At 44.1% G+C, this 57,671-nt stretch carries 60 protein-coding genes and 1 other annotated feature (1 of these 61 only partly in view); of the genes, 18 read left to right on the plus strand and 42 right to left on the minus strand.

Annotated elements, in window-relative coordinates; translation table 11 throughout:
• Positions 1–477: 477 nt before the first annotated feature.
• Positions 478–831: a YlaH-like family protein gene (locus P403_RS0102735; RefSeq protein WP_029330948.1), complete on the minus strand. Its 354-nt coding sequence runs from the start codon at positions 829–831 to the stop codon at positions 478–480.
• Positions 832–859: 28 nt separating this feature from the next.
• A complete protein-coding gene (typA, locus tag P403_RS0102740; protein WP_029330949.1) occupies positions 860–2,707 on the minus strand; it encodes a translational GTPase TypA in 1,848 nt (615 codons plus the stop codon).
• 185 nt (positions 2,708–2,892) lie between these two features.
• On the opposite strand from typA, the gene P403_RS16565 reads away from it, so the two are divergent.
• Entirely contained in the window at positions 2,893–3,063 is a 171-nt protein-coding gene (locus P403_RS16565) for a DUF5325 family protein (protein ID WP_157898488.1), read from the plus strand.
• A gap of 544 nt (positions 3,064–3,607) precedes the next feature.
• Positions 3,608–4,780, plus strand: coding sequence for an IS200/IS605 family element RNA-guided endonuclease TnpB (tnpB, locus tag P403_RS0102750; RefSeq protein ID WP_029330950.1), 1,173 nt, complete (start codon positions 3,608–3,610; stop codon positions 4,778–4,780).
• Between the two features lie 82 nt (positions 4,781–4,862).
• On the opposite strand, the gene P403_RS0102755 is transcribed toward tnpB, so the two are convergent.
• The 3 genes from P403_RS0102755 to P403_RS0102765 all read right to left on the minus strand — a co-directional run bounded on the left by P403_RS0102755 (position 4,863) and on the right by P403_RS0102765 (position 6,506).
• Complete coding sequence (locus P403_RS0102755) at positions 4,863–5,642, minus strand: inositol monophosphatase family protein (RefSeq protein ID WP_029330951.1); 780 nt, start codon at positions 5,640–5,642, stop codon at positions 4,863–4,865.
• A gap of 121 nt (positions 5,643–5,763) precedes the next feature.
• Positions 5,764–5,952: a hypothetical protein gene (locus P403_RS0102760; RefSeq protein ID WP_029330952.1), complete on the minus strand. Its 189-nt coding sequence runs from the start codon at positions 5,950–5,952 to the stop codon at positions 5,764–5,766.
• Positions 5,953–6,233: 281 nt separating this feature from the next.
• Positions 6,234–6,506, minus strand: a complete 273-nt coding sequence (locus tag P403_RS0102765; RefSeq protein ID WP_029330953.1) for a UPF0223 family protein — start codon at positions 6,504–6,506, stop codon at positions 6,234–6,236.
• A 131-nt stretch (positions 6,507–6,637) separates the two neighbouring features.
• Here P403_RS0102765 and P403_RS0102770 point away from each other — a divergent pair, with 131 nt between their 5' ends.
• Positions 6,638–8,125 carry an aminotransferase class I/II-fold pyridoxal phosphate-dependent enzyme gene (locus P403_RS0102770; RefSeq protein WP_029330954.1) on the plus strand — a complete coding sequence of 496 codons (1,488 nt, stop codon included), beginning with the start codon at positions 6,638–6,640 and terminating at the stop codon, positions 8,123–8,125.
• Positions 8,126–8,287: 162 nt separating this feature from the next.
• Here P403_RS0102770 and lpdA read toward each other — a convergent pair whose 3' ends face one another.
• The 4 genes from lpdA to pdhA form a co-directional block, all read right to left on the minus strand.
• Positions 8,288–9,700, minus strand: coding sequence for a dihydrolipoyl dehydrogenase (gene lpdA / locus P403_RS0102775; RefSeq protein ID WP_029330955.1), 1,413 nt, complete (start codon positions 9,698–9,700; stop codon positions 8,288–8,290).
• 3 nt (positions 9,701–9,703) lie between these two features.
• Positions 9,704–10,999, minus strand: coding sequence for a dihydrolipoamide acetyltransferase family protein (locus tag P403_RS0102780; protein WP_029330956.1), 1,296 nt, complete (start codon positions 10,997–10,999; stop codon positions 9,704–9,706).
• A gap of 98 nt (positions 11,000–11,097) precedes the next feature.
• Positions 11,098–12,075 carry an alpha-ketoacid dehydrogenase subunit beta gene (locus tag P403_RS0102785; RefSeq protein WP_029330957.1) on the minus strand — a complete coding sequence of 326 codons (978 nt, stop codon included), beginning with the start codon at positions 12,073–12,075 and terminating at the stop codon, positions 11,098–11,100.
• Between the two features lie 3 nt (positions 12,076–12,078).
• Positions 12,079–13,161, minus strand: a complete 1,083-nt coding sequence (gene pdhA / locus P403_RS0102790; RefSeq protein WP_026827895.1) for a pyruvate dehydrogenase (acetyl-transferring) E1 component subunit alpha — start codon at positions 13,159–13,161, stop codon at positions 12,079–12,081.
• 377 nt (positions 13,162–13,538) lie between these two features.
• Here pdhA and def point away from each other — a divergent pair, with 377 nt between their 5' ends.
• Complete coding sequence (gene def / locus P403_RS0102795) at positions 13,539–14,078, plus strand: peptide deformylase (RefSeq protein ID WP_029330958.1); 540 nt, start codon at positions 13,539–13,541, stop codon at positions 14,076–14,078.
• Positions 14,079–14,132: 54 nt separating this feature from the next.
• Here the strand turns inward: def and rnjA are convergent, their stop codons facing one another.
• Positions 14,133–15,800, minus strand: a complete 1,668-nt coding sequence (gene rnjA / locus P403_RS0102800) for a ribonuclease J1 (RefSeq protein WP_029330959.1) — start codon at positions 15,798–15,800, stop codon at positions 14,133–14,135.
• Positions 15,797–16,015 carry a DNA-dependent RNA polymerase subunit epsilon gene (locus P403_RS0102805; protein ID WP_029330960.1) on the minus strand — a complete coding sequence of 73 codons (219 nt, stop codon included), beginning with the start codon at positions 16,013–16,015 and terminating at the stop codon, positions 15,797–15,799. The genes rnjA and P403_RS0102805 overlap by 4 nt, the downstream gene beginning before the upstream one ends.
• Before the next feature lie 171 nt (positions 16,016–16,186).
• On the opposite strand from P403_RS0102805, the gene P403_RS0102810 reads away from it, so the two are divergent.
• Complete coding sequence (locus tag P403_RS0102810; RefSeq protein WP_029330961.1) at positions 16,187–16,963, plus strand: Cof-type HAD-IIB family hydrolase; 777 nt, start codon at positions 16,187–16,189, stop codon at positions 16,961–16,963.
• 30 nt (positions 16,964–16,993) lie between these two features.
• Here P403_RS0102810 and P403_RS0102815 read toward each other — a convergent pair whose 3' ends face one another.
• The 5 genes from P403_RS0102815 to P403_RS0102835 all read right to left on the minus strand — a co-directional run bounded on the left by P403_RS0102815 (position 16,994) and on the right by P403_RS0102835 (position 22,414).
• Positions 16,994–17,662: a potassium channel family protein gene (locus P403_RS0102815; protein ID WP_029330962.1), complete on the minus strand. Its 669-nt coding sequence runs from the start codon at positions 17,660–17,662 to the stop codon at positions 16,994–16,996.
• 104 nt (positions 17,663–17,766) lie between these two features.
• The gene (locus P403_RS0102820; protein WP_029330963.1) at positions 17,767–18,792 is read right to left on the minus strand and encodes a cytochrome d ubiquinol oxidase subunit II; all 1,026 of its coding nucleotides are present in this window, start codon (positions 18,790–18,792) and stop codon (positions 17,767–17,769) included.
• A 12-nt stretch (positions 18,793–18,804) separates the two neighbouring features.
• A complete protein-coding gene (locus tag P403_RS0102825) occupies positions 18,805–20,193 on the minus strand; it encodes a cytochrome ubiquinol oxidase subunit I (protein WP_029330964.1) in 1,389 nt (462 codons plus the stop codon).
• Between the two features lie 234 nt (positions 20,194–20,427).
• Entirely contained in the window at positions 20,428–21,540 is a 1,113-nt protein-coding gene (locus tag P403_RS0102830; RefSeq protein ID WP_029330965.1) for an N-acetyldiaminopimelate deacetylase, read from the minus strand.
• A complete protein-coding gene (locus tag P403_RS0102835) occupies positions 21,524–22,414 on the minus strand; it encodes a LysR family transcriptional regulator (RefSeq protein WP_029330966.1) in 891 nt (296 codons plus the stop codon). Before P403_RS0102835 ends, P403_RS0102830 begins: the two co-directional genes overlap by 17 nt.
• 65 nt (positions 22,415–22,479) lie before the next feature.
• Here P403_RS0102835 and P403_RS0102840 point away from each other — a divergent pair, with 65 nt between their 5' ends.
• Positions 22,480–22,869 (plus strand): disulfide bond formation protein B, encoded by a 390-nt coding sequence (locus tag P403_RS0102840; RefSeq protein WP_029330967.1) that lies wholly within the window; start codon positions 22,480–22,482, stop codon positions 22,867–22,869.
• 217 nt (positions 22,870–23,086) lie between these two features.
• Here the strand turns inward: P403_RS0102840 and P403_RS0102845 are convergent, their stop codons facing one another.
• The 7 genes from P403_RS0102845 to P403_RS0102875 all read right to left on the minus strand — a co-directional run bounded on the left by P403_RS0102845 (position 23,087) and on the right by P403_RS0102875 (position 29,352).
• Positions 23,087–24,361 carry a protoporphyrinogen/coproporphyrinogen oxidase gene (locus tag P403_RS0102845; protein WP_051667289.1) on the minus strand — a complete coding sequence of 425 codons (1,275 nt, stop codon included), beginning with the start codon at positions 24,359–24,361 and terminating at the stop codon, positions 23,087–23,089.
• Between the two features lie 131 nt (positions 24,362–24,492).
• Positions 24,493–25,308 carry an ammonia-dependent NAD(+) synthetase gene (gene nadE / locus P403_RS0102850; RefSeq protein WP_029330969.1) on the minus strand — a complete coding sequence of 272 codons (816 nt, stop codon included), beginning with the start codon at positions 25,306–25,308 and terminating at the stop codon, positions 24,493–24,495.
• A gap of 461 nt (positions 25,309–25,769) precedes the next feature.
• A complete protein-coding gene (locus P403_RS0102855; protein WP_029330970.1) occupies positions 25,770–26,240 on the minus strand; it encodes a BsuPI-related putative proteinase inhibitor in 471 nt (156 codons plus the stop codon).
• 82 nt (positions 26,241–26,322) lie between these two features.
• Positions 26,323–26,535 (minus strand): hypothetical protein, encoded by a 213-nt coding sequence (locus tag P403_RS0102860; protein WP_029330971.1) that lies wholly within the window; start codon positions 26,533–26,535, stop codon positions 26,323–26,325.
• Between the two features lie 356 nt (positions 26,536–26,891).
• Positions 26,892–27,983, minus strand: coding sequence for a virulence factor (locus tag P403_RS0102865; RefSeq protein ID WP_029330972.1), 1,092 nt, complete (start codon positions 27,981–27,983; stop codon positions 26,892–26,894).
• Positions 27,984–28,072: 89 nt separating this feature from the next.
• On the minus strand, positions 28,073–28,786 hold the full coding sequence (locus tag P403_RS0102870) for an alpha/beta fold hydrolase (RefSeq protein WP_029330973.1): 714 nt from the start codon (positions 28,784–28,786) through the stop codon (positions 28,073–28,075).
• An 8-nt stretch (positions 28,787–28,794) separates the two neighbouring features.
• Entirely contained in the window at positions 28,795–29,352 is a 558-nt protein-coding gene (locus tag P403_RS0102875) for a GNAT family N-acetyltransferase (protein ID WP_029330974.1), read from the minus strand.
• Positions 29,353–29,488: 136 nt separating this feature from the next.
• On the opposite strand from P403_RS0102875, the gene P403_RS0102880 reads away from it, so the two are divergent.
• The 4 genes from P403_RS0102880 (at position 29,489) to P403_RS0102895 (ending at position 33,584) form a co-directional block, all read left to right on the plus strand.
• The gene (locus P403_RS0102880) at positions 29,489–30,220 is read left to right on the plus strand and encodes a hypothetical protein (protein ID WP_029330975.1); all 732 of its coding nucleotides are present in this window, start codon (positions 29,489–29,491) and stop codon (positions 30,218–30,220) included.
• Positions 30,221–30,480: 260 nt separating this feature from the next.
• Positions 30,481–30,774, plus strand: a complete 294-nt coding sequence (locus P403_RS0102885; protein ID WP_029330976.1) for a hypothetical protein — start codon at positions 30,481–30,483, stop codon at positions 30,772–30,774.
• A gap of 550 nt (positions 30,775–31,324) precedes the next feature.
• Positions 31,325–32,650 (plus strand): branched-chain amino acid transport system II carrier protein, encoded by a 1,326-nt coding sequence (gene brnQ, locus P403_RS0102890; protein WP_029330977.1) that lies wholly within the window; start codon positions 31,325–31,327, stop codon positions 32,648–32,650.
• A 64-nt stretch (positions 32,651–32,714) separates the two neighbouring features.
• On the plus strand, positions 32,715–33,584 hold the full coding sequence (locus P403_RS0102895) for a DegV family protein (RefSeq protein ID WP_029330978.1): 870 nt from the start codon (positions 32,715–32,717) through the stop codon (positions 33,582–33,584).
• A 61-nt stretch (positions 33,585–33,645) separates the two neighbouring features.
• On the opposite strand, the gene P403_RS0102900 is transcribed toward P403_RS0102895, so the two are convergent.
• Genes P403_RS0102900 through P403_RS0102910 form a run of 3 tightly spaced genes read right to left on the minus strand, consistent with a single transcriptional unit; the run spans position 33,646 to position 35,308 of the window.
• A complete protein-coding gene (locus P403_RS0102900) occupies positions 33,646–34,140 on the minus strand; it encodes a hypothetical protein (protein WP_029330979.1) in 495 nt (164 codons plus the stop codon).
• Positions 34,140–34,763, minus strand: a complete 624-nt coding sequence (locus P403_RS16260; protein ID WP_051667292.1) for a phosphatase PAP2 family protein — start codon at positions 34,761–34,763, stop codon at positions 34,140–34,142. The genes P403_RS0102900 and P403_RS16260 overlap by 1 nt, the downstream gene beginning before the upstream one ends.
• On the minus strand, positions 34,763–35,308 hold the full coding sequence (locus tag P403_RS0102910) for a phosphatidylglycerophosphatase A family protein (protein ID WP_029330981.1): 546 nt from the start codon (positions 35,306–35,308) through the stop codon (positions 34,763–34,765). The genes P403_RS16260 and P403_RS0102910 overlap by 1 nt, the downstream gene beginning before the upstream one ends.
• A 145-nt stretch (positions 35,309–35,453) precedes the next feature.
• Here P403_RS0102910 and P403_RS0102915 point away from each other — a divergent pair, with 145 nt between their 5' ends.
• Positions 35,454–35,966, plus strand: a complete 513-nt coding sequence (locus tag P403_RS0102915) for a YjcG family protein (RefSeq protein ID WP_029330982.1) — start codon at positions 35,454–35,456, stop codon at positions 35,964–35,966.
• A gap of 2 nt (positions 35,967–35,968) precedes the next feature.
• Here P403_RS0102915 and P403_RS0102920 read toward each other — a convergent pair whose 3' ends face one another.
• Together P403_RS0102920 and fabI are read right to left on the minus strand one after the other, a co-directional pair.
• Complete coding sequence (locus tag P403_RS0102920; protein WP_029330983.1) at positions 35,969–36,172, minus strand: hypothetical protein; 204 nt, start codon at positions 36,170–36,172, stop codon at positions 35,969–35,971.
• A 129-nt stretch (positions 36,173–36,301) separates the two neighbouring features.
• The gene (gene fabI / locus P403_RS0102925) at positions 36,302–37,075 is read right to left on the minus strand and encodes an enoyl-ACP reductase FabI (protein WP_029330984.1); all 774 of its coding nucleotides are present in this window, start codon (positions 37,073–37,075) and stop codon (positions 36,302–36,304) included.
• A gap of 143 nt (positions 37,076–37,218) precedes the next feature.
• Between fabI and P403_RS0102930 the strand changes: the two genes are divergently transcribed.
• Positions 37,219–38,388: an FtsW/RodA/SpoVE family cell cycle protein gene (locus tag P403_RS0102930; RefSeq protein ID WP_029330985.1), complete on the plus strand. Its 1,170-nt coding sequence runs from the start codon at positions 37,219–37,221 to the stop codon at positions 38,386–38,388.
• 39 nt (positions 38,389–38,427) lie between these two features.
• Here the strand turns inward: P403_RS0102930 and P403_RS0102935 are convergent, their stop codons facing one another.
• The 3 genes from P403_RS0102935 to yjbM are packed head-to-tail and all read right to left on the minus strand — an operon-like array spanning position 38,428 to position 40,796.
• Positions 38,428–39,315 carry an RluA family pseudouridine synthase gene (locus P403_RS0102935; RefSeq protein ID WP_029330986.1) on the minus strand — a complete coding sequence of 296 codons (888 nt, stop codon included), beginning with the start codon at positions 39,313–39,315 and terminating at the stop codon, positions 38,428–38,430.
• Between the two features lie 16 nt (positions 39,316–39,331).
• Positions 39,332–40,135: an NAD kinase gene (locus tag P403_RS0102940; protein WP_029330987.1), complete on the minus strand. Its 804-nt coding sequence runs from the start codon at positions 40,133–40,135 to the stop codon at positions 39,332–39,334.
• 10 nt (positions 40,136–40,145) lie between these two features.
• Complete coding sequence (yjbM, locus tag P403_RS0102945) at positions 40,146–40,796, minus strand: GTP diphosphokinase (protein ID WP_029330988.1); 651 nt, start codon at positions 40,794–40,796, stop codon at positions 40,146–40,148.
• A gap of 105 nt (positions 40,797–40,901) precedes the next feature.
• Between yjbM and P403_RS0102950 the strand changes: the two genes are divergently transcribed.
• Together P403_RS0102950 and P403_RS0102955 are read left to right on the plus strand one after the other, a co-directional pair.
• Positions 40,902–41,477 (plus strand): CYTH domain-containing protein, encoded by a 576-nt coding sequence (locus tag P403_RS0102950; RefSeq protein WP_029330989.1) that lies wholly within the window; start codon positions 40,902–40,904, stop codon positions 41,475–41,477.
• A gap of 90 nt (positions 41,478–41,567) precedes the next feature.
• A complete protein-coding gene (locus P403_RS0102955) occupies positions 41,568–42,359 on the plus strand; it encodes a DsbA family protein (RefSeq protein WP_029330990.1) in 792 nt (263 codons plus the stop codon).
• Positions 42,360–42,531: 172 nt separating this feature from the next.
• On the opposite strand, the gene pepF is transcribed toward P403_RS0102955, so the two are convergent.
• Genes pepF through cls form a run of 3 tightly spaced genes read right to left on the minus strand, consistent with a single transcriptional unit; the run spans position 42,532 to position 46,925 of the window.
• Positions 42,532–44,334 (minus strand): oligoendopeptidase F, encoded by a 1,803-nt coding sequence (pepF, locus tag P403_RS0102960; protein WP_029330991.1) that lies wholly within the window; start codon positions 44,332–44,334, stop codon positions 42,532–42,534.
• 5 nt (positions 44,335–44,339) lie between these two features.
• A complete protein-coding gene (locus tag P403_RS0102965; RefSeq protein ID WP_029330992.1) occupies positions 44,340–45,401 on the minus strand; it encodes a competence protein CoiA family protein in 1,062 nt (353 codons plus the stop codon).
• Between the two features lie 12 nt (positions 45,402–45,413).
• On the minus strand, positions 45,414–46,925 hold the full coding sequence (gene cls / locus P403_RS0102970; RefSeq protein WP_029330993.1) for a cardiolipin synthase: 1,512 nt from the start codon (positions 46,923–46,925) through the stop codon (positions 45,414–45,416).
• 70 nt (positions 46,926–46,995) lie between these two features.
• Between cls and P403_RS0102975 the strand changes: the two genes are divergently transcribed.
• Positions 46,996–47,718 carry an SDR family NAD(P)-dependent oxidoreductase gene (locus P403_RS0102975; RefSeq protein ID WP_029330994.1) on the plus strand — a complete coding sequence of 241 codons (723 nt, stop codon included), beginning with the start codon at positions 46,996–46,998 and terminating at the stop codon, positions 47,716–47,718.
• A gap of 64 nt (positions 47,719–47,782) precedes the next feature.
• Here P403_RS0102975 and mecA read toward each other — a convergent pair whose 3' ends face one another.
• The 3 genes from mecA to P403_RS16630 form a co-directional block, all read right to left on the minus strand.
• Positions 47,783–48,409, minus strand: coding sequence for an adaptor protein MecA (gene mecA, locus P403_RS0102980; RefSeq protein WP_029330995.1), 627 nt, complete (start codon positions 48,407–48,409; stop codon positions 47,783–47,785).
• A 175-nt stretch (positions 48,410–48,584) separates the two neighbouring features.
• Positions 48,585–48,983, minus strand: coding sequence for a transcriptional regulator SpxA (gene spxA, locus P403_RS0102985; protein ID WP_029330996.1), 399 nt, complete (start codon positions 48,981–48,983; stop codon positions 48,585–48,587).
• A 183-nt stretch (positions 48,984–49,166) separates the two neighbouring features.
• Positions 49,167–49,304 carry a hypothetical protein gene (locus tag P403_RS16630; RefSeq protein WP_167331086.1) on the minus strand — a complete coding sequence of 46 codons (138 nt, stop codon included), beginning with the start codon at positions 49,302–49,304 and terminating at the stop codon, positions 49,167–49,169.
• 225 nt (positions 49,305–49,529) lie between these two features.
• Between P403_RS16630 and P403_RS0102995 the strand changes: the two genes are divergently transcribed.
• Positions 49,530–50,063 (plus strand): HD domain-containing protein, encoded by a 534-nt coding sequence (locus P403_RS0102995; RefSeq protein WP_029330997.1) that lies wholly within the window; start codon positions 49,530–49,532, stop codon positions 50,061–50,063.
• Positions 50,064–50,101: 38 nt separating this feature from the next.
• On the opposite strand, the gene P403_RS0103000 is transcribed toward P403_RS0102995, so the two are convergent.
• The 5 genes from P403_RS0103000 to P403_RS0103020 form a co-directional block, all read right to left on the minus strand.
• On the minus strand, positions 50,102–51,055 hold the full coding sequence (locus tag P403_RS0103000; protein ID WP_029330998.1) for an ABC transporter ATP-binding protein: 954 nt from the start codon (positions 51,053–51,055) through the stop codon (positions 50,102–50,104).
• A complete protein-coding gene (locus tag P403_RS0103005; protein WP_029330999.1) occupies positions 51,055–52,128 on the minus strand; it encodes an ABC transporter ATP-binding protein in 1,074 nt (357 codons plus the stop codon). Before P403_RS0103005 ends, P403_RS0103000 begins: the two co-directional genes overlap by 1 nt.
• A 27-nt stretch (positions 52,129–52,155) precedes the next feature.
• Positions 52,156–53,187, minus strand: a complete 1,032-nt coding sequence (gene opp3C, locus P403_RS0103010; protein ID WP_029331000.1) for an oligopeptide ABC transporter permease — start codon at positions 53,185–53,187, stop codon at positions 52,156–52,158.
• Positions 53,187–54,113, minus strand: a complete 927-nt coding sequence (gene opp3b, locus P403_RS0103015) for an oligopeptide ABC transporter permease (protein ID WP_029331001.1) — start codon at positions 54,111–54,113, stop codon at positions 53,187–53,189. Before opp3b ends, opp3C begins: the two co-directional genes overlap by 1 nt.
• Before the next feature lie 336 nt (positions 54,114–54,449).
• Positions 54,450–56,057, minus strand: coding sequence for a peptide ABC transporter substrate-binding protein (locus P403_RS0103020; protein ID WP_029331002.1), 1,608 nt, complete (start codon positions 56,055–56,057; stop codon positions 54,450–54,452).
• A gap of 271 nt (positions 56,058–56,328) precedes the next feature.
• Between P403_RS0103020 and P403_RS0103025 the strand changes: the two genes are divergently transcribed.
• Positions 56,329–56,709, plus strand: a complete 381-nt coding sequence (locus P403_RS0103025; protein ID WP_029331003.1) for a DUF3899 domain-containing protein — start codon at positions 56,329–56,331, stop codon at positions 56,707–56,709.
• 60 nt (positions 56,710–56,769) lie between these two features.
• Positions 56,770–56,978 (plus strand) — a binding site (T-box leader).
• A gap of 49 nt (positions 56,979–57,027) precedes the next feature.
• Positions 57,028–57,671 carry the 5' portion of a tryptophan--tRNA ligase gene (trpS, locus tag P403_RS0103030; RefSeq protein ID WP_029331004.1) on the plus strand. The gene runs 361 nt beyond the window's last position, so 644 of the gene's 1,005 nt are visible here — the first part of the coding sequence; it begins with the start codon at positions 57,028–57,030; its stop codon lies beyond the right edge, outside the window.

Consider the following 57,671-nt stretch of genomic DNA (forward strand, 5'->3'; position numbering starts at 1 on the left):
AAAGTCCGTCTTCACAAGGAAGACGGACTTTCAGCGTATTGACAAACTATTAAAAAGCGTAAACATATGGTATCGAGATGCAATCCGTTCGCGCTTCCCTGTCTCGCCTCGTCTTCAAAGCGGCAATCTTCCGCGCCACTACAGCAAAGCTGCAGGGTCGCGACCGATTGCTTTTCGCTTTAAAAGCGATTCGAAACGGATTGCGCTCTAAAACGTCTCCATGCCCGGCTTTCCGTCAAGATTTTACCTAAAAAGCGTCATGTTTCGTTGACTCCTACGGGAAAAAGTGCGTTTTTAACGCACTTGCAGAGGCAGGCAAGACCCTGCTCATTGTCCGATAGGACCAAGGAGCAACGGCTTGCGCCTCGCCCGAGGAAAGCAACGAATAAAGACACTTTTTCTCCTGATAGCACTTTGTCTACAGTCTAAAAGTCCGCCTTCGCAAGGAAGACGGACTTTTAGACGAATCAAATGAATTTAAGATGCAGTCTGTTCTCGATCGCGTTTGACACGCCACATCCGGAAACGATAAATCCCGAGGATGGCGACCATCGCAAGCAATACTTCAGGAATCGGCCACGTCCAAAAGACGAGTGTTAAAGCCGCTGAAAAGACAGCTAATAAAAGATAGACGATCAGCGATTTCCACCACGCTAATTCCTTTGCAAAACCTAGCTTAAACACGACGAGCGTCAAAATGACGACCGTAATCATCAATGCATTGAAACCCGCACTTAAGTTATTCGGATCACTCCCGACGCCAAGAAACTTGGCGACAGCAGGAATATCGAATTTCGAGAAATCAGAAGCAACGGCAGGTTGTGCAGACATTGCCAGTCCCCCTTACATTGTTAAGAACTCAGTCTTTTCCAAGACGACGACGTTTGTCTTGTTTTTCACGTTCGTTCTTGTTCAACACTTGTTTACGAAGACGAACTGATTCCGGTGTAATTTCACAATACTCATCTTCATTCAAGAATGTTAATGATTCTTCAAGTGAGAAGACACGTGGACGTTTAAGAACGTTTGTCGTATCTTTCGCAGATGCACGCATGTTCGTCAATTGTTTCGCTTTAACAACGTTAACAGCGAGATCGACGTCACGGTTACATTCCCCGATAATCATTCCTTCATATACTTCAAGGCCTGGCTCGATGAAGATCGTTCCACGGTCTTCAAGAGCAGAGATTGCGTAAGCAGTCGCTTTTCCTGTTTCAATCGAAACCATAACACCACTACGACGACCACCGATGTCTGCGTTGATGAACGGACGGTACTCTTCGAATGTGTGGTTCATGATGCCGTATCCGCGTGTTGCAGATAAGAATTCGTTACGGTAACCAATCAAACCGCGTGAAGGAACGATGAATTCCATTTTCGTTTGACCGTTATCCATTGTTTGCATGTTCGTCAATTCACCTTTACGGAGACCGATCGATTCCATAACTCCACCAGTATACTCTTCAGGAGTATCGATGACGACGCGCTCAAACGGCTCGACTTTAACGCCATCTTCAACTTTGATGATTACCTGTGGTTTCGAAACTTGAATTTCGTACCCTTCACGACGCATGTTTTCGATCAAGATACCAAGGTGAAGCTCACCACGACCTGAAACGATCCAGCGGTCAGGAGAATCTGTGTTTTCGATACGAAGCGAAACATCTGTTTCAAGTTCTTTTTCAAGACGCTCTTCGATTTTACGTGAAGTAACGAGATCCCCTTCACGACCAGCGAATGGCGAGTTGTTGACGATGAACGTCATTTGAAGTGTTGGCTCATCAATCCGAAGCAATGGAAGTGGATCGACGTGTGACGTTGGACACACTGTTTCACCGACGTTGATATCTTCCATACCGGCGATTGCGATCAAGTCTCCAGCTTTCGCCGCTTCGATCTCAACGCGTTTAAGGCCGAAGTATCCGAATAATTTCGTTACACGGAAGTTTTTGATTGATCCATCAAGTTTAGAAAGCGAAACGCTATCGCCGACTTTGATTTCTCCACGGAAGACACGACCAACTCCGATACGACCAAGGTAGTTGTCATAATCAAGCATCGTAACTTGGAACTGAAGTGGATCCATGCTGTTATCGACAGGTGCTGGTGTGTGCTCAAGAATCAAATCAAGAACGTTCGTAATTGTATCTTCTTGTTTATCAAGTTCAGGTTCAAATGAACTTGAGCCGTTGACTGCCGATGCATAAACGACTGGGAATTCGAGTTGATCTTCGTCTGCGCCAAGATCGATTAAAAGATCGACGACTTCATCGACGACTTCGAGTGGACGAACCATCGGCTTGTCGATTTTGTTGACGACGACGATTGGTTGTAATCCTTGCTCGAGTGCTTTTTTCAATACGAAACGTGTTTGTGGCATACAGCCTTCACGTGCATCGACGACAAGGATAACGCCATCTACCATACGCATGATACGTTCAACTTCTCCACCGAAATCGGCGTGACCTGGTGTATCAACGATGTTGATACGGGTATTTTTATAATCGATTGCTGTGTTTTTCGCGAGGATTGTGATTCCGCGTTCACGCTCGATATCATTTGAGTCCATTGCGCGTTCTTCAACTAGTTCATTCGCACGGAATGTCCCAGATTGTTTTAAAAGCTCATCGACGAGTGTCGTTTTACCATGGTCAACGTGGGCGATGATCGCGACGTTGCGTAAATCAGTTCTTACTAAAGTTGTCATAAGTGTGTACCTCTTTCTATTCATTTAAATAATCCAACATTACTTTCGGTCAACTTTAAGAGTATAGCACAGGTTGAGTGGCAGTTGGCAATGACTATGATTCAAGCTTATAGCGAAAGCCTTTTCATTGACCCCGTTTCACGCTAAACTAAATACGTACTCACGTAAAACGAGGGGGAAATGATATGCGGTTCGTCTTTTTATTGTTGGCAGTATTAGCAGTTGGTTCGATGGCAGCGATCGGGATTTTCATCGCTGAACAAAACATGCTGATGGTCTTCATCTCGCTACTTCTAGTATTTGTTTCGATGGGCGTCGGTTTTGTTTTGAAAGCCCGCCTTCGGAGACAGTCTTAAACGTCCTTTATGGGCGTTTCAGCGTGTAGACAAACTTATGAAGCATGAGAGCATGCGATATCGAGAAGCAATCCGTTCGCGCTTCCCTGTCTCGTCTCGTCTTCAAAGCGGCAATCTTCCGCGCCGCTACAGCAAAGCTGCAGGGTCACGACCGATTGCTTTTCGCTTTAAAAGCGATTCAAGACGGATTGCGCTCTATACCGTCTGCAGGTCTGGATTTCCCTCACGGCATTACCTAAAAAAGCGTCGCGGTTGGTGACTCCTACGGGAAAAAGTTCGTGTTTAACGCACTTCAGAGGCAGGCAAGACCCTGTTCGTTGTCCGTGAAGATCAAGGAGTAACGGTTTGCGCCTCGCCCGAGGAAAGCAACGAAAAAAGACGCTGTATCTCCCGATAGCACTTTGTCTACAGTCTAAAACGTCCTTTATCAAAATCAGGCGAGAATACGCCTACTTCTAAACGATCAGGGTGAAGCCCTAGTGAAAGTGGGAGATGAATCGCCACCCTCTCTTTCAGGTATATCCATTGTAAGGAGGTGAACATCATGTTGACTCACAAGGCCTACAAATTCAGAATCTATCCGACAAAAGAGCAGGAAATCCTGATCGCGAAGACGATCGGTTGTTCGCGCTTCGTCTTCAACCACTTCTTGGCGAAGTGGGATGAGACGTATAAAGCGACAGGTAAAGGACTGTCCTTCGGTTCTTGTTCGAAAGAACTCCCGTCGTTGAAGCAGGCGTTCGACTGGCTGAAGGAAGTCGATAGCATGTCTGTTCAAACGAGCGTCAAACATCTTGCTGATGCCTTTGACCGCTTCTTTAAGAAGCAGAACGAACGCCCCCGCTTCAAGTCGAAGAGCAATCCCGTTCAATCGTATAAGACGAACATTCAGGGCAAGTCTCAACTTCCTGAAGTCTCGATCGTCGGCGCCAAAATCAAAATTCCAAAGCTGAAGTGGGTCCGTTTCGCCAACTCGAGGCAGGTCGTCGGACGCATCTTGAACGCGACCATCCGGCGTAACGCTTCAGGAAAATACTTCGTCTCCCTGCTCGTCGAGCAGGAGAGCAACGAACTGCCGAAGACGGGCTCATCCGTCGGCGTCGATGTCGGATTGAAGCACTTCGCCGTCCTGTCGGACGGCACGGTATACAAGAACGACCGTTACTTCCGTTCGCTTGAGAAAAAGCTGGCGCGCGAGCAACGCAAGCTTTCTCGTCGTCAACGGTTGGCCTTGGACAAGAAAGTAACACTTTCCGAGGCGAAGAACTACCAGAAGCAGAAGCGAAAGGTCGCCCGCATCCACGAGAAGATCGCGAACAAGCGAACCGATTTCCTGCACAAGGTGTCGACCGAGATCGTCAAAAACCACGACGTCATCGGCATCGAGACCTTGCAGGTGAAGAACATGCAGAAGAATCGCAAGTTGAGCAAGTCCATCTCGGAGGTCAGTTGGTCGGAGTTCTTCCGCATGCTCGGATACAAGGCGGCATGGTACGGAAAGACCGTCGTGAAAGTCGGCAAGACCTTCGCCTCTAGTCAACTTTGTTCCAGTTGCGGACATCAACACAAAGACGTGAAACATCTTGGCTTGCGTGAATGGACATGCCCGAGTTGCGGCATCCACCACGACCGTGATGTGAACGCAGGACTGAACCTCAAACAAGAAGCTGAACGCCTCTTAGCTTCTTCAACCGTCGGGACGACGGGGTTAGCCTGATCAGGTTTCGACCGTCAGGTCGGATCACTCAGGAATCCTCCACCTCTAAGCGAAGCGTAGGTGGAGGTAGTTCAAGGGCGTTTTATTTGTTTACATACGTCAATACGTCTGCGATGAACGTTCGACTACCTGCAAGGACACTCGTTTGTTCTTGGAAGGTCATCGCATCGCCTTCAATCGTTCCGACACGTCCGCCAAGCTCCTCAATCAACATCTGCCCTGCAGCGTAGTCCCACGGCATGTTTCGCATCGTGATATAACCGTCAACGCGCCCCGCGGCGACCCAAGCGAGTTCAAGCGAGGCTGCACCGATTGCGCGAACCCCGACTGCATCCCGAACGAGTGGCGCGAGAAGTGCTGCGTCAATTCGACGGTTAGCCGTCACCCATGTTGCATTCATACAGATGATGGCTTCTCGAACTGGCTTCTCTTCGATTGGCGCAAGACGAATCCCGTTTTCATACGCTCCTAGCCCTTTAATACTGTGGAACATCTCGTCAGCCATCACATCGTAAACAAATCCATACTTCAGTTCACCCTCAACCATGATGGCAATCGAAATGGCAAAATGACGTTTTTGGCGGATAAAATTCATCGTGCCATCAATTGGATCGACAAACCAAATCGTGCCACCCAATGTTTCAGGTCGCGCCGCACGCCCTTCTTCTCCATATATATGATGATCTGGATACTGATTCAGGATACCTTCAATTAATAAATCTTCGACATTTTTGTCAATCTCCGTCACTAAGTCACTTTTATTCGTTTTTTCTTCGATATGATACGCATGGTCTATCATCTGACGGATGTATTTACCCGCTCGTTTCATTAAATCGATAGCATGTAACTCTATGCCTTGCATGCGCCTCACTCCTTTTATATGATTCCTGTCTTTTCCATAGTAACAAAAAAAGAAAACCAGCGAAAATTTTCGCTGGTTGATTGATTTAATTTATTTGATTTTTAGTTTATCATTTACTGAATCATGCCTCTAATAACACCATTTCTTGGCGGTATTTTTCGAGACGCTCTTTACTGGCACCAACCGCTTCTGCATCACTTTCTACGATTGCATCGTGCAATGTTGCGAGCTCATAATCAATTTCGAGACGCAAAACCGGAATGCGTTTTTCTGCATCTTTTCTCTTGTATGCTTCTATTACTTGTTTCACAGTAACCACACTCCTTCGCGAGATAAATGAACATTTTAATTATCAGACAATTGCGACTAATTAGTGGATTGAATCTATAATAGTACGATTCAACTTAGATGTAAAGCATCTATTTTTAAAAATTACAGTTTAACGATATCGTCTTGTATGTAATATATAACCCATTTTTCTTTATTCTAAACAACTAATCGATTTCCCTTTCAGGTTATATGTAGGATGCACACTAAAAAAAAGACAAGGAATTCCGAATGGAATCCTCGCCTTTCTCTCTTAATCATTCTTCATTTTTTCATTCGTAAAATCGGTTCGTCTTGTTTGATTGCTTGTTGGACCGCGCGGTAACTGGAGCAACCTGTTTCTTCGAAATAGAATTGATCGAGTTGTTTTTCTTCCGACTTCGCATTCACGATTTTCTTAAAGGCTTTATATGTCCGCATAAATTCTTCACGCGACACACCTTTTTCGTAAGCTTCTTCGACGATGTTAAAAAAATCAATGACGGTGACGATTTCCTTCGTCGACCAGTCTGGGTTGATGGGATAATTAAGAGCCATCCTGACACATCCTTTCTTCACGATTCTTATTTTACAATGAAATCGAAGATAAAACAGTTGCAACGTTATGAAAACTTGTTATAGTTAGCTTGTTTGATTGTTTTTTATTCGGTTTTAAGGGGGGAAATCTGGTGCAAACAAAAAGCTTAACACAGCTCGATACACCTTTATTCGATGCGCTACTCGCGCATGCGAAACGTCAACCAATTCAATTCCATATTCCTGGTCATAAAAATGGGCAAGGAATGGATCCTGCATTTCGATCGTTCATCGGTCAAAATGCACTCGATATCGATTTAATCAACATCGCTCCACTCGATGATTTACATCATCCGAAAACGATTATCAAAGATGCCCATCAATTGGCGGCACAAGCATTTCATGCAGATGAAACGTTTTTCTCTGTCCAAGGAACGTCAACGGCAATCATGGCAATGATCATGAGCGTCGTCGGTCCGGACGATAAAATCCTCGTTCCGCGAAATGTCCATAAATCGATCATGTCGGCTATCGTTCTTTCTGGAGCGCACCCGATTTTCATTCACCCTGAATTTGATGAAATGTTTGGAATTGCTCACGGTATCACACCAAGTGCCGTCGAACGTGCCCTCAGTCTTCATCCTGATACGAAGGCGATCCTCGTCATCAACCCGACGTACTTCGGTGTCGCAGGCGACCTTGAGAGCATCGTCAAGCTTGCTCATGGGAAAGGAATCCCTGTCCTCGTTGACGAAGCACACGGCGTCCATATCGGCTTCCACGATGATATGCCGCTATCAGCGATGCAAGCAGGGGCTGACTTAGCCGCTACGAGTGTGCACAAACTGGGTGGATCACTCACAGGAAGTTCTGTCTTGAACGTCCGCCGGGGTCTGGTCTCGCCCGATAAAGTCCAGACTGTCCTCTCGATGTTGACGACGACGTCAACATCGTATCTGTTACTCGCTTCACTCGATTGTGCACGGCGCCACCTCGCGATCAATGGTGAGGCAATGAACCGACGCGCACTTGAACTATCGACACGGATGCGGATGGGTCTCGCTAAGTTGCCTTACCTCGCCGTCTTCGGTGAATCGGACTTACATTCGAGTGCGACATTCGCGTTCGACCCGACGAAAGTCTTGATTTCGGTCAAAGGACTCGGTATTTCGGGTCACCTCGTCGAAGAGTTCTTACGTGAGGAGCACCGGATTGAAGTCGAACTATCAGATTTGAATAACATCCTCTTAATTATCACATCAGGTGACTCTGAGGAAACGATTGACGCCCTACTGACTGGAATGACTGAGCTCGTTGAACGGTACCGTGATACAGGTGCGAAAACAACATCACATTCTATCATGTTGCCGGACATACCTGCACTCGCATTAAGTCCACGCGATGCCTTCTACGAAGAAACGGAAACGATTCCGCTTGCAAAAGCCGTAGGACGGATTTCTGCAGAATTCATGATGGTCTATCCGCCGGGCATCCCGATCTTCATCCCAGGTGAGATGATTACGACGGATAACTTAGCATATATTAAAGAAAATATCGAAGCAGGTCTCCCCGTTCAAGGGCTTGAGGATCATTCACTCGAAACGATTAAAGTGATTCAACAATCGAATGCCATTCGATGATTCAAACGAGAGCAGACGTTATGGCAAAATAAAAAGTACGGGCGCAGGATATCAAATCCTCCGCCCGTACTTTTTATTTTGCCAAGACCATACCTTAGTCTCTTGCATATGATAATGAAAAAAGCCCTTAAGCGGTCGGCTCCCCGCTTAAGGGCTTAAAGCTTATTTAATGATGTGGATTGGGCTACCGATTGCAACTTCAGCAGTTTCCATCGCGATTTCACCAAGTGAAGGGTGTGCGTGGATTGTGAGTGCGATATCTTCAGCAGTCATTCCAGACTCGATTGCGAGTCCCATCTCTGCGATCATGTCAGATGCGCCTGTACCAGCGATTTGAGCACCAATCAAGAGACCGTCTGATTTGCGTGTAATCATTTTCAAGAAGCCGTCTGGCTCGTTGAGTGCAAGGGCACGACCGTTTGCAGCATAAGGGAATTTAGAAGCGAGGTAATCAAGACCTTCTTCTTTCGCTTGTGCTTCTGTATAACCGACTGTTGCGAGTTCTGGGTCTGTGAAAACAACCGCAGGAATTGCACTGTAGTCGAGGTATGCCGGGTGTCCAGCAGCAGCTTCAGCAGCGATTTTCGCTTCGAATGATGCTTTGTGCGCAAGTGGTGGTCCAGGAACGATGTCCCCGATTGCGTAGATGTTTTCGTTAGACGTACGGCACTGATCGTCGATTTCGACAAGTCCGCGCTCGCTAAGTTTAACTTCAGCCATCTCAAGACCGAGATCAGAAGTGTTCGGGCGACGACCGACAGTGACGAGGACGTAGTCTGCTTCAACTGTTTGTGTTTCACCTTTCACTTCGAACGTTACTTTAACGCCGTCTTCTGTCTCTTCCACACTTTGTGCAAGTGCTTCGTTGTGGATTGTGATGTTCCCTTTTTGTTTGAGCTTTTTCTTGACGACTTGTGTCATTGCCGGCTCAAAACCAGAAAGGATGTCTTTTGTTCCTTCTAAGATGACAACTTCAGTATCGAAGTTAGCATACGCTGTACCAAGCTCCATTCCGATGTATCCGCCACCGATGACGATGAGTTTTTTCGGAAGTTCAGGAAGGTTTAATGCGCCTGTAGAAGAAAGGACACGTTTAGACCATTTGAACGCTGGAAGTTCGATTGGAGTCGAACCTGTTGCAACGATACATTTTTTGAATTTGTAAGGTGTTGAAGAATCTTCGTTGATGATACGGACTGTATCTTCAGATTGGAAGTATGCTTCCCCTACGACTGTTTCGATGTTGTTACCTTTAAGAAGGCCGCCAACACCACCCGTTAATTTGTTAACGACTGATTGTTTCCAAGATTGAACTTTCGAGAAATCGACTGCAACGTTCTCAGACGTGATCCCCATCGAGTCCGAACCTTTTGCATGTTGGAAGTTGTGTCCAGCTGTAATTAACGCTTTTGACGGGATACATCCAACGTTTAAGCAAACACCACCGACGTTTTCACGTTCGACGACTGTTACTTTAAGTCCGAGTTGTGCGCCACGGATTGCAGCGACATAACCACCAGGGCCGGCCCCGATTACGAGTAAATCTGTTTCTTGTGCGAATTCACCTACTACCATTGCTTATCCCTCCATAATGAGAAGTTGTGGGTCGTTCAACAAGCGTTTAACTAGGTTAAGCGCGTTTTGTGCAGTTGCACCATCGATGAGACGGTGGTCAAAGCTGAATGAAAGTGCAAGAACTGGTGCTGCAACGATTTCACCGTTTTTAACGACTGCTTTTTCAGCAATACGGCCGATACCGAGGATTGCAACTTCCGGGTGGTTGATGACAGGTGTGAACCATTGTCCGCCAGCAGAACCGATGTTTGTGATTGTGATCGATCCGCCTTTCATCTCTTCACCAGAAAGTTTACCGTCACGTGCTTTACCAGCTAAATCATTGATATCATCAGCGAGTGAGAAGATTGATTTGCGATCTGCGTCTTTGACGACAGGTACGACAAGTCCGTTATCTGTATCCGCTGCGATACCGATGTTGAAGTAGTTTTTGTAGACGATTTCTTCGTTTGCATCATCGATTGAAGCGTTGATAGTCGGGTACTTTTTAGCAGCCGCAGTCAATGCTTTAACGACGAACGGAAGGTAAGTCAATTTCGTACCTTGTGCTGCAGCAACTTCTTTGAAGTTTTTGCGGAGTGCCACGAGGTTCGTTACATCGACTTCGTCCATAAGTGTTACGTGTGGTGCCGTATGTTTCGAGTTGACCATTGCTTTCGAAATCGCTTTACGGATACCTTTGATTTTTTCACGTGTTTCAAGCTCAGGTTGAGCAGCAACATACGGTTTCACTTCAGCTTTAGGAGCAGATGCTTGTGCAGATGCTTTTTCTTCTGAAGCTGGTGCAGTAGAAGATTGACCACCGTTTGCAAATGCATCGATGTCTTCTTTAACGACGCGACCGTTGTCTCCAGAACCTTGGACTTCACGGATGTCGACACCTTTTTCACGTGCATACTTACGAACAGAAGGCATCGCGATGACACGTTCTGATTTGTGGATTTGAACTTCAGTTGGTTTGTCTTCGACTTTTTGATCCGTGTCTTGGACATCTTTTGCGTTTTCTTCTGCTTTAGGTTGTTCAGGAGCTGCTTCTTCAGAAGGAGCTGAACCTTCACCTTCGACGTCGAATGAGATTAATACGTCACCAACAACAGCAACGACACCTTCGTCTACTTTTACTTCTTTGACAGTACCATCAACTGGTGACGGGATTTCAACGACTGCTTTATCGTTTTGAACTTCAAGAAGAACGTCGTCCTCTTTAACTGTGTCGCCCGCTTTTACGAACCACTTTACGATTTCGCCTTCGTGAATACCCTCACCGATATCCGGCAATTTGAATTCAAATAAACCCATTTGAATATGCCTCCTTTTATTTCACTCTTCTAGTCAATTGTTATCTTTAAAACGGAAGCAAGGAGAGAATCTCCCCTCTCCTTTTTTCCGAATCACGCTTAGAAATTGTAAACTATTTTTACTTTTTCAACGATATCTTTGTGGTCTGGAATCCAGACGTCTTCCCCTTGTGCGAATGGGAAGATTGTATCCGGAGCCGCTACACGAAGAATCGGTGCTTCAAGATCAAGAATTGCACGCTCTTGAATTTCAGTTGCGACCATTGCAGCCACACCTGCTTGTTTTTGAGCTTCTTGAACAACAACGACACGGTTCGTTTTCTTAACTGACGCAACGATTGTATCGATATCGATTGGGCTGATTGTCATCAAGTCGATGATTTCGACGCTGATGTTTTCTTTTTCAAGTTCCTCAGCTGCTTTAAGTGAAGCGTGGACCATCGCGCCGTACGTGACGATTGTAACGTCTGTACCTTCACGTTTGATGTCTGCTTTACCGAGTTCGACTGTGTAGTCCCCTTCAGGAACTTCGCCACGGAATGAACGGTAGAGTTTCATGTGCTCAAGGAAAACGACTGGGTCGTTATCGCGGATTGACGCGATCAAAAGACCTTTTGCATCGTACGGAGTTGACGGGATGACGACTTTAAGTCCTGGTGACTGAGCCATCAATCCTTCTAAGTTATCCGCGTGAAGTTCTGGTGTCTTAACGCCACCACCGAATGGTGAACGGATTGTAACTGGTGCACTGTACGTACCACCTGAACGGTAACGTAGACGCGCGAGCTGAGCTGCTACTGAATCGAACACTTCGAAAACGAAACCGAAGAATTGGATTTCCATGATTGGGCGGAAACCAGTCAAGCTGAACCCGACTGCAAGACCACCAATACCAGACTCTGCGAGTGGTGTATCGAAGACGCGGTCTTCGCCTAATTCATCTTGAAGACCTTCTGTCGCACGGAATACCCCACCGTTTTTACCGACGTCTTCACCGAACAAGAGAACTTGCTCGTCGCGTTTCATCTCGACGCGCATTGCGTCAGTGATCGCTTGGATCATCGTCATTTGTGCCATGGGTTATTTCGACTCCTTTGCTGTATACTCATCAAGCTGCTCTTGCAGGTTTTGTGGTAACTTTTCAGCCATCACGTTGATGAAGTCAGTAACTTTTTGTTTTGGTTCTTTGTCAGCTTGTGCAAGTGCTTCTTTCACATCAGCTTTTGCTTGCTCGATGACTTCGTTTTCTTTGTCTTCGTTCCAAAGACCTTTTGTTTCCATGAACGCACGGAAACGAACGAGTGGATCTTGAGCTTGATACTCATCATCCATATCTTTTGTACGGTAACGTGTTGGATCATCACCAGCGAGTGTGTGTGGTCCGTAACGGTACGTGAGTGTTTCGATCAATGTCGGTACACCGTTAAGTGCTTCGACACGTGCTTGTTTCGTTGCAGCGTAAACTGCGAGAACGTCCATACCGTCAACTTGAATACCGTTGATGCCGGCAGCGACCGCTTTTTGTGCAATTGTTTTTGCCATCGATTGTTTTTCAACTGGCGTCGAAATTGCAAAACGGTTGTTTTGGACAACGAAGATTGCAGGGGCTTTGAATGCTCCAGCAAAGTTCATTCCTTCGTAGAAATCACCTTGTGAAGAACCGCCATCACCTGTATATGTGATTGCTACTTGCTCTTTACCACTTTTCTTAAGACCGAGTGCAACACCGGCAGCTTGAACGATTTGTGCGCCGATGATGATTTGTGGCATTAAGACGTTCACACCTTCAGGAATCTTACCGCCTGTGATGTGTCCACGTGAGAACAAGAATGCTTTGTAGAGTGGGAAGCCATGGAAGACCATCTGTGGAATATCACGGTATCCAGGAAGAATCCAGTCATCCTTATCGAGTGCGAATTGTGTTCCGATCATTGACGCTTCTTGTCCTGCTACTGGAGCATAGAAACCAAGACGTCCTTGACGGTTGAGTGAGATTGCACGTTGGTCCCAAATACGTGTGTATACGAGACGACGCATTAATTCCGTTAATTCTTCATCTGAGAGATCCGGCATAGCGTCTTTGTTGACGACTTCACCTTTCTCGTCAAGAATGCGGAACGTTTCAAAGTTTTCTTCCACGTTTTTAAACATGTTTAAGTTCATCTTTTCACCTCATCCTTTCACTGTGCTCAGCGAAATATTCCTCTGACTGATTTGCCCACATACCAATAGTGTTCAAAAATCGAAGTCCCGTGTGACCTTTCTTGAACATATATCTGTGTACCTATTCAGTTGAGTAAACTGTATTAACATGACTCGACACGATTTGATGTCTTGTTCATTACGTTACAAGTATAAAACTGTAACGCCTATAAAATCAAAGGAAATGTTTTATTTTTTTTCCGACCGCTATTTGTGACCCCTTTCACAAAAACCTTCTGTTTCTCCTTCTGTACTATTCAACTATTTGTAACTGTGTTAGTTATGAATTTCCCCTTTCGCTTGTGCTATAATTTTTGTAGATGAAAGGGGTGTTGTTCATGATCACCATGAATGAAATCGTACGCGAAGAAGTTCCGACGCTTCACGAACGATCGGTAGAAGTTACTTTCCCACTCAGTGAGGAAGATAAAGAAACGATGCGCTTGATGCGCGAGTTTCTTGCTAACAGTCAAGATGATGAAATAGCTGAAAAGTACGATTTGCGTAGCGGGATAGGTCTTGCTGCTCCTCAAATCGGTGTCAACAAGCGGATGTTCGCGATTCGTCTTCCGGACGGCGACGATCTTTTAGAGTTTGGAATCTACAATCCAAAAATCATCAGCCATTCCGTTGAACAAACTTTTTTAACCGGTGGTGAGGGGTGCCTATCCGTCGACCGTGAAGTCGAGGGTCACGTGCCACGCTATATGCGTATTACCCTTACTGGCATCGATCATAACGGAATTCCTGTAAAATTAAGATTAAAAGGTATGAAAGCAATCGTTTGCCAGCATGAATACGACCATTTAGACGGCATCATGTTCTACGATCGAATCGATAAAAAAGAACCATTCAAGGAATACGGGCCAGCTACGTGAACCCGACCTTGAAACAAAAAAGCCATTTCCTGAATCAGGAAATGGCTTTTTTCGTTAAACTTCCATAATGATCGGCATGACCATCGGATGACGTTGTGTTTTTTCAGTCAAATAAGGTGTTAATGTATCGTTGATGACTTGTTTGATATCCGTCCACTTCGTGTTTCGATTCGTTAATGATTGTTCTAACGAACGTTTCAACAAGCGCTCAGCATCTTTAATCAAGTTGCCCGATTCACGCATGTAGACGAATCCACGAGAAATAATGTCCGGTCCAGAAACAAGACGGTTTGTTTTCGAATCGAGTGTGACGACGACGACGACGAGTCCTTCTTCTGAAAGAATACGACGATCGCGTAACACGATGTTTCCAATATCTCCAATTCCTTTTCCATCGACGTATACCGCATTCGCCTGGATTTTACCAGTGATCGCTGCTGCATTGGCATCGAGTGCTAAGACTTCACCGTTATCCATGACGAAACAGTTTTCTTCCGGAACACCCGCATCCATCGCAAGCGACATATGTTTTTTCAACATCCGGTACTCTCCGTGAATCGGCATGAAGTACTTCGGCTTGAGCAAGCGTAGCATCAAGAGTTGCTCTTGCTGACTACCGTGACCTGACGTATGGATATCATTGAGCTTACCGTACATCACGTCTGCTCCTGCTTTATACAGTTGGTTGATCGTTTTCCCGACTGAAACAACGTTTCCTGGAATCGGTGAAGATGAGAAGATGACCAAATCATCAGGAATGATTGAAATCTGACGGTGTGTCCCATTGGCGATTCGGCTTAACGCTGCCATCGGTTCTCCTTGCGAACCTGTACAAAGAATCGTAATTTCATTCGATTTATACCGTTTCATTTCGTTCGGCTCGATGATTGTTCCTTTAGGTGCCTTGATGAAATCAAGCTCTTGTCCAATCATCATGACCTTGTCCATGCTTCGACCGAAGACGACGATTTTCCGTCCTGCTTCAACCGAGGCATTGACGACTTGTTGGAGACGATAGATGTTCGAGGCGAACGTCGCAAAGATGATTCGTCCATCTGCTTTCCGGAAAATATCCGAAATTGTTTCACCGACAACCCGTTCACTCATCGTAAATCCTTCAACTTCAGCATTCGTCGAGTCAGATAAGAGACAAAGTACGCCTTCTTTCCCGAGTTCTGCCATTTTCGCTAAGTCAGCAGGCTCGCCGACTGGTGTGAAGTCGAACTTAAAATCTCCTGTATGGACGATATTGCCTTGTGGCGTTTTTACGACGACACCGAACGAATTCGGAATCGAGTGTGTCGTCCGGAAGAATGAAATACTTGTCTTCCGGAACTTGATGATCGAGTCCTCATCAATTTCATGAAGTTCTGCCGTCCGTAATAAACCATGCTCTTCTAATTTGACCTTGATTAAACCAAGGGCAATTTTCCCCGCATAAATCGGTAAGTTCACTTGTTTTAATAAGAAAGGAAGTCCACCGATATGATCTTCGTGTCCGTGTGTGATGAACACACCTTTGACTTTATCTTTATTTTTGATTAAATACGTGTAATCTGGAATAACATAATCGATTCCGAGCAATTCATCTTCTGGGAACATGACCCCTGCATCAATGACGATGATTTCATCTTGGAATTGAACCACATATGTGTTCTTCCCGATTTCTCCTAAACCGCCGAGTGCGAATACGGCTGCTTGGTGGTTTTTGACGAACTTCATGCGAACGTCGCTACCTTGTAGTCAGCACTTTGTTTTTCGTACTCAAGGAATTCTCCACTTACTTCGCGGATGAATTCAACGTTAATGTCTTTGATGAGATGATCAATCGATGTTCGCACGTCACGAATGCTCTCTCCTTCAACATACATAACCTCTGTCCGTTCTCTTACTGGCGCTTCCGAACGAAGCGGTTGATAAAATACTTTAAAAATCATACTTAGCAACTCCTTATCAGTCCATTGTTTTTTGTCCTTAGATTAGTATACACGAAAACGGTTCATTTTTTCATCCTTATTCAACAACTGATGTCTGCTTGAACCTAGGCGCTATGCTATACTTTCATTTGTAAACGGCTATTCAGCCAATTAAATAGAGAAGGTGAAACCATGGCAAATCAAAAAGTCGTCTTTTTCGATATCGATGGAACTTTGCTTCATGATGGTCATTTCATACCGGAATCGACAAAACAGGCAATCAAACAACTACAGGAAAACGGCGTTTACGTCGCCATCGCGACCGGGCGTGGTCCTGCGATGCTGTCAGGCGTCCGTGAGCAACTCGGCATTGATACGGTTATTGGCTACAACGGTCAAATCGTCGTTCACCAAAACGAAGTCATCTATAAACGTCCGCAACCCGTCGATGATTTGAAACACTTAACATCACGCGCAAAAAATAATGGGCACACACTTGTCTATCTCGGCGAGAAACAAGGTTTCACGACGCGTCAAACAGACGAGACCGTCGCGACATCACTCGGCGCGCTCGATATTCCACTCCCTGCTTATAATGAAGAAGCTTACGAGACGCACGATATTTTCCAAACCCTCGTCTATTGTCAGGCAGAAGAAGAATCGATTTATACGCAAAACTATCAAGCATTCGATTTCATTCGTTGGCACCCACAAGCGATGGACGTCATCAATGCCGGATCGTCGAAAGCAGATGGAATTAAACAATTCCTCCGTTTAACGGATATCAAACGTGAAGATACGTTTGCTTTCGGTGACGCGCTGAACGATCTCGAGATGCTCCGCTACGTCGGAACAGGTATCGCGATGGGCAATGGATTAGACGAAACAAAAGCCGCCGCCGACTTCGTCACGAAACACATTCTTGAAGACGGCATCGCACACGGTTTAAAAAAATTCCAATTAATTTAAAAGTGATACAAAAAAAGCTGAGGAAGTTCCTCAGCTTTTTACTTTATGGATGGCTCGTTCGAGACGGTCTAAGTCTTCGTTTTCCCCGATGACAACAAGGTAGTCGCCTTTTTCAATGACTTCATCAGCTTGCAACGAAATCATGACATTTTCTCCCCGTTTGATGGCGACAACGTTCGCGCCGTACTTACTTCGTAAATCAAGATCAATCAACGTTTTGTTTGCCATACGATCGCTGACCTTGATTTCAACGATCGAGAATTCTTGAGACAGGTCAAGATAATCCAAAATATTCGAACTCATCAGACCGTTCGCAATCCTAACCCCCATGTCACGTTCCGGGTGGACAATGAAGTCAGCACCGATTTTCCGCAATACTTTTTCGTGGTAATCGTTCGTCGCTTTAACAGTGATCGATTTAACACCGAGCTCCTTTAAAATCAACGTTGTCAAAATCGAAGCTTGGATGTTCTCACCAATCGCAACGATGACGTGATCAAAGTTTCGAATTCCAAGACTCTTCAGTACGTTCTCATCCGTCGTATCGGCGATGACGGAGTGTGTCGCAATCCCCATGTATTCATTGACACGTTCTTCATCCGAATCAATCGCTAGAACGTCATAGCCATTCTTCGATAATTCACGGACGATTGAACCACCAAAACGTCCCAAACCAATTACTGCAAACTCTCCATTCATGTTCAACTCTCCTTCAGATTTCGCTTCGTCAGTAGTAGTGTACCCGATTCTTTCTTAAAATACTATAAACGCCTTCACAGTGCGTGAAGGCGTTTAAGGTTTTGCTATTTTTTTGCTTTTTCGCCTCTGACATAATCATTATCAAACAGGAACAATCGTAAAATCAGATAGAGTGCCGGAATCAATAGTAATAGTCCGAAGATAAAGACTACGACAAGCGACGTCGCCATTGTTTCGTTAACGACCGCTTTATTGATATCGATGTACGGGTATAGGATATACGGTAAATGAGTATAGCCGTATCCGAACCATGCAACTCCGTATTGAGCCATGACAGCGATAAAGGCAATTCCATAATTGCGCTTCAGGTAGACGAGTGCGACTGCAACACAGAAGAACACAAAACTTGCTGCGAACCACCACCAGTTACCATTCAAAATGTTTTCATAATGCCATGCAGCTTGGTTCTTTAAACCAAAGAACACAAGTCCGCAGACGATGATCGTTGGAATGCTCCAAAAGAGCGCCCATTTCCGAATCAAGTCACTCGCCCCTGCGTCTCGCGCCTTATCTGCGTAGAACAACAGGAACATCGCACTAATATAAAGGACGGACACAATCGCAAGTGCTACGACGGACCAGGAATAAAAGTTCGTAAACAATTTCGTCCCTAAAAACTCAACCGTTTCACTCGTTTTACGAATAAAGCCACCTTGACTAATCGTCAACGTCGTCGACATCGCAGCCGGAATCAAGAGTCCCGTCGCACCATAGAGAAACGTATAGAACATACTATCGTTCGAACCGTAGTTCGCAAAGGCATAAAAGCTACCGCGAATCGCAATCAGAACGAGTACGATTGATGCAGGCACGAGAAGTGCCGTTCCATAGTAGTACGCTGTGTCCGGGAAAAACCCGACGAGACCAACAAAGAAGAAGACGAAGAAAACGTTCGTCACTTCCCAAACGGGCGAGAGATAACGTAAAATCAATCGATTCGTCAAATGATCTCGTTTTGTATATTTCGAGTAAAATGCGTAAAATCCAGCACCGAAGTCAATTGAGGCAACGATGAGATATCCATAGAGGAACGTCCAAAGTACGGTTATTCCTAGTGTTTGAATGTCCAACTCGTTCCCTCCTTATTCTTTATCGTCCGCAAACATCGCTTCACCGCGAGTATGGTGATCGTCTGCGAGTTCTTTACCGACAGGATTATTTTTAAACATACGGAGCAATACGACTGTACAAATCGTACCAAGTAAGAGGTACAACATGCTGAATAGAATCAGCATCGGTCCGACCGCAGTAGATGTCGTCGCTGCGTCAGCCGTTCTCATAATACCATATAGCGTCCATGGTTGACGTCCGATTTCCGCATACATCCAACCTGCTTCAATCGAAACGATGGCGAGTGGTCCACCAATGAAAATACCACGCAATAACCACTTATTATACGGGTTTAACTTCTTCAGTCGGAATGCGAGTATGAACAAGGCGGAAATCGCTGCTAAATACATCCCGATCGATACCATGATATCGAAGAAATAGTGGACGAATAAAGGCGCTTGGTCTTCTTTCGCAAATTCATTTAGACCGATGACTTCTGTATCTGGTGCCCCGCCTGCAAGAATTGACAAGGCGTACGGAATCTTAACCGCACCTTTGATGTCATAACTACCATCTTCTTGCTCATCTAAAATCCCACCGAAAATCAGTTCTGCTTCATTTGTCGTTTCAAAATGCCACTCCGCTGCTGCTAATTTTTCAGGTTGATATTTCGCAAGGTACTTTCCTGAAAAATCACCGACGAGCGCTGTCGAGAAGGCGAAAATCAATCCAGCCATGACTGTCAGACGAAGTGCTTTTTTGTGATACGCCGTCTCGGCTGCGGACAGTGTTTTCTTACGCAAGAGATGGAACGCCGCGATAGCTGCTAAGATGAAGGCAACCGTCAAGTAAGCCGAGACGATGACGTGCGTCGCTTTTGTTGGCGTTGCCGTATTGAACATCGCTTTCAATGGTTCGATTTGTGTCAATGTTCCGTTGACGATTTTAAACCCTTCCGGCGAGTTCATGAACGAGTTGACCGTCGTGATGAAGAAGGCCGACGCCGTCGCTCCGATGACGACCGGAATCCCGATTAACCAGTGTAACCACGGATTTTTAAAGCGATCCCATGTGTACAAGTAAATCCCAAGGAAGATCGCTTCAAAGAAGAAGGCGAATGTTTCCATGAAGAGTGGCAAAGCAATCGTCTGTCCGGCTACTTGCATTAATGAAGGCCATAAGAGCGATAATTGTAATCCGATTGCCGTCCCCGTAACGACTCCGACCGCTACCGTTACGATATAACCGCGCGTCCAGCGTCGTGCTAAAAGAATATAATCTGGATCTTTTCGTTTAATTCCAATGTACTCGGCTGCGAGTACCATCAACGGAACTCCTACACCAATCGTTGCAAAAATGATGTGAAATGCTAATGTGAGCCCTGTCAATAATCGACTGAGCATAACTGGATCATTGAACATGTGTGTGCCCCCCTCTTCCTAAACGTACTTCTATATATGTTTATATCCGTATCATAGAGAACATAACCCTTTGTGTCTGTTCTAAATGTTTGATGTAACAAATTGTTCACATCTATTCGTGATTTTCTTCACAAAACGTTCGAAAACTAGAGGTTACCGCTAAATGAAAACCCTTTACTTCAATTTTAAACGAAGTAAAGGGCATTTCCACAGTCTTTTTACGATTCATACAGTTTACACATATTCACGGAAGTAATGATCCAGTAAATTAATCACAAACGGAATCGCCTCTTCATCCGGATTTAACGTCGGCTGATGTAAGCCGGATGTTGGATTATCGATTCCAAGCCAAAACATCATGCCTGGGACTTCTTTTAACATGAATCCAAAGTCTTCACCCGTCATCGCAGCATCGCATTCAACATAATTTGCATTCATCTTAACGAATGAAGAAAATTTGTCGACGACGTTTTGATCATTAACGACTTCGTAATAGCGGTTTCCGAATTGCAAATCAATTTTCACGCCAAATGACGCTTCAATTCCACGAACGATATCACGGACCCGTTCTTCTAATTTTTCCATATCAGTGCCGTTCAACGCGCGCATCGTTCCATCTAGAACAGCTCGACCGGCAATGACATTCTCCCGAATCCCTGCATCGACCTTGCCAATCGTGATGACACTACAATTCATCGGATTGATTGATCGACTGACGATTGTTTGCAGTTGCATGATGAGCGCAGCCTGAGCAACGACCGTATCGACCGTCAAATGAGGAAAAGCAGCATGACCACTTTGACCATAAATTGTGATATGAACTTCCCGTGCACTGGCGAAAAGGACGCCAGGACGACTCGCAATTGTCCCGACCGGATATTCAGGCGCCACATGGAGACCATACATTTCACTCGGACGATATTTTTCAAATAACGGACTTTTAATCATCGGTTCCGCTCCACCCGGACCTTCTTCTGCCGGTTGGAATAAGAAGACGACGTCATCCATGATTGGTAACTCGACAAGACGGCGAAGCAGACCTAATGCAATTGACGCATGGACGTCATGCCCACAGGCGTGCATCATTCCAGCATGCTCCGAACCAAAAGGCAGACCCGTCGCTTCTTCGATCGGCAAACCATCGATATCTGCGCGGTAACCGATTGTTCGATTTCCGGTCAACCCTTTAACACGAACGAAAACACCTGTCTCAAACGTATCGTAGCTGACACGGTCTTCAGGATAAGAGCGAATCTGATTTAAAATAAAGGCTTGCGTCTTGAACTCCTTGAACCCTAGTTCCGGTATTTTATGAAGTTCTCTTCGCATTTCAATCGCGTATTCCATCTGACTGACTTCCTCCTTCTTCTTTTACGATGTCCCAAAAGGCTTGGACTTGTTTTAACTCAAGCATGGATTCGGTCGATAAAATCCATGTATCGCGTTTCAGTACTTTACCCGAAGAGGTCTTCAACGGAATCTGCATCACTTCACTCGATTCTTGAATCGTCGACTCTGGTAAAATCGCGAAACCAATCCCATGTAACGCCATTTGCTTACACGTTTCGATTTGGTCGACGACGAGTGTTCGAGCAGGCGGGCTTGAAAAACGATCTTGCCACCATTCAAGGATTTCTTGATAATATGTCGAATCACTCTTGAACTGAATGAATGGTCGGTCCGTCTTACGCAACTGTTCAAGCGTCGTCAACTCACTATCAACAAGATAGAGCGGGTCTGAGAACAACCGTTCCTTGACGCCCTTCCAGTCCGGATTACCTCGAATGATGCCGATATGGAAATGTTCTTCGAGCATATGCCGCATCATTTCACTCGACCAGCCTGTTACGAGTTGGACGCGTACATGCGGGTAACGTTCCACGAAACGTTTTAACACACGTGGCAACCAATATTGACCCATGATAGAGGCGACAGCAATCCGAAGAGTGCCGTATACGGCTCCTTCTTCGGCAGTCAGTTCACTTTTTAGTTCTAATTCTTTTCGATTCATTTCTTTTGCGAGCCCGATGACTTTTTCTCCTTGTGGCGTAATGCTTAATCCACGGGAAGAACGAATGAACAACTTCGTCGCCCACCTGCGCTCAATCGCGACCAATCGTTGACTGAGTGCCGGTTGCGAGACGAAAAGACGTTCGGCTGCCCTTCGCATATTCAGCTCTTCCGATAAAGTTATCAACATTTCCATTTCCGACACTTGCAATGTAAGATTCGACTCCTCATGATATAAGATGGCATTAGTTTAACACGTTAGAAAGGAAGGTACATATGTCACGCTATCATTTTATGTTAATCGTCTCAACGATTGCGACCTTAGGAAGTCTTTACTTCAGTGAAATTCGCGGCTTCATCCCTTGTCCTCTTTGCTGGTGGCAACGCTTGTTCATGTATACGACCGCATTTTATTTAATCATTACACTCTTTCGGAATCGCCCCGTTGATGCTCTTTTCGTTCGACTATATGTTGGAATCGGTTGGGCAGTTGCTGCCTATCACGTTGTTCTCGAACGCCTCCCGGATGGCGAGGCACTCTGTACGAATGGTTGCCTGATTCAATGGGTCAACTACTTCGGTTTTTTGACAATCCCAATGATGAGTTTAATCGCCTTCACCCTCTTATTGATCCTTGCCTTTTATCCGAATAAAAAAAGTGCATAAGTTGCAGAGGTCTGTTCAAACAAATGCGTCACGTAGAACTCACTACAAAAATTAACGCACAGGAAACCCGAGCGATTCCATTTCGATAACAGGAATGCTCGGGTTTTTTATCAAAAATCAGGCGAGAATACTCCCACCTCTAAGCGTCTTGGGGCGAAGCCCAGCGTAGGTGGAGGTAGTTCAATTCATTCCGATGCCGATACTATGCTTGACCGTTTCACTGCCACTCCCTCGACACCGTGTAGGCACTTGAAAAAGATAATTCTGATAACTGACCTTCGCCTTCACACCAATCACCTACGAAAGCAATCGACGTATCTGCTTCCAAAAAGCAAGGCAACGGCCTTTGTCCCATCTTCCATTTGATTTCTTGAACAATCGCGCGTTTCATCGTCCGCTCTGTCACAAGCCGATCTCGCCACCCTGGATAGTGGTGATCTAATAAATCATGGGCGCGCCGTACTTTTTCTTCAATATACGTTGCTTGACTGATCTGTTTATGATCAAGATAGGCGACGACTTGTAAGACTTGTCCCTCTTTCGGAGAAATGCTTGCATCATAGTGTGATAAATCCGTGACGAAGACTTGATGGTCTCGATCGAATACATAAGAAAAAGGAGTATCAATGTAAGGACTGATTCCGACGTCATAGACTAGGGCTTCAGCTGGTTCAAACTGTGCGTAGGGTTCAATAAAGTGCTGGATTGGCAATGGTAATGCAACTTTGCGCATCTCGCGAGGAGGTATCGCGAGAATTACACGCTTGGCAGGCCATTCATTTTTTTGACGATCACGTAATCGATAACCTCCCCCACTTTGTTCAACGGCTGTAATCTTGGTTTTCCGATGGATTTCCCCCCCATTGTCCGTCAAAACGCGTTCGAGTTCATCAATTAAGGTTTGCCAACCTCCAGCAATATATGAAACCGGTTTGCGCGTACGAAATAGTTTCCGGTAATACGCAAAATAGACAGATGACGGGATATTTTCGGGTTCGGAAGTGAAAAAATTACTCGAAGCTAAATCGAGCATTAACCTTGAGACATCGTCTTCGACCTTTTCTTGGACCAACCAGTCCCCAATTGAAACTTCCGACTCTCCACGTTCGAGTGACAATAGTGTTTTGACGACCTCCCATGTGAAACGCACCTTATCGGTTCCTTCAACTAGTTCTGTCTTCAACAGGCCGAGTGCATTCGCAGGAGCCGCAGTCAAATGTCCAGCAAACTCATATTTCGCCTTAGAAGAAGAAAAATCAAGCCATGTCACATTAAGCTTCAATTGTTTAATTAATGAACGGAGTGCTGATTGGTCACGCCCATAAACGGCATGCGCTCCATAATTGAACGTAAATCCTTTAAGCACTTGCGAAGTTGCCCTTCCCCCGAGTAAACCGGCATCGTACAGATGGATTTCCTTTCCTTGATCCGCGAGAAGTGCTGCCACTGATAAACCAGCTAACCCACCACCGACGACTGCAATCTTTTCCACTCGACGCACCTCCTTTTAAGCATTAATTCCCTTTTCTTGATTCTTTTCCCGATTCCAAACAAAGAAAACGACACCCCTAAAGGATGTCGTTTTAAAAAGATACTTTGCCTCAAAGAGCAAGCATCGTCATATCATTTCCACCAATCGTCTAATGGAGAAACCGGCATATGATGTTTATGACCTACACGTTTATACTGTATTTCTAGTTTCGTTTGACTTGCAGTTGATATGCTTTTTCCTTCTAGATAATCGTCAATCTCGTCATACGTCATCCCTAATGCGAGTTCGTCAGGTAAACCAGGTCGGTCATCCTCTAGATCAGCTGTCGGTACTTTATCAATCAAGCCGACAGGTGCTTCTAAATAACGTAACAATTGTTTTCCTTGTCGTTTGTTTAAGCCAGTCAACGGTGTTAAATCACAAGCCCCGTCACCATGCTTCGTATAGAAACCTGTGACGAATTCAGCTGCATGATCCGTTCCGACGACGAGACAACCAAAGTGCGCTCCAAGATCATATTGTACTTTCATCCGTTCACGTGCCTTCGTATTGCCTTTACTGAAATCAGATAGGACTTCTCCTGTCGCGACTTCAAATGAAGCCATTGCCGCTTCTACTGCCGGCTTGATATCAACGCGTAACGAGTGATCTGGTCGAATGAATGATAAGGCAAGTTGTGCGTCCGATTCATCCTGCTGCTGTCCATAAGGAAGGCGAACCGCATAAAAATGAAAATCTCGTCCTGTTTCTGCTCTCAGTTCTTCTACAGCGAGTTGACAGAGCCGTCCGGCAAGAGACGAGTCTTGACCACCTGAAATACCAAGGATAAATCCTTTAGCACCCGTGTGTAGTAAGTATTCTTTTAAGAAACGAATCCGGTTCGCCACCTCTTCATGGGCCTCGATGACTGGCTTGACTCCTGTCGCTTGAATGATGTCTTGTTGCATTGTCACATCACACTCCTCATTCTCTATTTTTTACGAAATTTAGACGAGAATACTCCCCCCTTCTAAACGTTCAGGGTGAAGCCCTAGTCCAAGTGGGGGATGAAACGTCTTCGGACAAGGCGTGTCTTCCGACACGTCAATTGTCCGACGCGCTTCGTTTGAAGACAATTAAAATCAGGAAGAATTAAAATGTTACGTTCTTCGGAAACTGAAGATATAGGGTTGTGACAGAAAGTTCGTCTGTCACGTAAAATCTTCAACGTCCACCTTGCGGATGACCGAAGTAGCGAAAACCAAGCACAGTAGGCATCCGCTCAAAAGAAACGGGCAAGATTAACGTTCAACCGTCGGGACGACGGGGTTAGCCTGATAAAGTTTCGAGCATTAGATTGAATAACTCAGGAATCCTCCACCTCTTAGCGAAGCGTAAGTGGAGGTAGTTCAATAGTTTCAGTTTATCATCATAGCTTCTCTTTAGAAATAACGGATGTCACCTTCGATGTCGAGTCACGCGCTCCCTCGAATTGTTGAACAGTCATTCCGTCGATTTCTTTTGCATCGCTAGTATCTGATAATTCAATCGTCACTTCATATTCCTTTTCCTCATACGGTTTAAACTGTTCTTCTTCAATCGCTTGTGTAAAAAGATGTTCTTTCGAAAACGTGTAAATCACGTGATTTCGTCCATCACGCACCATTAATTCAAAGCGTTGTGATGAAGGATACGCAATTTTCACGTTTTGGTCATTTGGATTGTGCAACCGTACGATTGCCTCTATTGTATTCGATCCAACAGCCTGTCCTGACACGGCAATTTCAATCGGTTGATTCGACACTTTTGTTTCAAGGTCCGCTTTTTTAGTTTCTTGACTACATCCGACTAACATGAGCGCTAATCCAAGTAACAGCAACCGTGTTCGAGACCATTTCATGACGTCTCCTCCCTCTTTCCATCCATTTTATCATACAAAAAAGGAGACAAGGTTTCCCTCATCTCCCTTTCATAGTTGCTGATTAAGCAACAGGCATTTCTGTTACATCGGTTGAACCTGAGAATAATTGTTCCATCCCCGTTACGAATAATTCATCACAGATCGCATCTGTCGCTGTGACCGGTGCGACGAGTGTGATTGTCCGGCTATCACCTGTCTCGATTGTAACGTACACACCAGAAGCCGTTCGTTCTTTATACCCCACTGCTAAGTCTGTTTCTGCAAAAAGTATCATGTCCCCGCATCTCCTTTGTTATGTTAGATTTCAGTTAAACCAACTCACTCGTTTAATCTCGAATCCGTTATGTTGATTTCACTTTACCAAACGTCCAAAAGAGCAGGTGAATTGTCAGTCGACAATTCATGTCAAAACTTTATGCCAGTTTCCCAACCCATAAAATGGATGATATAAAAAACAAATCATTTCTTTTGAAACATGCAGATTATCATCAGATTTCAAAGACATTTCAAAATCATTACAGTTTTTCTTCTTTTTTTTACCAGGACATAAGTCTTATAGGTAAAATATGACTAGACAAAACATGAGCGATTTTGTCGAATGATTGTGCCAAACATGGTTTTTTCAAGTTCTTATGAACTTTCATCAATCAAACGGTTCATTTGTTGCCAGACTGTCCCTAGTGCTTCTTCCCCACTCTCGATTCGTGCTAAGGCGAGCTCGGCTTGGAGTGCGACTTCATATTCTTTATCTTGCGCTGCTTCTTTTAAGCGAGATACTGCCCGTTCCGTTCCAACATCGAATAGAAAGCGCGCGGCACGCCAACGAACAAGTTTGTTTTTATCGGTCAACGCTTCAATCATCATCGGCTCCGCTTCCGGAAGTGCCCAATCAGATACTGTATCCCCTGCGGTCCGACGAACGATTCCTGAAGGGTCATGTAAAGCATTCGTGATATATTCGAGCAATTCTTCACGATTCTCCTCAAACATCCCGAGCTTGACGATTGCTTGTCGTCTGATTTGCATTTTTTCATCCTGAAGCATCTTCGCATAAGCCGAGACCCAGCTTAAATCGATTGGTAATTCATCCAGTGCTGCAAACCGCTCTTTCCAGTCGCTCGAGCTAAGTGCTTGCCCATCAAACGTAACGTCTTCACCCGAAGCGAGTACTTTCAATCGTTCAACCCGCTCTTGAGGATAGGCGATTTCGAGCTCTTGCGCCACTTCTTCTAGACTATCGTCCAGTTCCCCATACCGTGGGGCTTGTTCGACCCAGCGTCGATCACTAATAACATTTTGGACAAATGGTTGGACGAATAATGCAGCATCCCGAAACCTTTCCGGTAACCCTTGTCGTTTTTCTTCTAATCCTTTGACCCCTTTGATTTGCATCGGGACACCGAGGATGAATTGAACAAAGAGATGCACAGGTTCGAATGCGGCATCTGTTTCATGATTTTCGACATCACTTAAATTCTCACCAAAAGCTCGGCGAATTTCGATGACGAGTGTTCGCCAATCGTATTTTGGAAAACGTTCGACGGCAAGAAAGTCACTCACTTGATAGACTGACTTAATTCCAGGAATGTCTAAAAGTTTCGTTACGTGCTCTGGCGCACCAAAAGCATGTTCAAAGGTCTGTCCCTTTTCAGAAAATGTTTCATCAACGATGACTTTCATGTTGTTTGGACTTGGTGTTGGTTCAATTGCTACAATTTTCATATCGATCCCTCCCCCTCCATCATTCAGAAACTTTAAAGAAATTGCAACGCAAAAGCTCTACGATTCGAACCGTAGAGCTTTGATGTTGTTTAAGCAAATACACGCTCGATAATCTCACAGAACGCATCCGGTGTTTCAAGCATCCCCATGTGACCACTATCCGTTGATTCAAAGCTGATCCGTGAGTTATTCGGGCTAAATGCACTCTCTTTTGAGATAAGGCCATCTTTTTCACCATGAACAATCACAGCAGGAACTGAAGTTTGATTCAATGCGCTCGTGACATCTCTCCGGTCGCGCATCGCACTTAGAGCGCGTATTGCACCTTCGACTGTCATCATGTAACCAATCTCTTTTGCTTCAGAAATTAGCATCGGATCTGCCCCTTCGGCAAATAAACCGGGAATCATGTCGTCAACGAATGCCCGAACTCCAATCTCCTCAACACGACTAATGTTTTGATTTCGTTTTTGTTTCGCTTCAGTAGCGTCTGGTTTCGCCGTTGAATAGACGAGACCGAAACCGGCAATTTTATCTGCATAAGCTTCGACGATCGCAGCCGTAATATATCCTCCGAAAGAGTGACCAACGATAATCGGATTTTCAATTTCCCGGCGTTCCAAGTCCTTCATGACCCACTCTGCAAATCCTTCCACTGTGTCAGGTCCGACGTCCTCTCCTTCATGACCGGGTAGTCGCAGCGGCAAGACATCAAACGATAAGCGAAGCTTTGCTTCCACCCGATTAAAATAATCTGTTCCTCCAGCAAATCCGTGTAGCAATACGAGTGTTTGTTTCGACATTGACTAACTCATCCCTTCCATTCCGATGCAAGCATCCGGTAAATTGTCAAATCCATAAAACGTCCATGACTGTAGGCATAATCCTCAAGCAATCCTTCCGATTGAAAACCTAATTTTTGGACGAGTGCATTCGAAGCAAGATTTTCAGGTGCAACAAGGGCACTGATGCGATGGAGGGCGAAGTCTTCGAATCCATGTGTTAAAACAGCACGCGCCGCCTCAGAAGCGACACCTTGCTTCCAGTAGTCTTGACTGACCTCAAAACCGATTTCAGCACGGTGGTACTGCGCTAACCAATTATGAAAGCCAATTGTCCCGATTAATTGGTTGGTTTGCAAATCAGCAATTGCCCACCGAATCGCCTTCCCTTGCGTAAACTGTTCTTTGAAATAACTAATGACGTTTTTTGCTTCATACACAGTCGCTAACGGATCCGATCCGTAATAGTACATGACGTCCTCGTCTGAAAGAATCTTAAATAGATCACGTGCATCTTTATTTTCAAGTTCCCTTAGAACAAATCGTTCCGTCGTCAACTCTGGAAATGGTTTTCGTAACCCCCACATCGTTTGATCACCTCTTTTTATGCTTCTATTCTTTATTATGCCCGTTTTCAAAAGGAATTATTCTTTTCGCTCGATTGAAGTTTTGCTACTATTGAAATAGTAAGTATTGATGAGTCAAGAAAGGAAGCAGATGGCTATGTCAAGTTCAATGCTTTATTTTTATGAGGATGCAGAAAACCATCGTTTAACGATGTCTGGTGTGACATTTTCTGATTTCATGATTGCCCTAGATTTAAAACGTCCATTACTTGTCTCAGGTGCAGACTTTAAAGCCGTCAAACAATCGTTTCGTACTTCGCTCAATTACGTTGAAGCACATGAAATTGAGCAATTTTCCGCGTCGAATGATGTCGTTCGTCATCCATTGAATGCGATTGACATCCGCTCTTCACATTCCTTAGATATATTAACTGATCCTGAAGTTGCGGAGCTGTTATTCCTCATGCATATGAAGCGTGGTATGCCGAGCCCGTTCGCGTCATCGGTCGAGAACGAGTTCGCCTATTTTAGTGAACACGACGGATTTCAGGCAACGGTATACTTAAAAGATTGGTCCCGAATCGAGCAAATCCTCTCAGTCTTAATCCAGCGAAAGATTCGTCACGAGCTTCGTGGGTTATCTCCCCGTCCTTTGACGGCTGAAATCCTGATTCATATTCGTCAATTGCTCAGCGAAGGTGTGTTAATTGATTTCGCGAATATAAAACGCTCTGTTTTTACGAGACAACTCAGCATTCCTCTTTATATTGCGGGTCGTTACGAAGACATGGCCGTGCTCAAGGAAGACTTTGAGTCTGAAAAAGAGTCCATCATCGCACGTGGTGAATTCGTCCACCGCAAAAAAGCCTGGGATTTTGAGGTACGATGATCTTCAGCATCTCTATCATCAAATGATAGGATGCTTTTTTTGTATCTTATTTTTTTATACTTTCATGTATTATTTCAAGAAATCTAATATCATACAATACCTCTCATGAATTAATTGAATTTTCACACAAAATAATGCTAGCTTCTTTTAGAGACTTCGTTATAATGAGATTAACCTTTTGGATAAGTTAGAAGTTGCAGATGTTTTTTCGTTACACGTATGATGATTGTTCGTGTTAGCTAACAAAGGAGGAACTAGTTATGGACCAGTTAAAAGTGAACGGAATCGGATCATTCGCTAAATTCGCGACGAACGGACATATCCTGAAACTAAAGGATGCGTCAATTGGCGAACTTAAATTATCACTGAATGATGCGAGCTCAATGGCCATCTCACCGATTGATGAAGAGACCGGAGTATTTACCATCCGAGGGCAGCAACAGGAACCGCTCGTCGAGCTAACGTTGCCCCGTCAATCTTGTGAAGTCGTTCACGCCTGGCTCCTCCACAAAATGAGACGACAAAAAAAGGGGCGCTTCATGGCTTCTAGTTAAACTTATGTCGCTCATTATATCTATATTAACCATCCGGTCACTTCTAATGAAGGACCGGATTTTTTTGTTATAATATGGTTTTTTCGTATCTCTTTTAGTAATAATATGCATGATAACGTTCTCAATATTTTTTCTTTCGGAACAATTGTCAGAAAATATTGATTAATCATGTATCCCGTGATAATCTGAGACAAATTCAACGAGAGGAGCACCATATTATGAGCACTTTAGTTTTAACTTCGAATCACCGACTGATTATTCTGTACGCGAGGGACTGAAAACATTTCATGTGACGATGAAATAGTTTTTGGGCCCTCCTTTCGATGGATCGAATGAGGCGTCCAGTGAAACAGATGGCGCCTATCCAATCTAACGGATAGGTTTTTTTAATTCCACATTACGGTTGATCTTCTTTTACAAGTGTAGAGGTTAAAACACGTTTGCTTCGACTCCTCGATTCTTGAATAACGAATGTTTTAAAATTTATTTATAAGAGTTAATTTCTAATGGTATAGTGAGTAAGATTATGAGGAATCAGGAGGCATAATATATGTTGAACCGTAAAGATTTATTCGCTTTAGGATTTATGATTTTCGCTTTGTTTTTTGGTGCCGGTAACTTAATTTTCCCACCCGAACTCGGTGCTCTTGCCGGGACACAATTCTTACCTGCCATGCTAGGCTTCATCGTAACAGGCGTCGGTCTCCCGTTAGCGGGCTTAATCGCAGTCGCTTGGGTTGGCGGCGGAATTAGTACGCTTTCAAATCCACTGCCGAAAGCTGTTGGTGCTTTCTTGACATTCGCGCTTTACGTCGCGATTGGTCCATTCTTCGGCATTCCGCGAACATCCGTCGTCACGTATGAACTTGGTGTCGTGCCTTTTTTAGGAGAACCTAGCCAAACGACGTTAATCATTTCATCATTACTCTTTTTCTTGGCAACCGTGTTTCTCGTTTTAAGACCGGGTAAGTTACTTGATATCATCGGTCGCTTCATCACACCGTTATTACTGACGGCACTTATGATTCTCAGTATAAGTAGTATCGTCAATCCACTTTCTTCCGTCGAGGCACCAGCTCCTGCATACAACAGTTTTACGAACTCGTTTGTTCAAGGATTTCTTCAAGGCTATTTGACCCTCGACGCACTCGGTGCACTCGTCTTCGGGGTTATCGTCTTACACACGCTTCACACACGTGGAATTAAAGATCGTACAGCACAATTAAAAAACGTGACAAAAGCCGGTTTAATTGCCGCAGTCTCATTGACTGTCGTCTATACAGGACTTGGTTTCATTGGACGAAACAGCTTCGGTGCCGTCGGTTCAGTCAGCGGTCCTGATTTGTTGCAACAATATGCTGATAGTACGTTCGGTACGGTTGGTTTAGTCATTTTAGGAACAGCGATTTTGCTGGCTTGTTTAACAACTTCCGTCGGTCTTGTGACAGCATTTTCAGAATATTTGATTTCATTGTTTAAACGCTTGTCTTTCCCGGTCGCAAGTATCACGACAGCCGTATTAGGATTCGCAATCTCAATTTTCGGATTGCAGACATTACTGTCGATTGCCGTACCTGTGTTGATGTTCCTTTATCCGATTGTCATCGTCTTAATCGTCTTGACTTTCATTCGTTCAGCTATCAAGAAGCCGGCCATCGTCTATGGTGCGACATTGTTCGTAACGGCGCTTCTCTCTTTACTGAGCTCACTCATGTCGTTAAAAGCTTTACCTGCATTCGCCAGCAGCATGTATAAAGCTTTTCCATTGGTCGACCAAAACATGGCGTGGTTATTACCTGCGATCGCGACCTTCATCATCAGTTCATGGATTGGACACGTTTCTCATAATTCCATCAGCCAAAAACGAGCAGGCTGATGATTCCGCTTTCATCCCTATGGTATGATAAGAAAAATGGAATTCTACTGGAGGCGTCGTTTTAATGGATAAGATTGCTTGGATCACCGATAGCATGGCTTTTTTCCGAGAGGGGGAAGCAGAACAGATCGGAGTCCATGTGGTGCCGACTCAACTCATCATTAACGGTGAATCGTACCGTGAGTATGTCGACATTTCAATTGAACAACTTGATGAAAAAATGAAACAACATTCTTCTGCCGTCCCTACGACTTCTCAGCCTTCCTTCGGAGAGTTAGTCGAGTTGTATGAGCGCTTAAAGAGCGAGGGATATGATTACGGGTATGCCATTCATATCACGAGTGGCTTAAGCGGAACATATGCAAGCTCAGTCGCAGCTGCAGAGGCTGTTGGCTTCCCCTTGTATGCCATTGATTCTTATACAGGGGCGACCAACCAACAAGAAATGATTAAGATTTCGATTGAGCTCGCAACTTCTGGAATGCGCCCTGAAAACGTGATGACCGTTCTCGAAAAATTCAAACACGGCTCTCACTTTTATTTGATCATTGGGAATATGGAGACAATGCGGCGTGGGGGTCGCGTTTCAAGTAGTCAATTTTTACTTGCGAACATGCTGAACATCAAGCCGATCGTTACGTTCAATGAACTTGGGAAACTCGTTCCCTTTAAAAAGGTCCGCTCCATGAAAAAAGCTTTTCAGGAAATGGCTACAGAGGTCGTGACAAAAGTCCAGGCTTCTGGTCTACACCAGCAAAGACTCTACGTCGGACATACATTGGCGTTAGAAGAAGCTGAACAACTCCGTGATCTGATTCAAGCTAAGCTATCTGATATTTCAATCGAAATCACTCAATTTGGTCCATCTATTTTGTCACATGCAGGTGCCGCTACTATCGGTGTCTATTGGTTCGACCAAATTGAATACCCGTAAAAGTAAGAGAAAAAGCATCCGACGTCACGACGTCGGATGCTTTTTCTGTTACTTTAATGATTCATGTTTGATAACGATGAAATAGCTCTTCCAATAACGCTGATTCATCCTCTACGAAAGAGATCCCTTCATGGGGACGGGTCAGACGTTCCGATAAGGTCATCGCCGGATAAGCTTGCCAGTTCGTCACTTCTACTTCTTCGAGATAGATTAAAATCGACGACATCGTGGCAGGTTGCTGATGTTGTCGTAGCCAATTTTCATATCGCTTATCTGATTTCCCTTCTTTTAGCAGGATTTTCCCGCTCTCAAGAATTGCCCACTTTGGTTTTGCGTCGATTTGAAATAATTCAAGATGTTTAAACTGATCCACCGTTCGATTCGTCACTGGAATCACTTGATTGATTTCAACTAAGCGCTTCAGGCGCAGATGCGCCCGCATCGTCATGAACTGTTTGTTTCCATCCAATCGCTCGACGAGCAATGTCGGTTTGTTCATCGTCCGCATCGTTGCTTCATCGAACAAAATGCTATTGTCAATATCAAGTAACAACATTAATTGTAAATCTCCTTTTTTCGTCTCGGTGATACGAAAGCATATGACAAGCTGAGGACGAAGGCCGCGAATAAAAAGCCTCCGAGGACATCAGAAAAATAATGAACGTTCAAAATAATCCGTGAAGATCCCATTGCGAGAAACATCAACGTACAAATCGTGCTGACGACAATCCGCCCCGTCCGACTTAAAAAGGGCCAAGCAAGTACGATGAATCCTCCATAAACAGCAAATGCCATCGATGAATGTCCACTTGGAAAGCTATAGCCGACGCCCCCTACCAAGTCATTTAATGATGGACGTTCTCTGACGAAAATCAATTTAACGACTTGATTTAACGCCCCGACGGAGAGACAGGCAATGAAATACCAAATGCTACCGACTTTATCACGCCAAATCAGGTAACTGACGATTGCAAGAATGCTCGTAATCGTCACAGCTCCGACACCTGATCCAATCCGCGTGAACCACGAGACGTAGCTACCTGGAACACGTTCTGCCATTTCATTCGATAATTGGGCATCAAACAAAAAATAACCCGTCAGGCGAATCGATAACGCAATCGTTAAAAACAATACGAGTACGATTCCTGAGACGATTAACGCCCGCTGATTTGGTTTCATTAGTACGTTCCCTTTCGTTGTTCAAGCTCTTCTGCTGAGTAATCTTCTTTATCCCGTAAACGGTGCGCAAGGCGTCCGGATGCGTTCGCTGCAATCGCCGCGACGATGTCATCCATGAACGTATTGACACGTCCATCATCGACTTTCGTATCGAGCTCCTTGATAATACCGATTTTGGCTTTATCTAAGTAACCGAACGTCGTGACCGCGATTGAACCATACGTATTGACCGCACCAATCGCAATCGTTTCATCGACGCCAAACAATCCTTCATCACTTCGAATGATGGATAATAATGGTTCAGACAACAGACCCTTTTCCGCAAGAATATCAAGTTCTGCCCCAACTAAAATCGCATGTTGGAGTTCCCGTTTTTCGAGTACACGTTCGACTGAGCTGAGACATGTCTCGAGTGTCAACTCGTCCGTATAAGGTGCTTGCATCTGATACACGATTTCAGCAATGACATGAATCGTTACACCTCGTTCGTGTAGTTTTTCAATCGCTGCTTGTTTGACCTCTTTTGAATGTGCTTTTTCTTTCATGACTAAATCCACCTCTCTGACAAAGTTCTTCACAAGTATACACAGATTCCCTGACTCTTCTCAAACATCTTTGACATAGCGCCCATAATCCGTCATGATTATTTTGTAAAGCGTTATCATTTTAGGGGAAAGTAGGGGATTTTCGATGAACATCGGGGTAGTTCTGTTTCCATCGAAGCGCATACAAGATTTCGCGAATTCGTATCGAAAACGATATGATTCAAAGTATGCTTTAATCACGCCACATATTACGATGCGTGAACGCGTGAGTGTTGATGAAAGTGAGTTAGAATCGATTGTTTCTGAATTAAACAAAGTGGCTGAACAAACGAAACCACTCGCACTACATCTTCAAGGGGCACGCTCTTTCCATCCGACAAACAATGTCTTGTTCTTAAAAGTCATGCCGACGGACGAAATGGAGCAGTTGCATCGTGCGTTACATTCAAATGGACTCGAACATACACCCAAGTACGACTTTTTGCCACATATTACGATTGGCCAAGATCTTTCTGATGTCGAACTGTTCGACGTTCTAGAACGACTAAAGATGGAAGATATTCGCTTTCAAGAAGACGTCACGAAAATGGCACTTCTCTATGAATTAGAAAATGGTGCCTGGAGCGTTTATGAAACATTCCGCTTCAAACAACACTAACATTAAACTTCCCGGTCGAACTTACGGCCGGGAAGTTTTAATTCCGGTAAAACCCCATACGCATTCGCTTGTTCTTCTAATTCATAATCATGTGACTGAATCCGCTCAATCGGATTGATTCGGGCAATCGGTTCTGTTTTTCGTTCCGGCTCAACGCGAACCTGCCGATTGACGTATTGAACGACTGTAAAATCGATTTGATACATATGTCTTCCCTCCTATTTCTGTAGCCGTTATTTTCCTCATCTACTTTTCTTATTCCCAAAATAGCTTTTTAGAAAACAAAAAAACCAGGGTTGCCCCCGGTTTAGAACTACAGCAAATAGGTTGAGCACTTAAAGAATGTGGAAACCACTGTCGACGTGAAGAATTTCACCTGTCACGCCACTCGACATTTGTGACAACAGGAACAAGCCGCTTTGTCCAATTTGTTCCGTCGAAACGTTTCGGTGAAGTGGTGCGCGCTCTTCGATGCTGTCGAGAATCGAGTTGAAGTCGCCGACACCTTTTGCCGAGACCGTCCGCACCGGACCAGCCGAAATCGCATTGACACGAACACCTTGTTTTCCGTATTCAGCCGCAAGGTAACGAACGCTTGCGTCAAGTGCAGCCTTCGCGACACCCATGACGTTATAGTTCGGGACCATCTTCTCGCCACCGAGATATGTCAACGTGATGACTGAAGCATCTTCTGTGAAAAAGTCCTTCGCTGCTTTGACGACTGCCGTTAAGCTGTAAGCAGAAATATCGAGGGCTTGGGCAAACTGATCACGCGTTACGCCTGAAAACTCGCCGCGTAACGCTTCTTTATCGGCAAAGGCGATCGAATGGGCAATCCCCGAAATCTGTCCGTGATCCGCATGGATGCTTTGGAACACTTGCTCGATTTCTTCATCACTCGTGACGTCACATGTATAGTAAGTAGCTGGTCGCGATAATTCTTTTCCTAGCTTTTCGAGTGGTGCTTTAAACCGTTCTCCTACATACGTAAACGCGAGGCTTGCACCTGCCGCGTCAAGCGCTCGGGCAATTCCCCATGCGATTGAGCGTTGATTGATGACACCCATTACGACATACGTCTTTCCCTCAAGTGAAGGATAAATATTCATTTGAACTCCCCCTAAAATTAGCACCTGGTAATAACACCTATATCTAGGTTACAAAAACGTAACGCTTCTGTCAACCACCCCTCTTGATATTGCGATTTTGATAAATTACGTTAATATAGAAAGAGATAGAAAGTAGGGATGAAATGAACCGTTTTAAATCATTTACACAACGATATGATAACACGTTACTCTTTTTACTCGGTTGTCTGATGATCATCAGTGTCATCGCAATCTATACGGCGCAACCTTTTCTGCAAGGTGCGATTAGCGAAATCAACTTCATGGCGAAGCAGATTCAATGGTATATCATCGGATTTATCGCATTATCCGTCGTCATCTTGATTGATTATGAACAACTCAAACGATTCCACTGGTATTTATATGGTGCCGGAATCCTTTCTTTGATCGGTCTCGTCGTCTTACGTAATACACCGCTCGTCGCAAATATTAAAGGGGCGTATGGTTGGTATCAGCTTCCGGTCATCGGAACGGTCCAACCGGCAGAGTTCATGAAGTTCTTTTTGATTGTTACATTAGCCGCCGTCATCTCTGAACATAACGCACGGTATGTACAACATGAACGTGATTTTTTACTTCTTCTCAAAATGGTCGGTGTAACATTACTTCCACTCGCTTTAATCATCATCCAGCCCGATTTAGGAATCGGCTTAATCTTATGTGTCATTCTTGCCTGTGCGATGCTTTTATCCGGCCTCAACTGGAAGTGGCTCCTGACCATGGTGATTTTATTTACAATTTCAATCGTCGGTTTCTTTTATCTCTTTTATTTCCAGAATGATTTACTTGCGACCTTCTTCCCAGGACACGCGATGAACCGAATCATGGCGTGGTTACAACCATTTGAGTATGCCGACGATTTATCTTATCAATTGGTCCAATCGATTAATGCGATCGGCTCCGGGCAAATGTTTGGTGTCGGCTATGGAAAACTCCAGGTTTCCGTCCCGGAATTGCATACTGATTTCATTTTCACTGCGATTTCTGCCCATTACGGATTTATTGGGGCTGCCGTCGTCTTAGTCATCCTGTTTTTGTTCATCTACCGTCTGATTCAAATCGCACTTGAAACAGCCGATCCGTTTGGAACCTATATCGTGACAGGTTACGTCGCAATGTTTACGTTCCAAATCTTTCAAAACATCGGGATGACGATGGGTGTTTTACCGATCACCGGTCTCCCACTGCCCTTCATCAGCTATGGTGGATCGACGATGATCGTCAACTTAGTAGGTCTTGGCCTTATTATGGCGATCGCTTCCCAGTCACGTGTCTCGATGTTTGATGAAGATTAAAAAAAGAGTTGATTCCCTGTTGCAGGAATCAACTCTTTTTTATTGTTCTAAGAACAAATCACTCGGTAACGGCGCTTCGAACATGACCATTTCTCCCGTCCCCGGGTGAGGAAACTGTGCACTTGCACTATGAAGCGCCTGGCGCGGAATGAGCGGTGTGCCGCGATACATCGTATCTCCGACTAGCGGATGACCGAGTGCTGCGAGATGAACACGAATCTGATGTGTCCGTCCCGTTTCCAACTTGATTTCTAACTGCGAAATCGTTCGCATGAAGGCTTCGACTGCCGTACTCTTCAAGATATGCGTAACCGCTCGTTGACCATCTTCACGGACCATCCGTTCCATAAAAGAGTGATCCGTCTGACCAATTGGTAAATCGATTGTTTGTGGACCGAGTTCTCCTTCGATCAATGCAACATAACGCCGGTCGAGCAGTCCATTTTGCTGCATTTTACTCAATTGATGATGAGCTAGCGCATGTTTGGCAAAAATCACAAGCCCACTTGTATCCCGGTCCAATCGATTGACGATATGAATCGCATACGGAATCTGTTGTTGTTTATAGTAACCCAACACGAAATTCGCTAAAGAACGTTCCGGGTGAAGACGCGAGGGAATCGAAGCCATCCCCGATGGCTTATTGACAATCAACAACCACTCGTCTTCAAACAAGATATCAAGCTCTCCTTGTGTCGCAATCATGTCTTCTGCTGGGTGTTCCTCAGGGAAAGAGACATGGATTTCGTCGTCGAGATCGACACTCTCGTTAACGTTAACATGTTGTCCGTTTCGCAAAATGTCACCATGATGCTTTATCGACACGAGCATTTTTCGGGAAATTCGGAGGCGCGTCGTACAAAAATGTCCGACACTCCAGCCGACCTGTTCATGTGTCACTGTTTCTTTCAATTCAAATACCATCATCACTTACCTCTTTTACTTAACTTCTTTCTTCTGCTAAAAATGATTCTCTGACCCGCTCCCAAAACGGGAAGGAACGAAAACGGGCAAATTTTACTTTCTTATCGGAGACACGACAGCGAATCGATTTTACGTTTTGATGAACAATAGAAGCATAATGATCGTAAGTCAATTGAAAATCAATCGGATTGACCGGTCGTATTTCGACATCATGGTGCTTCGGCAACAACATCGGGGAACCGATTGTTCGATATACACGATTGTTGATGGAAGCCATCTCAGTAATCTGAATCGCTTCGAGGGCCGGGTGGACAATTGCACCACCTAACGCCTTGTTGTAGGCTGTCGAACCGGATGGGGTCGAGATACACAACCCATCCCCACGAAACGTCTCAAAGTAGTCTCCACGTATCGACAAGTCACATACAAGTGTCTGATTAAAACTTTTAATCGTACATTCGTTTAGCGCCAACAACTTATTATGTGAACCGTCCGCATAATCAATCGACAGCTCAAGCAATGGGTATTCGACCGTCGCCAAATTTTCATCTGCGATATGACGAATCAACTCGTCCATTTCTTCCGGGCGCCAATCTGCATAAAAACCAAGATGTCCCGTATGAATCCCAACGAGTGTGATGTCTTCGACTTGACTCAAATAAGAATGAAATGCCTGGAGCATCGTTCCATCTCCACCAATTGAAATGATGATTTCCGGAGTCGCTGCATCAAGAACACTTCCCCGAGCAATCAACTCTTGTTCCAATTGATCGCGTAGCGTTCGCGAGCGTTCATCATCTCGTGCTGTAATCGCAAAGCGCATGGTCATCCTCCTACTCGCTTACTGGATTATTAGTTTGTTTTCCGTCTCGTTCATGTAGGACGAGCTGTGCGTCTTGAATCTCTACTTTCAGTTGACTCATTTCCGCATCCAATAAAAAGGCGGCTTCCGCGGCACGTCGCAGTCGTTCGCGTGTCTCCTCCGGAATGTTTCCTTGGTATTTATAATTGAGTGAGTGCTCAATCGTCGCCCAAAAGTTCATCGCAAGTGTCCGAATCTGAATCTCAACGAGCGTCGGAATCTCACCTTCAATCGTTTGGACAGGATAGGCAATAATAATATGATAGGAGCGATATCCGCTCTCTTTTTTTTGTGTGATATAATTTCGCTCTTCGACCACCTTAAAGTCTCCACGTGATCGTAACAGTTCTAGTACGTGGATGATGTCGTCGACAAATTGACACATAATGCGTAAGCCGGCGATGTCTTGCATCTCTTGTTCTAACGAACTGATCGCAATCGATTTCCGCTCCGCTTTTTGGATAATACTCTTCACAGGTTTTACCCGTCCCGTGACAAATTCAATCGGTGAATGTTCCCCACGTTGTTGAAATTGTTTTCGAATGGCCTTTAGCTTTACCTTCAGTTCATCAACCGCGATTTGATACGGCGCGAGAAATAAATCCCAATTTTCTTTTGTCATCGTTTTCGTCACCACTTTTAATCTAAATTGTTGGTTCAATTCGTTCCACTACTTCATTCATGTTATCATATTTTCAAGCATTCAACTAGAAAGGCGTGAACCGGAATGAGACAAGAAATGGAAATTGAATTTAAAAACTTGTTAACAGCAGATGAATACAAGCAACTGATGCAAGTTTACGGCAAACAAGACGAAACGATTTGGCAAGCAAATGATTATTTTGATACACCTACGTTTGAATTGCGTCAGCATGGCGCCGCTCTACGCATCCGTCAGAAAAAAGAGGGTCTCGTATTGACCTTAAAAGAACCGAAAGATGATGGTTTACTTGAAACACATGTTTCTCTATCGGAAGCAGAGGCAGAGGAATTATTCAAATATGGTCTGATTCAATCTGATGCGATGAATGAACAATTGAGTCGCTTCAACTTAACAGCATCGCTTGAACACTTAGGACGCTTGGAAACAACTCGTTTTGAAACAAAATTGAAAGACGGATTGCTCGTACTGGATCAAAGTCACTATTTAGGTGTAACCGACTATGAATTAGAATTCGAAGTGCAAGCCTTCGAACAAGGTCAACTTGCTTTCACGCAACTGCTCGAGAAACATCAAATTCCACGTCGTGAAACGAAAAATAAAATCGTCCGTTTCATGGAGCGTAAAGCGGTTTCACGCTAATCGTGTACAAATGAACAAGCAAAACCTTTGCTCTTTCTTTTTTTTCGTTGCTAAAATAGGGTAACGATAACAACAGAAGGGGGTGAACGGATGGAACACGATCAATGTAACGGTTCTTATTGTTCATTGGACGAACCATCAATTCAACAACCGACGAAACCCCTAGAAATTTATCATTTTCTAGATGTGACGCAAACAGATGGTTTACGGTTGATACCCGTTCTCAAGAAATTAGAGTTAGAGTATGGTCATCTTTTCCGACTCAGAACGATTGCGACAATTCCTTGTGCTCCATCACGCTCTGCGTGCGATATGTCGCCATTGTTGATTTTAAAAGCAATCGAACTACAAGGTAAGACATTTGGAATGCGCTTTATGAGACGTCTTCGGATGTTGCATAATGTAGAAGGCGAAAGTGCCTATACACGTTCTTCTTTAATCCGCTTGGCTGAAGCCTTAACTGAATTCGGTCTCGATTTGGAAGAATTTCATCGCGATGTTGAATCGAATACGATTCAACTCATGCTCGAAAAAGAAACCCAGCTCGTGACAGAGTGGGACGTACGCGTCCTTCCGACTCTCGCTTTCATTGGAGATGATGAAGCCATTAAAGCTGAAGGTGCTTATGAATACCTCATTTATGTCTCCATTTTAAATGAGCTATTGGATCAACCTGTTGAGAAGCAACCAAAGCCACCGCTCGAACATTTCTTGAAACGGTATGAAACAGCAACAACTTCAGAAATCGCTTTTATTTACGATGTATCTGAAGCGCAAATTGAACATGAGTTAAAAAAACTTGCACTTCAACAAAAATGTGTCTCACTTTCTTATTGTGACGGTAAAGTATGGCGTCATGTTAAAGATTCAGCACATGCTTAATTAATAAGAAAAAGGTGTTTCCGCAATTGCGGAAACACCTTTTTTTGTCATTCACATGACCATTGGATGGGGGAAAAGAGAATCATCAGGGGAATGTGACCCTCTTCACATTCTTAGTATATAAGATCCTCGTATTTTTTTCTATCACTTTGTGCAAAAATTCACAGAGTTGTCACTCTCCGAGTAATGCTTCGAATTCATCCAACACACGTTCAAATTGACGTAGTGCTGCTTCCACTGGTGCTTTTGTCGTCATATCGACACCTGCTGCCTTTAAGACTTCAATCGGATAATCACTTGATCCTGCTTTAAGGAAATTATTAATGTAACGATCAACAGCAGGTTGTCCTTCTTCTAAAATTTGCGTCGTCAATGCTGCAGCAGCTGAAATACCTGTCGCATACTGGTAGACGTAATAATTGTAGTAGAAGTGAGGAATCCGCGCCCACTCAAGGCCGATCTCTTCATCCAATACGATTCCGTCGCCAAAATATTTTTGGTTCAACGCATAATACGTTTTCGTCAGGAATTCTGGTGTCAACGATTGACCGAGTCGAGCCGCTTCGTGAATTTCATGCTCAAATTCTGCGAACATCGTCTGGCGGAACAACGTACCACGGAATGTTTCTAATTGATTGTTCAACAAATAAAGTTTCTCTTTTTTATCTGTAACACGTTTCAGTAAGAAATCATTTAACAAAGCCTCGTTTGTCGTCGAAGCTACTTCCGCTACAAAAATCGAATAATCACCATAAGCATATGGCTGTGATTGACGTGTATAGTAACTATGAACAGAATGTCCGAATTCATGTGCCAATGTAAAGAGATTGTTGACGTTATCTTGCCAATTCATCAAGATAAACGGTTGTGTATCATATGCGCCAGAAGAATAGGCACCACTGCGCTTACCACGTGTCTCGCGAACATCGACCCATCGATCTGCCAAACCTTCTTCTAAGATATGCTTGTACTCATCTCCAAGTGGTGCCAATCCATCGACCATCAATTGTTTCGCTTCATCGTAAGAAACCTTCATTTCGACTTCGCTAACGAGCGGTGTATACATGTCATACATATGAAGCTCTTCTAATCCGAGTACACGTTTACGAAGCTCAACGTAACGATGTAACAACGGGAGGTGCTCATGGACCGCTTCTACTAATCCATCATACACTTGCTCCGGAATGGCATTTCCATGTAATGCAGACTCACGCGCCGACTTGAACTGTCGCACTTCCGCATAAAAGTTATCTTTTTTGACTGATCCTGCAAGTGTCGAAGCGAGCGTATTTGTATAGTTGCCGTATGTTTCGTACATCGCCTTGAACGCTGCCTCGCGGACAGAACGGTCTTTCGACTCCATGAATGTAATGAATCGACCATGTGTCAATTCCGCCTCTTGCCCGTCTTCCCCTTTGATTTTAGGGAATTTCAAGTCAGCATTATTCAACATACCGAACGTCGTTCCAGATTGCCCTAACACTTCCCCTGCTTTAGCAAGAATCGCTTCTTCAGCTTCAGTTAATACATGGTCGCGTTCTCGATTAAGTTCATCAAACGCATGACGATACATCGCGAGATCCGGATTACGATCTAAAAATCCTGTAATCGTTTCAACTGGAATCGTTAATAGTTCTGGCGTCATGAAAGCCAGTGCAGCCCCAATCTGCGAAGCGAGCGTCCGCGCACGGTCGTTCATCGCTTGATAGAAGCTATCTGCCGTATTTTCGTCATAACGCATATGCGCGTATGTATAGAGCTTATGCAGACGTCGTGAAATTTCATCACGTAACTGTAAACCTTCAAAAAGCGTCGCATCATCTTTTCCAAGTCGCCCTTTGTAATCAATCATCAAAGGTAACATCGCTTTGACAGATTCAAAATCCTCTTCCCATGCTTCATTCGTTTCATAGATTGATTCTAAGTTCCACGTTTCTTCTACTGTGACATCTTTTCGTGTCAATAGTTCTGCCATTTCAATCACTCCCTTACTTCATTTATACCTGTTTCTTTTTCGACAAACAACTGAATTGCTCCTGCTAATACGGCGTCTTCTTTAAAACGGTTTACAGTTGTACCAATACTAGATTGCTGACATATGCGTGAGACAGCTAATAAATTCATCCAATCCTCTACCACACGTCGAAGCAGCTTCGGCTCATGAGAAATCCGACATGCGTCTAAACAAGAGACTAACGCATGTTCAAGTCGGATTTCCGAGTAGTTTCCTTGTAAGGATAAATAAAGTGTCATTTGAAGTTCAAAAGGATGAAGTGGAAAGGCGAGAAGTGTTTCGATGGGTAAAAAACAGTGTGCTGGAAGGTGTAAAACATGAAGACCTGCTTGATAGAGCGGATTTTTGAGTAGATGATTTGGCATCGTCGAGAAGAAAGGACGTAGTCGGTATTTCCGCACGAGTTGAATCCATTTTTCTGCAGAAAATTTCCGAGGAAATGCTTGGGGTGTAGGTCTAATAAATTGTGTGAAAGAAGCTTCTAGTCGTTGACAAATTACTAAGTGTTTCGTAAAAGGGACAGCAAAACCATAGCGGTTAATTTTTCCCTGTTCGATTAAATCGAGATAACCATCCGTCAATAATGCTTGTTTCATCCATCCGTCTAACTTAATGATGCATCCGCCTGTTGGATGAAAGCCAACCCAGCGCACAGCATATGCTTTTTGTTGATCAATCGTTCGTCGTCGATTCCACTCCAACGCGGTCATCTTCGATCGTTGGATTTCTACCGCTATCCGGAGTGCAGGGATCCACAAGTCAAATCGACGTTGCCCTTGAACTTGTTCTAAAGCGACGTCATAACCTAGGCTACGGAAGTATTCGGCTAAAGTCGTTTTCCAACCTTGATGTGCACTCGACTCCCCCGTACATGCTGAGACATGAACAAAATGCGTTCGCTTTCGTCCCTGCCTGACCCGTAACCGGTTCAGGCAATAAGGACAATATAACGTCATTTGCTTTAATTGTTCGACTTGTACGAGTTGAATGTTGATTCGGCGACCCGTTCCATCAACGGCTTCAAACATGACAGCACCCCTTTAGAGTAAAGGTGAGAATAGACGTGAAACTGACTCAATCAAACGTCGCGAAAAACTACGCTGACTGAAGTAATGACGATCGACTTGAGTTGAATGCGAAAAATCATCATAAAAATCCCGGGTCAGTTCGTGAACGGAATTTGTACCATACAAGAAGGCATTGACTTCAAAGTTCAGATGAAAACTTCTTAAATCCATATTCGCCGTTCCGATGGTTGCAATCGCATCATCGACGACGATGACTTTGGAATGCATGAATCCTTTATTGTATTCGTAGATTTTAACGCCTGCTTGGAGTAAATCGTCGAAATACGAGCGACTCGCATAAAAAACAACTTTATGATCCGGAAAACTCGGCAAGAGAATTCGAACATCGATTCCGGACATCGCTGCAGTTTTTAATGCTGTCATCAAGTCTTCGTCCGGAATCAAGTACGGTGAAGCAATGTAGACCGAACTTCGTGCTTCCGTAATCAATGCAAAGTAAAGCGACTTCATGGTCTCTTGCGGTTCGTCCGGTCCACTGGCGATGATTTGAACGCCCCCTGTTGCATCCGTGACCACTTCGAGCGGCTCCATGTAGAAAGGTGTGAACAGGCGCTCTCCTGTCATGTAGTACCAATCCTGTAAAAATATCAATTGAAGCTCTGACACAGCCTCTCCACGAACGACAAGATGTGTATCTCGCCAAAATCCGAATGCTTTATCTTTCCCGATGTATTCATTTCCGACATTGATTCCACCTGTAAATGCGACCGTTCCATCAATAACAACGATTTTACGATGGTTTCGATAATTCGATTTGCTGGAGATGAAGGGAAGGACGACAGGGAAAAAGGCATGCACTTCAATGCCAGCCTGAATCATCTTTTTAAAGTAACCTTTGTCAGTAGAGAAACAGCCGACTGCGTCATATAAGAAACGAACTTCGACCCCAGCTTTAGCACGTTCAATCAAAGCGGCTTGTAACTCGAGGGCCAACGCATCATCTCGGACAATATAGTACTCTAAATGAATGTGGTGCTCCGCTTGACGGATTTCAGCGAGCAAGAGCGGGAATTTCTCCTCACCGTTAGTCAATATCTTCGTATGTGTATTATACGATATTGGAAGCCGGCTGATGGAATCGATAAGTTTGACAACCTTTGCATAATGTCCATGTTTGAACACTCGATTGTGTATACCATGATCAAATTGGGTACGATATTTAATGTATGACTCTTCATCAAGCATCGCTTTTAAGCGAAACATTTTTTTTCGGCGATAGTTCTGACCGAACGTGAAATAGACGAAGACGCCTACGACGGGTAGCGCCATCATGACAAGTGCCCAGACTAAGGTCCGTTCGGGATTTCGATTTTCAAGTAAGATGATGATGAAGACACTTAAAACAATCAAGATGATGACGATTGATAACCAACCGACCATGTAGACACTCCAGTAGTAAGACAAAAACGCCAGTAGGCTACAGGTCAACAGTAACGTCATCAGCAGTTGAACACGTCGTAACATGAAATCCCTCCTTTTTCTTTTTACTATGTATCAAGTTTTTCGACTCTATTATCAGAAGGGAAGTATTCGAATGAAAACTTACATCGTAACGGGCGCGACTGGTGGAATCGGGGAAGCGACTACCCTCCAACTTGCAAAAGAAGGGCATACCGTTCTTGCCTTAGGGAGAAATACCGAAAAAGGAACGGTACTCGAACAGGAGGGACAAGGCAACATTCATTTTTTCCAGGTCGATCTTGCTAAACCACCAGAGATTCAGCAGTTCTTCGATGACACCACGACTGACTTCCCAACCATCGATGGGATTTTTAACAATGCTGGAACTTTCGGAAAACCTGTCGCACCTGAACGCGTAACAGATGCCCAACAAGAAGTCTTCCAAGTCAATTATCATGCACCGGAACAAATCATTCAACTCGCTGTCAAACGTTTGTCCAAAGGGGCTTCAATCGTCAACAATAGCGCAATCGTCGGGCATGTCAAATTCCCAGCGATGCTCTTACCTTATGCGTCTTCAAAAAGTGCTCTTATCACTCTTACGAAAACTTATGCGGCCCGGTTTCATGGAAAGTATCGTTTTAATGCAATCTGTCCCGGCCCTGTCGATACAGCATTAAGCCATTCCTTATACGGCGGGAAAGACAAATTTGACTTGGCAATGAAGCACCACCTTCGCGGGAACGCAGCACAACCGGCTGAAATCGCAGAAGTCGTCTGCTTTTTATTGTCGGATAAAGCTAGTTATATCAATGGCCAATCATTAGTCGTCGATGGTGGATATACGCTGACGTGATGCTAACAAAAAAAGGACTGCTCCCTTTTGTATAGGAGCAGTCCTTTTAACGTGACATTCGTACTTAGTTCGTAAAGTGCTTACGGACGACAGCAAAAACATCGTCGGCAATGATGGTTTTACCATACTCTGCGACCGGATGAATCGTTTGTTCGCTAAATTGCAAGTACTCGGCAATCAAACTCATCACGTTTTCTTGTTCTTCTACTTCCACATCTTCTTTAAAATGGACGTGGAGCAAGTAAGCACCATCTTTTTGATAGAGCGCTGTTTTCAAATCTTTGAAGACCGGTGCTTCTGCATATTGGCTAAGAGCTATAACATGCTCAAAATCCGTTGTTTCAAATAATACGTCTTGGCTGAGTTCTGTTTCTTTATCTTCTGCCTCAGACATTGCTGAACGGAGTAATGAATCCAACTCTTCTTCGTCCACTTGTTCGCCATCAACTGTTGTCTTAGCGATTGTAACCGTCACTTCAAGACCTTTTTCAAATGCTTGAACTTGTATCCATAGTGGACCTTCGAAGGAGATGGACTCTTTTTCATTCGCTTCATCCATCATCTGCCAGAATAACTGTTCTCCACGCTCACGGTTATACCAAATTTCGTCTCGGGCAAAGCCGCGGCGTTCGATATCCGTATACGTAATGAAGAACTTGACTGTGTTGTCATTGACGCGTTCGATTTTCAATATGTCCACTCCTTTCATCTCGCTCTTATCTAGTGTACGAACGAGCACATAACATGGATTCAAAAAGAAACCCTTTTTAACCATATAGGGTATATTCCTTTGTTATCTTTATTTTAACCTTTTTTGACGGTAACAAAAAGCACACTGCTCACGGAAGCAGCGCGCTCGTTAAAATTTATTCGTTTACCAACCGTTGCGCTTCCATCAATTGGAAAGTGCGAACTTTACGTGGTAAGAAACGACGAATTTCGTCCTCATTATATCCAACTTGGAGTCGTTTTTCGTCAATCAAAATTGGACGACGTAACAATCCAGGATATTCTTGAATTAAATCATAAAGATGTTGCAACGACAAATTCTCAACTGAAACGTCTAATTTAGAAAAAACTTTTGAACGTGTTGAAATGATCTCATCTGTTCCATCTTCCGTCATACGAAGAATTTGTTTGATTTCATCAAGCGACAATGGTTCCGAAAAAATATTTCGTTCCACAAATGGGATTTCATGTTCTTCAAGCCACGCGCGCGCTTTACGACAAGAAGTACAGCTTGGTGAAGTATAGAGTGTTACCATTGAAAAACATCCTCCCCCTGATTTACATCATGTCTGAACTATAAAAAGGACGTGTCCTTTTCGTAATTATTAATGATGATTCTATTACTTGACAGTTTACATTGAATTTCAAATAAAACCTAGCTATTTTTTAAGATGAAAGAACTTTTTCGTAAAAAAACTCGCTGGAGCCACGAGGTGGCTTCAGCAAGCTGGCGTGTGATCAAAAGGTTGAGAAATCGTTTCTTTTGCTTTCGGGAGTTTCATTTCTTTTAATTTCTTTTCGAAAATATCCCGCAAAAGTCGTTTTTTCAACTTTTTCTTCTTATCACGTTCTTTCATAACTCCGACACCTCACTCGGTCCGAAAAAAGAACAAGCAACCAACGAAAGCTGAATTATCATCTTCTACATTAATTAGTATACCACGTTTGCCTAAATTCTATTCCTACTTCGGTTAATTAAATGTGTGAGATTGTCGCGTTCATTTAAGCAGAGAGTTGCAATTACTTGCAAATTCACGTAGAGTATATAGAAATACTTACTCGTTGAAAGGAGCATTTCAGTTATGCCAGTTACTTTAGTTACAATCATCGAACACCCGATTGCCCAAAAATATTTAGAACGTTCTGGACTCAATCATGCGATTTCCGTTGCGGAACGGGCGTTGACACTCGCGACACAGCGTGGTCTTGATGCTGATTCGGCGACAAAAGCAGCACTGCTTCATGATATCGGCCATTACGAATGGTATACGGATGGAACATGGAATTATGATCTTTACCGTCAAAATGATATTCATGCGATTAAAGGAGCAGAACGTGCCCATAAATTATTAATTCGTTTAGGGGAAGAACCTGCACGCGCAAAAGAAATCTCGCTTGCCGTCCTCTTACACACAGATTCGTATCTCCCACCAGGTACAATCAACCGGACCCCACTCCAACAGCTCGTCCACGATGCCGATACGTTAGAAGAGCAACCAGGTGGTTTGCATCATTATGAGAAAATCCCCTTTGATGAAGCCGTCAAACGTCTCGATGCATTAGACTCAGTTGTCCATCGCTTTAGCAACCTTCCACGAATCGCTTCCGAAAACTAAAAAAAGCATTCCTGAACGATTCAGGAATGCCTTTTTTATTAGACGAGTTGTGCTTGATACGCTTCAAGCTCAGCATCCGTCATCGAGACGTAATGTCCCGGCTCGATTTCACGAAGTGCAGGGATACTCGAATCTTCACTCGATTTACCAACAGCTCCGCCTGTCGGGCGATCATAGACAATCCGTTTACGTGTCCGTTCGTGCTCTGGATCCGGTAACGGGATTGCAGATAAGAGCGATTTCGTATACGCATGAACTGGGTTCTCGTACAAACGATCCGCATCACATAACTCAACAAGGTGACCTTGATACATAACACCAATCCGGTCCGAAATATATTTAACCATCGAAAGATCGTGGGCGATGAATAAATACGTCAAACTGCGGTCACGTTGTAATTGTTTCATCAAGTTGACGACCTGAGCTTGGATGGAAACGTCAAGTGCTGAGATCGGCTCATCGGCAATGATGAAGTCCGGTTCTACTGCTAGTGCACGTGCAATCCCAATCCGTTGACGCTGACCACCAGAGAATTCGTGGGGGTAACGGCTCGCGTGTTCTTTCGTCAAACCTACTGTTTCTAACAAGTCGTAGACACGGTTATCTCGCTCTTCTTTTGATTTCGCAAGTCCGTGGATATCAATTCCTTCTGCGATGATATCCCCGACTGTCATCCGTGGATTTAGAGATGCGTAAGGATCTTGGAAAATCATTTGCATCGCACGGTTGAACTTCAATTTTTCTTTACGCGATTTCTTCGCATGGACATTCTCACCTTTGAACAAGACTTCTCCGTCTGTCGCATCGTAAAGTCCGATAATCGAACGACCCGTCGTCGATTTACCGCAACCTGACTCTCCAACAAGACCAAGTACTTCTCCTTCATAAATATCAAATGAAAGTCCGTCTACTGCTTTGACGACACGTCCTCGTCCAATATTAAAATGTTGCTTTAGATTTTTTACTTCAAGTAATTTATTACGGTTTTCCATTACTTAAGACCGCCTTTCAAAAGCGACTTCGCAAATGTACTATCTGGACGATATTTCAGTGCGAGGTCACGGATGGCTGCTGGTGGTTCTACGTAAGGAGCTTGTGGATGTAACAACCACGTTGCTGCTTCGTGTGTATCAGTGATTCGGAAGAACGGAGGTTCTTTCTCGAAATCAATTTTCATCGCATATTGATTACGTGGTGCGAATGCATCACCTGTAGGCGGATGAAGTAAGTTCGGTGGCGTACCCGGGATCGCCGGTAAATCTTGCGCACGGTCATCTGAAGGGCGCGGCATCGATCCGAGAAGTCCCCATGTGTACGGGTGGCGTGGTTCATAGAAAATCTCATCAACCGTACCTTTTTCAATCAATTTCCCAGCATACATGACGGCTACGCGGTCTGCCATGTTCGCGACGACACCGAGATCGTGCGTGATGAAGATGATTGCTGTACCTGTTTTTTGTTGAATGTCTTTTAGGAGCTCTAAAATCTGAGCTTGAATCGTAACATCAAGTGCTGTCGTCGGCTCATCGGCAATCAAAACTTTCGGGTTACATGCTAAGGCAATCGCGATAACAATCCGTTGACGCATCCCACCGGATAATTGGTGTGGATATTGTTTTAAACGCGCTTCCGGATTCGGAATCCCTACGAGCGTCAATAACTCGAGCGTCCGTTTTTTTGCGGCATCCCCTGTCAAGCCTTGGTGACGCTTCAAACCTTCTGCAATCTGTTTGTAGATCGTCATCGTCGGGTTGAGTGATGTCATCGGATCCTGGAAGATCATTGCGATGTCACGACCACGAACTTTTTGCATTTCCTTGTCCGACAACTTGACTAAGTCACGGTCTTCGAAAATAATCTCACCATTCGTGATCTCACCAGGAGGATTCGGAATCAGTCGCATGATTGCTTTTGATGTAACCGACTTTCCTGAACCAGATTCACCAACGATTGCAAGTGTTTCACCTTTTTTTAAATCAAACGATACGCCACGGACGGCTTGTACCGTCCCGGCATACGTATGGAAAGCGACGGTTAGGTCGCGTACAGATAAAATAGTTTCCATTGTGGATGAACTCCTCTCTAATTTCCGTTAGCGGCGTAGACGTGGGTCAAACGCATCCCGTAATCCATCGGCCAACATGTTAAAGCTGATCATTAGGAGTACGATGACCGTCGATGGCACGACAAGCAAGTAAGGGAACGTCTTCAATTCTTTGTACCCTTCGTTGATCAATGTACCAAGGGACGGTTTCGGTGGAGCGAGACCAAGTCCAATGAAGCTAAGGAACGCTTCGAAGAAAATCGCACTAGGAATCGTGAACATAAGTGAGATGATAATAATTCCAAGAGTATTTGGAATCAAATGCTTAAAGATTAAACGTGAGCTAGAAGCCCCAAGCGTACGTGCTGCAAGTACAAATTCCTGATTCTTAAGTTTCAGGATTTGTCCTCGAACGAGTCGACTCATCCCAATCCATCCGGTGATGGTCATCGCCAAGATGATCGTCGTGATTCCCGGTTCAAGAATCAAGATGAACAGAATGATTAAGATTAAGTTCGGAATCCCAGTCAGGATTTCCGTAATACGTTGCATGATGTTATCAACACGACCGCCATAATAAGCAGAAAGTCCACCATATGTGACACCGATGATGACATCGATGATTGCAGCCATGACACCGATAAAGAGTGAAACGCGTGTACCTTCCCAGACACGTGACCAAGAGTCACGTCCGAGATGATCCGTTCCGAACCAATAGTTTTCTGTTACTTGTTTTTGCTCGTAAAAATCAATTTCTTTATCACCTAATGTTGCCATACCATCAAATCCGGCCCACTCAAGCCCTGTTACTTTTGGTGGTAGCTTCGCTTGCGTGATCGTTTGCGTGTAAGCATCGCGCCCTGAAAGCATCGGTCCGAAGATTGAAAGTAACGCAATGATAAGAATGATGATGAGCGAAAGAATCGCTGCTTTATTTCGAATAAGACGCGTCCAGGCATCTTGCCAAAAATTTAAACTTTTTCCGGCGATACGCTCTCCGGCTTGTTCATTGAACTCAACCGTTTGAAACAGTGACGAATCAAATTGTTCCGTTTTTGCATTTGAATTTTGCTCTGCCATTATTCATTACCCCCCAAACGAATCCGTGGATCAACGACACCGTACAGTAAGTCGACGATCAAAATCATAAGGATGAAGACCGCTGAGAAGAACAATGTTGTTCCCATGATGACTGTATAGTCATTTAGCGTGATTGATGATACGAACAACTCACCAAGACCTGGTACAGCAAAAATTCTTTCAATGACGAGTGTTCCTGTGATTAAGGCAGCAGTCATCGGTCCAAGAATCGTAATTGCTGGAATCAAGGCGTTACGCACCATGTGTTTCCACGTGATCGATTGTCCATCTAGTCCTTTTGCCTTAGCAAGCGTGACATAATCCTGTCCTGTTACCTCGAGCATCTCCGTTCGAACAAAACGAGCGATGGAGGCGGTAACTCCTAAGGACAAGGAAATTGTCGGCAAAATCGTATGTGCTGGGCTTTCCCAGAAGGCGACCGGCAAAACGCCCCATTTCACTCCTACGTAGTATTGAAGAAGCGAAGCAAATACGAACGACGGTATGGAAATACCGAGTACTGATGCAAACATCGCACCGTAATCAATCGCTGTGTTATGACGTAGTGCCGCAACAACACCGAGTAAAAGACCCGCAAGGACACCGAGTATAAGTGCTTGTGCTCCTAATTGAGCTGACGGTCCAATCCGTTCCATGATTAAATCTGTAACAGGACGGCTATCATATTTAAATGACACTCCTAAGTCCCCTTGGAACAAGTTAACCATGTACGCTGCGTAGCGTTGTGGAAGTGGATCATTCAAGTTGTACTTATCCCGAAGGATATTCAATTGCTCAGGAGAAAGCTTTTCCTGGTTTTGGAACGGTGAACCTGGTAACAGATCCATCAAGAAGAACGTGAATGAAGCGATGAGTAAAAACGTCAGTACGCCGTAAGTAAGGCGTTGAGCTAAATAACGGCCCATAGATGGCACCCCCTATAAAGATTTTTCTGTTTTTTTCGAAAACATCAATAAAACCAGTATGACGTAAAATTGTCGGAACATTCAAGAATTTTGTTGTAAAATTTTAAATTCTTTTTTGTCCCAACCTGATATGATGCCCCCCATGATCACTGCTTTTTCACAGTTAACCAATATTTCAGAATTTTTCGTTTGATTCCATTATACTTTGCTAACAAAGTAATTAGAACATCTTTTTTACAAATAGTTCACATTTCGTTTAGAAATGATTACACATTCAGAAAAAGTAGTATAAAACAGGAGCGTTCCCTGAACCTAAATCGGGACGCTCCAGTTTTTTTACTTCATATCAACATATTTGTATTGGAAATCCGCACCAAACAATTGGCGTTTGAAGTTTTCAACTGTCGGACGGCTCAAGTAAGCTGCACCTGCTTGATACAATGGCGCGATTGCTTGATCTTTCTCGATCAATTGGGCTTCCGCTTGCTTGAACAAGTCGAGACGTTTCGTAACATCTGCTTCTTCATTGGCAGCATTCAACAACTTATCATATGCTGATGAGTCGTAATTAACATCGTTTTGACTATTTGTTGATTCAAAGATCGACAAATTCGACATTGGATCTTGGTAATCAGGACCCCAAAGTGAATACGACATTTGGTAGTCACCTTTAGACTCTAAATCGAGTTTGTTCTTGAATGGCTGTTGTTTGATTGAAACTGTCACGTTCGGCAAGTTTCTTTCAATTTGACCTTTCATGTACTCACTTGTCTTTTTAGAGTCTTCGCTGTCGAACGATAATAGTTCAATCGTTGTTTTCTTATCACCATTTGCTTTTTTCCAAAGATCAGCTGCTTCGTTCGCATCACGATCGAACCAGTTAATGTCACTCGTATAGTCTTTTCCAGCTTCATCTTTAATGAAGTCTTTTGGAATGAAGCTTGTTGTTGGAATCGAACCATTCGCAAGTAACGTTTCTGTGATGCCTTTAGGATCAATTGCGCGAGCAATCGCTTTACGGGCATTGACATCTTTCATCGTCGCATCTTCGTTATTGAACTTCAAATAAGCGATTGTAGAACGTAATGCTGTATTGAATTCAGGTTTCGATTCATAAACAGCAACTTGTTCAGATGTTAAGCCAGCATAATCGATGTCATTTGATTCATACAGGTTAGTAACCGTTGACGAATCTTTAACGACACGAATCGTTACTTCGTCAAGACTGACGGCATCTTTATCCCAGTAATTTTCATTCTTCGTCAAGACGCGTTTTGAATCTGTTTTCCAAGATGTCCAAACGAATGGTCCGTTGTATAACAATTTATCCGGTTGAAGTGAAAAGTCTTTTTCGTTCTTTTTATAAAATTCTTCACTAATCGGTGTATATGTTCCAAATGACGTCAGTGACAAGAAGTACGGCGATGGACGCTCAAGTGTTACTTCAAGTGTTTTGTCATCAAGTGCTTTGACACCTAATTCATCAACTGGTTTTTTCCCTTGTGAGACAGCTGCACCATTTTTGACAGTATCAAAGATATAGGCATATCCTGAACCTGTTTCTGGATCAACTGCACGTTTCCAAGCAAATTCAAAATCTTGTGCTTTGACTGGCGAACCATCAGACCATTTCGAATCACGAAGTGTAAACGTGTACGTGAGGTTATCACTCGAGATATCTGTTTTTTCAGCTAGTGCAGGAATCGCCTTACCTTCTTTGTCTAAGCGGTAGAGTCCTTCCATCGTGTTCCCAATCATATCAAATGCGACTGAATCCGTTGCTTTAGCCGGGTCGACCGTCGTAATATCGGACGTACTCGTTAAGCGCAAGTTTTTCTTGTCTGAAGAACCTGAATCTTTATCTCCGCTCGTCGAACATCCTGCAAGGACTACACTCCCTGCAAGCATGACTGATAACGCGAGACCGACAGTTTTTTTCTTCATCGGTGAGTCATCTCCTTTTCAATTTTCAAGTTGTCATAAACAGTTATGACATCAATAACGTTGGATCGAACCCACATGCATTCCCCAAAATGCATTGACCTGGTTTCGAAAATTCAAACGAAGTGATAAGTTGATTTTATGTGAGAATAACAATAACGTCAAGTGAATAGTCACACTATTTGCTGTTTTAAGATATATAACCGTAATAAATTCGTAACTTTCGGGGGCATTGCGTATAATGGATTCATAATCCATATTAAGGGGGACTACTATGCGTTTTCACTTGTTTCGTCCGATTTTAATCGCTTTAATTTTATCGATTATTTACACCATTTGGGCGAGTTTCACGGATTCAACCCATTCTTTTTTCTACCACTTTTCGGGTGGGTTATTTATCTCAGGATTCATCTTAATGGCAATCGGTTTATTTTCTAACATGTCTGCAAATGGATTTTTTAGAGGACTGACCGCTGGATTCAAAAAACAACGTGAGGCAAGATTACGAGAAATCGATGGTGAGTATCACGAGGACGAGGATGAAGAGCATGAAGTGTATGAAGAAAAGCGAAAACGTTCTTTAAACCGGACAGCACCATACTTGTCTAGCGGCTTATTGTGCATTGCTTTCTCATTGCTTTTGTCATTCGTTTAAACGATTTTTTCGTGACGCTAGACAATGGTTTATGGTAAAATCTTGTTAAGTTACATGTATAATAACACGGTGAAGAAGAGTAGTACATCGAGTCGTCACTTTAAGAGAGTCCATGGTTGGTGTGAATGGATAGTGGATGCAGATGGAATGGACTTCGGAGTGGCTGACTTGAACAGTGAAGTAGAGTCAGACGGGATTGCCCGTTATAGCAGTTTAGAGCGGCTATTATCATAGCAACTTGGGTGGCAACGCGATGACTCGTCCCTTGAATATTCAAGGGACGAGTCATCTTTTTTATTCTATTTTCGGAGGGAAACGATTATGAAAACGATTTTTTCAGGTATTAAACCAACCGGTACAGTCACGCTAGGAAACTACATTGGGGCGATGAAGCATTTTGTCAACTTACAAGATGAGCATGATGCCTATTATTGCATCGTCGATCTCCATTCGATCACAGTCGAGATTGACCGTGTCGAGTTGATGAACAATACGCGCGCCCTCGCTGCACTGTATATTGCAAGTGGTCTCGACCCAGAAAAAGCGACGATTTTCGTCCAATCAGAAGTCAAAGCACACGCTCAGCTCGGTTGGATGTTAACGTGCCTAGCAGGTATGGGTGAACTTGAACGCATGACGCAATATAAAGATAAATCACAAGGAAAAGAGCGGATTGGCGCAGGTCTCTTCGTCTATCCGACGTTAATGGCTTCTGACATCCTCTTATATGATGCGGAACTCGTGCCTGTCGGTGAAGATCAAAAACAACACATCGAGTTGACACGCGACTTAGCACAACGCTTCAATAGTCGCTACTATGAAACTTTTAAAATGCCAGAGCCAGTCATCGCAGAAACAGGTGCTCGTATCATGAGTTTGACGACACCAGAGAAAAAAATGTCTAAAACAGATACAAATCCAAAAGGCTACATCACGATGCTCGATGAACCAGCTAGTATCCG

It is taken from the genome of Exiguobacterium oxidotolerans JCM 12280, from assembly GCF_000702625.1.
Lineage (GTDB): Bacteria > Bacillota > Bacilli > Exiguobacteriales > Exiguobacteriaceae > Exiguobacterium_A > Exiguobacterium_A oxidotolerans.

Bases quoted from the DNA above. Each gene is read 5' to 3' on its own strand.
- P403_RS0102735 (WP_029330948.1), bottom strand. From the start codon at position 831: ATGTCTGCACAACCTGCCGTTGCTTCTGATTTCTCGAAATTCGATATT.
- typA (WP_029330949.1), bottom strand. From the start codon at position 2,707: ATGACAACTTTAGTAAGAACTGATTTACGCAACGTCGCGATCATCGCC.
- P403_RS16565 (WP_157898488.1), top strand. From the start codon at position 2,893: ATGCGGTTCGTCTTTTTATTGTTGGCAGTATTAGCAGTTGGTTCGATG.
- tnpB (WP_029330950.1), top strand. From the start codon at position 3,608: ATGTTGACTCACAAGGCCTACAAATTCAGAATCTATCCGACAAAAGAG.
- P403_RS0102755 (WP_029330951.1), bottom strand. From the start codon at position 5,642: ATGCAAGGCATAGAGTTACATGCTATCGATTTAATGAAACGAGCGGGT.
- P403_RS0102765 (WP_029330953.1), bottom strand. From the start codon at position 6,506: ATGGCTCTTAATTATCCCATCAACCCAGACTGGTCGACGAAGGAAATC.
- lpdA (WP_029330955.1), bottom strand. From the start codon at position 9,700: ATGGTAGTAGGTGAATTCGCACAAGAAACAGATTTACTCGTAATCGGG.
- P403_RS0102780 (WP_029330956.1), bottom strand. From the start codon at position 10,999: ATGGGTTTATTTGAATTCAAATTGCCGGATATCGGTGAGGGTATTCAC.
- P403_RS0102785 (WP_029330957.1), bottom strand. From the start codon at position 12,075: ATGGCACAAATGACGATGATCCAAGCGATCACTGACGCAATGCGCGTC.
- pdhA (WP_026827895.1), bottom strand. From the start codon at position 13,161: ATGAACTTAAACATGTTTAAAAACGTGGAAGAAAACTTTGAAACGTTC.
- def (WP_029330958.1), top strand. From the start codon at position 13,539: ATGATCACCATGAATGAAATCGTACGCGAAGAAGTTCCGACGCTTCAC.
- rnjA (WP_029330959.1), bottom strand. From the start codon at position 15,800: ATGAAGTTCGTCAAAAACCACCAAGCAGCCGTATTCGCACTCGGCGGT.
- P403_RS0102805 (WP_029330960.1), bottom strand. From the start codon at position 16,015: ATGATTTTTAAAGTATTTTATCAACCGCTTCGTTCGGAAGCGCCAGTA.
- P403_RS0102810 (WP_029330961.1), top strand. From the start codon at position 16,187: ATGGCAAATCAAAAAGTCGTCTTTTTCGATATCGATGGAACTTTGCTT.
- P403_RS0102815 (WP_029330962.1), bottom strand. From the start codon at position 17,662: ATGAATGGAGAGTTTGCAGTAATTGGTTTGGGACGTTTTGGTGGTTCA.
- P403_RS0102825 (WP_029330964.1), bottom strand. From the start codon at position 20,193: ATGTTCAATGATCCAGTTATGCTCAGTCGATTATTGACAGGGCTCACA.
- P403_RS0102830 (WP_029330965.1), bottom strand. From the start codon at position 21,540: ATGGAATACGCGATTGAAATGCGAAGAGAACTTCATAAAATACCGGAA.
- P403_RS0102840 (WP_029330967.1), top strand. From the start codon at position 22,480: ATGTCACGCTATCATTTTATGTTAATCGTCTCAACGATTGCGACCTTA.
- nadE (WP_029330969.1), bottom strand. From the start codon at position 25,308: ATGCAACAAGACATCATTCAAGCGACAGGAGTCAAGCCAGTCATCGAG.
- P403_RS0102855 (WP_029330970.1), bottom strand. From the start codon at position 26,240: ATGAAATGGTCTCGAACACGGTTGCTGTTACTTGGATTAGCGCTCATG.
- P403_RS0102860 (WP_029330971.1), bottom strand. From the start codon at position 26,535: ATGATACTTTTTGCAGAAACAGACTTAGCAGTGGGGTATAAAGAACGA.
- P403_RS0102865 (WP_029330972.1), bottom strand. From the start codon at position 27,983: ATGAAAATTGTAGCAATTGAACCAACACCAAGTCCAAACAACATGAAA.
- P403_RS0102870 (WP_029330973.1), bottom strand. From the start codon at position 28,786: ATGTCGAAACAAACACTCGTATTGCTACACGGATTTGCTGGAGGAACA.
- P403_RS0102875 (WP_029330974.1), bottom strand. From the start codon at position 29,352: ATGTGGGGGTTACGAAAACCATTTCCAGAGTTGACGACGGAACGATTT.
- P403_RS0102880 (WP_029330975.1), top strand. From the start codon at position 29,489: ATGTCAAGTTCAATGCTTTATTTTTATGAGGATGCAGAAAACCATCGT.
- P403_RS0102885 (WP_029330976.1), top strand. From the start codon at position 30,481: ATGGACCAGTTAAAAGTGAACGGAATCGGATCATTCGCTAAATTCGCG.
- brnQ (WP_029330977.1), top strand. From the start codon at position 31,325: ATGTTGAACCGTAAAGATTTATTCGCTTTAGGATTTATGATTTTCGCT.
- P403_RS0102895 (WP_029330978.1), top strand. From the start codon at position 32,715: ATGGATAAGATTGCTTGGATCACCGATAGCATGGCTTTTTTCCGAGAG.
- P403_RS0102900 (WP_029330979.1), bottom strand. From the start codon at position 34,140: ATGTTGTTACTTGATATTGACAATAGCATTTTGTTCGATGAAGCAACG.
- P403_RS16260 (WP_051667292.1), bottom strand. From the start codon at position 34,763: ATGAAACCAAATCAGCGGGCGTTAATCGTCTCAGGAATCGTACTCGTA.
- P403_RS0102910 (WP_029330981.1), bottom strand. From the start codon at position 35,308: ATGAAAGAAAAAGCACATTCAAAAGAGGTCAAACAAGCAGCGATTGAA.
- P403_RS0102915 (WP_029330982.1), top strand. From the start codon at position 35,454: ATGAACATCGGGGTAGTTCTGTTTCCATCGAAGCGCATACAAGATTTC.
- P403_RS0102920 (WP_029330983.1), bottom strand. From the start codon at position 36,172: ATGTATCAAATCGATTTTACAGTCGTTCAATACGTCAATCGGCAGGTT.
- fabI (WP_029330984.1), bottom strand. From the start codon at position 37,075: ATGAATATTTATCCTTCACTTGAGGGAAAGACGTATGTCGTAATGGGT.
- P403_RS0102930 (WP_029330985.1), top strand. From the start codon at position 37,219: ATGAACCGTTTTAAATCATTTACACAACGATATGATAACACGTTACTC.
- P403_RS0102935 (WP_029330986.1), bottom strand. From the start codon at position 39,315: ATGATGGTATTTGAATTGAAAGAAACAGTGACACATGAACAGGTCGGC.
- P403_RS0102940 (WP_029330987.1), bottom strand. From the start codon at position 40,135: ATGCGCTTTGCGATTACAGCACGAGATGATGAACGCTCGCGAACGCTA.
- yjbM (WP_029330988.1), bottom strand. From the start codon at position 40,796: ATGACAAAAGAAAATTGGGATTTATTTCTCGCGCCGTATCAAATCGCG.
- P403_RS0102950 (WP_029330989.1), top strand. From the start codon at position 40,902: ATGAGACAAGAAATGGAAATTGAATTTAAAAACTTGTTAACAGCAGAT.
- P403_RS0102955 (WP_029330990.1), top strand. From the start codon at position 41,568: ATGGAACACGATCAATGTAACGGTTCTTATTGTTCATTGGACGAACCA.
- pepF (WP_029330991.1), bottom strand. From the start codon at position 44,334: ATGGCAGAACTATTGACACGAAAAGATGTCACAGTAGAAGAAACGTGG.
- P403_RS0102965 (WP_029330992.1), bottom strand. From the start codon at position 45,401: ATGTTTGAAGCCGTTGATGGAACGGGTCGCCGAATCAACATTCAACTC.
- cls (WP_029330993.1), bottom strand. From the start codon at position 46,925: ATGTTACGACGTGTTCAACTGCTGATGACGTTACTGTTGACCTGTAGC.
- P403_RS0102975 (WP_029330994.1), top strand. From the start codon at position 46,996: ATGAAAACTTACATCGTAACGGGCGCGACTGGTGGAATCGGGGAAGCG.
- spxA (WP_029330996.1), bottom strand. From the start codon at position 48,983: ATGGTAACACTCTATACTTCACCAAGCTGTACTTCTTGTCGTAAAGCG.
- P403_RS16630 (WP_167331086.1), bottom strand. From the start codon at position 49,304: ATGAAAGAACGTGATAAGAAGAAAAAGTTGAAAAAACGACTTTTGCGG.
- P403_RS0102995 (WP_029330997.1), top strand. From the start codon at position 49,530: ATGCCAGTTACTTTAGTTACAATCATCGAACACCCGATTGCCCAAAAA.
- P403_RS0103000 (WP_029330998.1), bottom strand. From the start codon at position 51,055: ATGGAAAACCGTAATAAATTACTTGAAGTAAAAAATCTAAAGCAACAT.
- P403_RS0103005 (WP_029330999.1), bottom strand. From the start codon at position 52,128: ATGGAAACTATTTTATCTGTACGCGACCTAACCGTCGCTTTCCATACG.
- opp3C (WP_029331000.1), bottom strand. From the start codon at position 53,187: ATGGCAGAGCAAAATTCAAATGCAAAAACGGAACAATTTGATTCGTCA.
- opp3b (WP_029331001.1), bottom strand. From the start codon at position 54,113: ATGGGCCGTTATTTAGCTCAACGCCTTACTTACGGCGTACTGACGTTT.
- P403_RS0103020 (WP_029331002.1), bottom strand. From the start codon at position 56,057: ATGAAGAAAAAAACTGTCGGTCTCGCGTTATCAGTCATGCTTGCAGGG.
- P403_RS0103025 (WP_029331003.1), top strand. From the start codon at position 56,329: ATGCGTTTTCACTTGTTTCGTCCGATTTTAATCGCTTTAATTTTATCG.